The 54970-nt window shown below is 61.7% G+C and carries 44 protein-coding genes and 1 pseudogene (1 of these 45 only partly in view); 17 read left to right on the top strand and 28 right to left on the bottom strand.

What is annotated here, in order from left to right:
- Nucleotides 1-427: 427 nt before the first annotated feature.
- A complete protein-coding gene (locus tag BEN47_RS00605) occupies nt 428-3493 on the top strand; it encodes an AsmA family protein (RefSeq protein ID WP_070724268.1) in 3066 nt (1021 codons plus the stop codon).
- 126 nt (nt 3494-3619) lie between these two features.
- The gene (locus BEN47_RS00600) at nt 3620-4465 is read left to right on the top strand and encodes a DUF4382 domain-containing protein (protein WP_083321962.1); all 846 of its coding nucleotides are present in this window, start codon (nt 3620-3622) and stop codon (nt 4463-4465) included.
- Nucleotides 4466-4618: 153 nt separating this feature from the next.
- On the opposite strand, the gene BEN47_RS00595 is transcribed toward BEN47_RS00600, so the two are convergent.
- The 6 genes from BEN47_RS00595 to fumC all read right to left on the bottom strand — a co-directional run bounded on the left by BEN47_RS00595 (nt 4619) and on the right by fumC (nt 8991).
- A complete protein-coding gene (locus BEN47_RS00595; RefSeq protein WP_070724266.1) occupies nt 4619-5239 on the bottom strand; it encodes a thioredoxin family protein in 621 nt (206 codons plus the stop codon).
- Between the two features lie 84 nt (nt 5240-5323).
- A complete protein-coding gene (locus BEN47_RS00590) occupies nt 5324-5821 on the bottom strand; it encodes a DinB family protein (protein ID WP_070724265.1) in 498 nt (165 codons plus the stop codon).
- A 92-nt stretch (nt 5822-5913) separates the two neighbouring features.
- Entirely contained in the window at nt 5914-6390 is a 477-nt protein-coding gene (locus BEN47_RS21855) for a DUF6970 domain-containing protein (RefSeq protein ID WP_239691449.1), read from the bottom strand.
- 94 nt (nt 6391-6484) lie between these two features.
- Complete coding sequence (locus BEN47_RS00580; protein WP_070724264.1) at nt 6485-6892, bottom strand: diacylglycerol kinase family protein; 408 nt, start codon at nt 6890-6892, stop codon at nt 6485-6487.
- The gene (locus BEN47_RS00575; protein WP_070724263.1) at nt 6885-7478 is read right to left on the bottom strand and encodes a GNAT family N-acetyltransferase; all 594 of its coding nucleotides are present in this window, start codon (nt 7476-7478) and stop codon (nt 6885-6887) included. The genes BEN47_RS00580 and BEN47_RS00575 overlap by 8 nt, the downstream gene beginning before the upstream one ends.
- A 118-nt stretch (nt 7479-7596) precedes the next feature.
- On the bottom strand, nt 7597-8991 hold the full coding sequence (gene fumC / locus BEN47_RS00570) for a class II fumarate hydratase (RefSeq protein ID WP_070724274.1): 1395 nt from the start codon (nt 8989-8991) through the stop codon (nt 7597-7599).
- A gap of 212 nt (nt 8992-9203) precedes the next feature.
- Here fumC and BEN47_RS00565 point away from each other — a divergent pair, with 212 nt between their 5' ends.
- The 3 genes from BEN47_RS00565 to BEN47_RS00555 all read left to right on the top strand — a co-directional run bounded on the left by BEN47_RS00565 (nt 9204) and on the right by BEN47_RS00555 (nt 13311).
- Nucleotides 9204-9593: a dodecin family protein gene (locus BEN47_RS00565; RefSeq protein ID WP_070724262.1), complete on the top strand. Its 390-nt coding sequence runs from the start codon at nt 9204-9206 to the stop codon at nt 9591-9593.
- Nucleotides 9594-9831: 238 nt separating this feature from the next.
- Complete coding sequence (locus tag BEN47_RS00560) at nt 9832-12006, top strand: S9 family peptidase (RefSeq protein WP_070724261.1); 2175 nt, start codon at nt 9832-9834, stop codon at nt 12004-12006.
- 219 nt (nt 12007-12225) lie between these two features.
- Nucleotides 12226-13311: a proline iminopeptidase-family hydrolase gene (locus tag BEN47_RS00555; protein WP_070724260.1), complete on the top strand. Its 1086-nt coding sequence runs from the start codon at nt 12226-12228 to the stop codon at nt 13309-13311.
- Nucleotides 13312-13470: 159 nt separating this feature from the next.
- Here BEN47_RS00555 and BEN47_RS00550 read toward each other — a convergent pair whose 3' ends face one another.
- Nucleotides 13471-14697 (bottom strand): TonB family protein, encoded by a 1227-nt coding sequence (locus BEN47_RS00550; RefSeq protein ID WP_070724259.1) that lies wholly within the window; start codon nt 14695-14697, stop codon nt 13471-13473.
- The gene (locus BEN47_RS00545) at nt 14684-15367 is read right to left on the bottom strand and encodes an RNA polymerase sigma factor (protein ID WP_158010767.1); all 684 of its coding nucleotides are present in this window, start codon (nt 15365-15367) and stop codon (nt 14684-14686) included. The genes BEN47_RS00550 and BEN47_RS00545 overlap by 14 nt, the downstream gene beginning before the upstream one ends.
- A 102-nt stretch (nt 15368-15469) precedes the next feature.
- Between BEN47_RS00545 and BEN47_RS00540 the strand changes: the two genes are divergently transcribed.
- On the top strand, nt 15470-17458 hold the full coding sequence (locus BEN47_RS00540) for a vWA domain-containing protein (RefSeq protein ID WP_070724257.1): 1989 nt from the start codon (nt 15470-15472) through the stop codon (nt 17456-17458).
- A gap of 113 nt (nt 17459-17571) precedes the next feature.
- On the opposite strand, the gene BEN47_RS00535 is transcribed toward BEN47_RS00540, so the two are convergent.
- The 4 genes from BEN47_RS00535 to treF all read right to left on the bottom strand — a co-directional run bounded on the left by BEN47_RS00535 (nt 17572) and on the right by treF (nt 22139).
- A complete protein-coding gene (locus BEN47_RS00535; protein ID WP_125921425.1) occupies nt 17572-18627 on the bottom strand; it encodes a hypothetical protein in 1056 nt (351 codons plus the stop codon).
- Between the two features lie 108 nt (nt 18628-18735).
- Nucleotides 18736-19191, bottom strand: coding sequence for a DUF2147 domain-containing protein (locus BEN47_RS00530; protein WP_070724256.1), 456 nt, complete (start codon nt 19189-19191; stop codon nt 18736-18738).
- 269 nt (nt 19192-19460) lie between these two features.
- Entirely contained in the window at nt 19461-20270 is an 810-nt protein-coding gene (locus tag BEN47_RS00525) for a porin family protein (protein ID WP_083321961.1), read from the bottom strand.
- Nucleotides 20271-20489: 219 nt separating this feature from the next.
- Nucleotides 20490-22139 carry an alpha,alpha-trehalase TreF gene (gene treF / locus BEN47_RS00520; protein ID WP_083321960.1) on the bottom strand — a complete coding sequence of 550 codons (1650 nt, stop codon included), beginning with the start codon at nt 22137-22139 and terminating at the stop codon, nt 20490-20492.
- Nucleotides 22140-22356: 217 nt separating this feature from the next.
- Between treF and BEN47_RS00515 the strand changes: the two genes are divergently transcribed.
- The 4 genes from BEN47_RS00515 (at nt 22357) to BEN47_RS00500 (ending at nt 26161) form a co-directional block, all read left to right on the top strand.
- Complete coding sequence (locus BEN47_RS00515) at nt 22357-22761, top strand: BlaI/MecI/CopY family transcriptional regulator (protein WP_070724255.1); 405 nt, start codon at nt 22357-22359, stop codon at nt 22759-22761.
- Nucleotides 22739-24073: a M56 family metallopeptidase gene (locus BEN47_RS00510; RefSeq protein ID WP_125921424.1), complete on the top strand. Its 1335-nt coding sequence runs from the start codon at nt 22739-22741 to the stop codon at nt 24071-24073. Before BEN47_RS00515 ends, BEN47_RS00510 begins: the two co-directional genes overlap by 23 nt.
- Nucleotides 24074-24271: 198 nt before the next feature.
- Nucleotides 24272-25300, top strand: coding sequence for a hypothetical protein (locus tag BEN47_RS00505; RefSeq protein WP_239691448.1), 1029 nt, complete (start codon nt 24272-24274; stop codon nt 25298-25300).
- A gap of 420 nt (nt 25301-25720) precedes the next feature.
- Nucleotides 25721-26161 carry a DUF3060 domain-containing protein gene (locus BEN47_RS00500; RefSeq protein ID WP_070724253.1) on the top strand — a complete coding sequence of 147 codons (441 nt, stop codon included), beginning with the start codon at nt 25721-25723 and terminating at the stop codon, nt 26159-26161.
- Between the two features lie 122 nt (nt 26162-26283).
- Here BEN47_RS00500 and BEN47_RS00495 read toward each other — a convergent pair whose 3' ends face one another.
- The 3 genes from BEN47_RS00495 to BEN47_RS00485 form a co-directional block, all read right to left on the bottom strand.
- Nucleotides 26284-26766: a DinB family protein gene (locus BEN47_RS00495; protein ID WP_070724252.1), complete on the bottom strand. Its 483-nt coding sequence runs from the start codon at nt 26764-26766 to the stop codon at nt 26284-26286.
- 13 nt (nt 26767-26779) lie between these two features.
- A complete protein-coding gene (locus BEN47_RS00490) occupies nt 26780-27202 on the bottom strand; it encodes a DoxX family protein (protein WP_070724251.1) in 423 nt (140 codons plus the stop codon).
- A gap of 183 nt (nt 27203-27385) precedes the next feature.
- Nucleotides 27386-30712 (bottom strand): S41 family peptidase, encoded by a 3327-nt coding sequence (locus BEN47_RS00485; protein WP_070724250.1) that lies wholly within the window; start codon nt 30710-30712, stop codon nt 27386-27388.
- A gap of 150 nt (nt 30713-30862) precedes the next feature.
- Here BEN47_RS00485 and BEN47_RS22400 point away from each other — a divergent pair, with 150 nt between their 5' ends.
- Nucleotides 30863-30994, top strand: a complete 132-nt coding sequence (locus BEN47_RS22400) for a hypothetical protein (protein WP_262489457.1) — start codon at nt 30863-30865, stop codon at nt 30992-30994.
- Nucleotides 30995-31065: 71 nt separating this feature from the next.
- On the opposite strand, the gene BEN47_RS19970 is transcribed toward BEN47_RS22400, so the two are convergent.
- The gene (locus tag BEN47_RS19970) at nt 31066-31233 is read right to left on the bottom strand and encodes a DNA polymerase (RefSeq protein WP_083321958.1); all 168 of its coding nucleotides are present in this window, start codon (nt 31231-31233) and stop codon (nt 31066-31068) included.
- 183 nt (nt 31234-31416) lie between these two features.
- Here BEN47_RS19970 and BEN47_RS00480 point away from each other — a divergent pair, with 183 nt between their 5' ends.
- The 3 genes from BEN47_RS00480 to BEN47_RS00470 all read left to right on the top strand — a co-directional run bounded on the left by BEN47_RS00480 (nt 31417) and on the right by BEN47_RS00470 (nt 34827).
- A complete protein-coding gene (locus BEN47_RS00480) occupies nt 31417-32187 on the top strand; it encodes a hypothetical protein (RefSeq protein WP_070724249.1) in 771 nt (256 codons plus the stop codon).
- A gap of 35 nt (nt 32188-32222) precedes the next feature.
- Nucleotides 32223-34301 carry a T9SS type A sorting domain-containing protein gene (locus BEN47_RS00475; RefSeq protein ID WP_070724248.1) on the top strand — a complete coding sequence of 693 codons (2079 nt, stop codon included), beginning with the start codon at nt 32223-32225 and terminating at the stop codon, nt 34299-34301.
- Between the two features lie 148 nt (nt 34302-34449).
- Nucleotides 34450-34827 (top strand): hypothetical protein, encoded by a 378-nt coding sequence (locus tag BEN47_RS00470; RefSeq protein ID WP_070724247.1) that lies wholly within the window; start codon nt 34450-34452, stop codon nt 34825-34827.
- A 290-nt stretch (nt 34828-35117) separates the two neighbouring features.
- On the opposite strand, the pseudogene polA reads toward BEN47_RS00470, so the two are convergent.
- From polA to BEN47_RS00440, 6 genes and pseudogenes are all read right to left on the bottom strand, one after another.
- Nucleotides 35118-38002, bottom strand: a pseudogene (gene polA / locus BEN47_RS00465) (DNA polymerase I).
- A 148-nt stretch (nt 38003-38150) separates the two neighbouring features.
- The gene (locus BEN47_RS00460) at nt 38151-39548 is read right to left on the bottom strand and encodes a hypothetical protein (RefSeq protein WP_070724246.1); all 1398 of its coding nucleotides are present in this window, start codon (nt 39546-39548) and stop codon (nt 38151-38153) included.
- On the bottom strand, nt 39458-40528 hold the full coding sequence (locus tag BEN47_RS00455; protein ID WP_070724245.1) for an MG2 domain-containing protein: 1071 nt from the start codon (nt 40526-40528) through the stop codon (nt 39458-39460). Before BEN47_RS00455 ends, BEN47_RS00460 begins: the two co-directional genes overlap by 91 nt.
- Nucleotides 40529-40605: 77 nt before the next feature.
- Entirely contained in the window at nt 40606-41787 is a 1182-nt protein-coding gene (locus BEN47_RS00450; protein WP_070724244.1) for a DUF4249 domain-containing protein, read from the bottom strand.
- Nucleotides 41788-44547 (bottom strand): TonB-dependent receptor, encoded by a 2760-nt coding sequence (locus BEN47_RS00445; protein ID WP_070724243.1) that lies wholly within the window; start codon nt 44545-44547, stop codon nt 41788-41790. It abuts the gene before it with no gap.
- Between the two features lie 43 nt (nt 44548-44590).
- Entirely contained in the window at nt 44591-45346 is a 756-nt protein-coding gene (locus BEN47_RS00440) for a hypothetical protein (RefSeq protein WP_125921422.1), read from the bottom strand.
- Between the two features lie 316 nt (nt 45347-45662).
- Here BEN47_RS00440 and BEN47_RS00435 point away from each other — a divergent pair, with 316 nt between their 5' ends.
- Complete coding sequence (locus BEN47_RS00435) at nt 45663-46277, top strand: 3'-5' exonuclease family protein (RefSeq protein WP_070724241.1); 615 nt, start codon at nt 45663-45665, stop codon at nt 46275-46277.
- On the opposite strand, the gene BEN47_RS00430 is transcribed toward BEN47_RS00435, so the two are convergent.
- The gene (locus BEN47_RS00430; RefSeq protein ID WP_070724240.1) at nt 46274-46984 is read right to left on the bottom strand and encodes a LytR/AlgR family response regulator transcription factor; all 711 of its coding nucleotides are present in this window, start codon (nt 46982-46984) and stop codon (nt 46274-46276) included. The genes BEN47_RS00435 and BEN47_RS00430 overlap by 4 nt on opposite strands.
- Before the next feature lie 209 nt (nt 46985-47193).
- On the bottom strand, nt 47194-48573 hold the full coding sequence (locus BEN47_RS00425) for an FAD-dependent oxidoreductase (RefSeq protein ID WP_070724239.1): 1380 nt from the start codon (nt 48571-48573) through the stop codon (nt 47194-47196).
- A 236-nt stretch (nt 48574-48809) separates the two neighbouring features.
- Between BEN47_RS00425 and BEN47_RS00420 the strand changes: the two genes are divergently transcribed.
- Nucleotides 48810-49067: a hypothetical protein gene (locus tag BEN47_RS00420; RefSeq protein WP_125921421.1), complete on the top strand. Its 258-nt coding sequence runs from the start codon at nt 48810-48812 to the stop codon at nt 49065-49067.
- Between the two features lie 280 nt (nt 49068-49347).
- Here the strand turns inward: BEN47_RS00420 and BEN47_RS00415 are convergent, their stop codons facing one another.
- The gene (locus tag BEN47_RS00415; RefSeq protein WP_070724237.1) at nt 49348-49947 is read right to left on the bottom strand and encodes an alpha-ketoglutarate-dependent dioxygenase AlkB family protein; all 600 of its coding nucleotides are present in this window, start codon (nt 49945-49947) and stop codon (nt 49348-49350) included.
- A 188-nt stretch (nt 49948-50135) separates the two neighbouring features.
- Between BEN47_RS00415 and BEN47_RS00410 the strand changes: the two genes are divergently transcribed.
- Nucleotides 50136-51770, top strand: coding sequence for a glycosyltransferase family 39 protein (locus tag BEN47_RS00410; protein WP_070724236.1), 1635 nt, complete (start codon nt 50136-50138; stop codon nt 51768-51770).
- Between the two features lie 144 nt (nt 51771-51914).
- Here BEN47_RS00410 and BEN47_RS00405 read toward each other — a convergent pair whose 3' ends face one another.
- The 3 genes from BEN47_RS00405 to BEN47_RS00395 form a co-directional block, all read right to left on the bottom strand.
- Nucleotides 51915-52592, bottom strand: coding sequence for a hypothetical protein (locus BEN47_RS00405; protein WP_070724235.1), 678 nt, complete (start codon nt 52590-52592; stop codon nt 51915-51917).
- Between the two features lie 93 nt (nt 52593-52685).
- The gene (gene kynU / locus BEN47_RS00400) at nt 52686-53960 is read right to left on the bottom strand and encodes a kynureninase (RefSeq protein WP_070724234.1); all 1275 of its coding nucleotides are present in this window, start codon (nt 53958-53960) and stop codon (nt 52686-52688) included.
- A gap of 70 nt (nt 53961-54030) precedes the next feature.
- Nucleotides 54031-54970, bottom strand: the 3' portion of a protein-coding gene (locus BEN47_RS00395) for an amidohydrolase family protein (protein WP_070724233.1). Its footprint extends 95 nt past the window's final position; only the last 940 of its 1035 coding nucleotides appear in the window; its start codon lies off the right edge, out of view — the gene reads right to left on this strand; its stop codon occupies nt 54031-54033.

Raw genomic sequence — 54970 nt, 5'->3', positions numbered from 1 at the left:
CCGCGTCGTACTTGCGGCGTTTGTCGGGTTTGGGGATGTCTTTCATGACGAAGGAAAGATACCACCCAGTTCTGTCCAGCTTAACTAGACCACCTCAAAATATACCGATTAATCGGGCTTGTAATAATTATGTAATAATTTATAATTTATCCAACTATGAAAATTGATTTATATTGAGGGTAAAGCCGATATGCCCCCCTGCAGCTGACTGGTGAATAGCATTCTTGAAAAAAGAAGGCGCATTGAGAATGCTTTGCTGTGACGCTGCCACCGGGTGAACTCAGGGGAAAAGAACGGGCATAGGGGGAAATTGTGGCGCCGTGTTTGGGGTTGTGGTCGAAAGTAAGGCGCGGTTTTGGCCGTGGCACCTGGAAAAAAGCGGCGGGGTAGTGGCTCTACCTTTGCCAATAACTAATTATCTCCTGCTATGCGGAAAGTTCTGTTGGGTTTCGGTGTTTTTTTGGTGGTGCTGGTGGCGGCTTTGGCCTTGGCGCCGGTGCTGTTTAAAGACAAGCTGCGGGCCCTGGCCGACCAGCAGATTGCCCAGCGCGTGCGGGCCACGGTGCAGTACGACCCCGCCAACATCGACGTGAGCCTGCTCAGCTCCTTCCCGGATATGACGGTGAACATCCGCGAGCTGCGCGTTATTGGTCTCGACTCGTTCCGCCGCGACACGCTGGCCTACCTGCCCAACCTGCGCGTGGGCCTCGACATAATGAGCGTGGTGCGCGGCGGGCAGATTGACATCAAAACCATTGAACTGGAGCGCCCCGACCTAAGCCTGCGGGTGCTGAAAAGCGGCCGGGCCAACTGGGACGTCATGATTTCGGACTCGGCTGCGGCGGCCAAAGGGCAGGACACCAGCCAAGTGCACCTTGCCATCAAGAGCTGGAAAATGACCGACGGGCGCCTGCGCTACGAAGACCTGACCCTCCCCTTTTCCATGCAGGCCGCCGGCGTGAACCACAGCGGCAGCGGCGACTTTGCCAGCAACGTGTTTGACATGGTTTCGCAAACCACCGCGACGGACCTCGACATGACCTACGATGGTGTGGCTTACGTGAGCAACAAACAGCTCGACGCCGACGTGACAATGGAAATGGACCTGAGCAAAAGCCTCTACACGTTCAAAGACAACAAGATAAAGCTCAACGACTTTCCGTTCAGCTTTGCGGGCGCCATTGGGCTGCCTAACGAGAAGGACATCACCTACGACCTGACTTTTAAGGCGTTAGAAACGGATTTCAAAACGCTGCTGAGTTTGGTGCCGGGCGTGTTTACCGAGAAGTTTAAGAATATTGAGACCAGCGGCAAGGTGGCTTTCGACGGCTACTATAAGGGCACGCAGAACGACTTGCTCATGCCTGGCTACGGCGTGAATCTGGTGGTAACCAACGGCCAGTTTAAGTACCCGGATTTGCCGCAGGCTGCCAAAAACATCAACCTGAAAATGCAGGTCGACAACCCCTCGGGCTTCACCAACAACGTGAAGGTGAACATCCCGCAGTTTCACCTCGACCTGGGGCCCAACCCGGTGGACGGCAACATCACCATTGACGGGCTGGCGCCGATGAAGGTGGACGGCCGCGTGAAAGCCAACGTGAACCTGGCCGAAGCCCTGAAGGTGTACCCGGTGAAGGACCTGGCCATGCGCGGGCAGCTGTTCGTGGACGGCACGGCCAAAGGCATCTATTCCAAAACCCAGATGCCGGTGGTGAACGCCGCCATCCGCCTCACCAACGGCTTCGTGAAATCGGCGCAGTTTCCGGCGCCCATTGAGAACATCAACCTGAGCGGCACGGTGGTGAACACGACCGGCAAGGTGAACGACACGCAAATCAACCTGCCGCAGTTCCGGATGGTGCTGGAGGGCGAGCCGCTGGAAGGCCGCCTCACGGCCCGCAACATCGATAAGCCGGTGTTTGATGCCAACGTGCGCGGCACGGTGGATTTGACCAAAATCACCAAGATTTTCCCGCTTGAAGGCATGACCGTGACGGGCCGGGTGGCCGGCAACATTGCCGCCAAGGGCAACATGGCCGACGTGGAAGCCGGCCGCTACCAGAACGTGGTGGCCAGCGGCACCGTGAAGGCCACCAACGTGACCTACAAGAGCAAGGACCTGCCGCAGGGCGTACGCATCAGCAGCGGCACGGCCACCTTCAACAACAACCAGATTGCGGTGCAGAGTCTGAACGGCACGGCCGGCAGCTCCGACTTCGCGGCCTCGGGCACGGTGAGCAACTACCTGGGCTACCTCTTCACGCCGGGCCAGTCGCTGAAGGGCAACATGACCGTGAACTCGCGCAACTTCAACGTGAACGAGTGGATGGTGGACGAGGTAAGCGCCAAGCCCACCGCGACTGGCGGCAAGGCCCCCGCCAAGGCCGAAGGGGTGCTGCAGATTCCCAAATACTTCGACCTGGTGCTAAACAGCAACGTGGACAACGTGACCTATGACAACCTCAAGCTGACCAACGCCAAAGGCACCGTGACCGTGCGCGACGAAACGGCCAAGCTCAGCAATATGACGTTCAACACGCTGGGCGGCACCTTCGGCACCACGGGCAGCTACAGCAGCAAGAACCTGGCGCACCCCACGTTCGACTTTGGGCTCAACATCCAGAACCTGAACATTCAGAATGCTTTTTCGGCCTTCAACACCATCAAGAAGCTGGTGCCGCTTGCGGGCCAGGTGGAAGGCATTTTCGGCACCAAGTTCAGCCTGAGCGGCGAAATGGGGCCCGACATGTTCCCGAACCTGTCCACGCTCACGGGCAAGGGCGTGATTGACGTGGTAAAGGCCGCCATCAACCAATCGGAGGTGATGAGCAAGATTGCCAGCCTGACCACGCTTCCCGAACTCAAGACCCTGCTGGTGGTGAACAAGGAAATTCAAGCCAACATCGTGAACGGCAACCTGGTGGTGCAGCCCTTCGACCTGGCCATTGGCGACGTGAAGATGACCTTCGGCGGCTCCAACAGTCTGGGCGGCGCGCTGGCCTACGTCACGGCCCTCAACGTGCCCACCGGCAAGCTGGGCAATGCCCTGAACAGCAAGCTCACGCAGCTCACGGGCGTGAAGGACATTCAGGGCACCGAGCGGGTGACGCTGGGCCTCAACATTGGCGGCACCATGACCAACCCCATTGTGCAGCTCACCAGCGGCAGCGTGAAGGACCAGGGCAAGGCCATTGTGACCAACGTGGTGAAAACCAAGCTCACCGACGCGCTTATGGGGCTGGCCACCAAGAACAAAGCCAAGCAGGACAGCACGCAGGTGGTGACAGACGCCGCCGACCAGACCGCTGAGGAAAAAGCACGCATTGCCGCCGAAAAAGCCAAGCTTGAAGCCCAGGCGCGCCTGCGCAACCAGGTGGGAAAAGGGCTGAATAGCCTGTTTGGCAAGCCTACTCCCACACCCAAGCCCGTGCCCAAGCCCGCACCCACGCCGCCGCTTGATTCGTCGCCTGCCGACACGACTAAACCGTGAAAACCCACGGGTTCATCGAAAGCCGGGCAGCACGGCTGAACTGCTTGGCGGAGCTGAGCGTACATTAGCATAACTGTTTTACAGTCTGTTATTTTACAGTCTGTTATCCCTCATAATCATTCCTTCATGTTCATTACTCGTTTAATTCCATTTGCCTGCCTCGCCCTGCTAGGGCTGGCCAGCTGTTCCAAAGAGTCCGATTCGAACGGAGCTAATTCGTCGAAGCTCGAAGTACGGCTAATGGACGCCCCCGGCGACTTCCGTAGCGTGGTGCTCGACGTGCGCCAGATTGAGGTGCACCTGAAAAAAGAGAAAGACGCGGAAAAGCTCCGCATCCTCACCTTCACGCCGCAGGCCATCAACGTGCTGGACTACGTGAACGGCAAGTCGGCCCTGCTGGTGAGCGAGGACTTCGCCCCTGGAGACCTGGACGAAATCCGCCTCCTCCTGGGTCCGGACAGCTACGTAATCGGCCGCGACGGTCAGCGCTACGACCTCAAAACCCCCAGCGGGCAGTCGTCGGGCGTCAAGCTGAAGCTGGACAAGGCTTCCCTGCGCGAGCGCGAGACGTTCCAGCTGCTGCTCGACTTCGACGTGGCCAAGTCCATTAAGGAGCGCGGCAATTGGAAGCCCGGCAACGACAAGAAAGAGCGGTACTTGCTGAAGCCCGTTATTCGGGTGGTGGCTCAGGACCTGCGCGCCGGCATTCGCGGCACCGTGAGCCCGGCTGCGGCCCTGCCCCAGATTCTGGCCATTCGCGCCACCGTCCTCGGGCCCGACACGGTGAGCACCTCGGCCGACGCTTCGGGTGCCTATCAGCTCAACGGCCTGGCCGCCGGCACCTACCGCGTGGAGTTTTTCCCCAGCACTACGGCGCCCGCCAACCAGTCCGCGTACCGCAACAACGTCCGCACCGGCGTGGTGGTAACCAACGACAACGTGACCGACCTTGGCACGACTTCGCAGAACTAACCAGCCAAGCTGGAACACTGAAAAGGCCCAGTCTCACAGGAGGTTGGGCCTTTTTTGTTGCACGATGTATCGACGCATCAGCGTGTCTCATCGTTGAAAATGCCCTTCTGAACGGCCCGTAAACGGCCCGCAAACGCAGCCGTAGGCAAGCTTTTACAACTCCTGGAGCAGCGCCAGCAGCTCGCGCTGGGTGCTCAGGGTGCGGTCTTTGGAATACCAGCCGTGGAGCTGGGTGGCGAAGTCCTCGTACGATACGCCTTCCTGCTTGAGGCGCTTGAACAGGTCTATGGCAGCTTCGGGGCGCGGGCCCCAGGTGGCGGCTTCGGTGAGGGTGTCGGCGTGGAGCACCACGAGCTTCGGGATGGAGCGGCCGCCGTTGGTAAGGTAGCGGTCCATGAGGTCGAGGTTTTCGTCGCGCAGCACGTAGCGGGTCGTGATGGTGCCGTAGCTGGCTTGCGCCGCGGCTTCGAGCACGGGCACCACCTGGGCCGCATCGCCGCACCAGCCTTCGGTAATGATGAGCCACACGTAGCGTTGGGTGTTTTGGGCCAGGGCCTCTTTGAGTTCGGGCAGGAGCTGCACGGTCTTGTCCAGGCGCTGCATGCGCTGGATGTTGAGGCGGGCGTACTGGATAATCTGCTCGTCCTGGTTGGGGCCGGTGGTGCGGTTCTCGGCCATCAGCTGGTCAATGAGTTGGCGGTAGCTGGCATATGAATAGGCGTGGTCGAGGCGTTCGGCAGCAAGGACCGGCACGGAAGGAATGGGCTCAGGCATGATGATAAAGGCTTCAGGGAGAGGAACCAACAAAAAACCCTTCCGGGGCCGGAAGGGTTTTTAGGGTTTGAACCGTGGGCGTGCTTACAGGCTGGGAACAGCCTGCCGGGCCGCCGCCGACAGCTCCCGGCAGTAGGTGATAAAGTCCGAGTTGACGGGCTCCAGGCCGTGGTCGCGCAGGCGAGTAGCTACCTGGGCGCGGTGGTAGCTGGCGTGTACCACGGCGTGCGTCAGGATGTCGTGCACTTGACTTTCGTAGCTGTCGCCCAGGGAGTTGGTGTAGGAAATAAGACGCTGCAGCTCGGTTTCATCGGCATTCACCATCAGCTGGTGCAGGGGCTCCGAAGTCTGAGCGTGCAGCTGGTGGCAGGCGGCGAGGTCGTGTTCCTGCCACACTTTCACGGGGCTGGCGGTGCCGCCAATGCGCGAAATCCAGATGGCCTGGGCATTGAGCACGTGGCTGAAGAGGCGCAGGGCCACGGGCGGGATTTCCTGGCCGGTAGCGGCCACTTCGTCGAGGCGATTCAGCACGGTGGTATTGGCCCACACATTAAAAGCGCCGAGTTTTTCTAAGGTATTCATTGATTTAATTATGAGTTATAAGTTATGAATGTTGAGTTGAAAGTTTAATAGAACGGCAATTCATAACTCATAACTCAACATTCATAACTCCTTTACCTGGGGTCTTGCCAGACCAGTTTTTCGTTGGCTTTCGTTTTTTCAAAATCGCGGCATTGGCCGTCGCCTTTGCCGGTAATACCGCCGTCGGGCTGGCATATCAGCTTGCCGCGGGTGTCGTACACCTGCGAGTATTGGTCGCAGCACGGGGCCGAGATGTAATAGACCGTCTGTCCGCCGTATTCGTAGCGCAGAATGCGCGTGATGGGGTTGCGCTTGCGCTCGGCCAGCACTTCGGCAATGCGGGCCTTGAGCCACAGTGGCCGGGCCGTGGTATCGGACTCTGCTATGCGGGCCGACGCCGGGCTGGTGGTGCTGCTGGGGGTGCTGGCCGTGGTGGAGCTGTTGTTGGAGGCGCCGGTGTCTTGCATCGTCTTCGATGGGCGCGCGGGCGTGGTCACGCTCACCTGCTTGGGGGCACAGGCCGTGGCCAGCAGCAGCGAAACGGTAACGGCAAGGGAAAGCGGGTGCATGGGCTGAGGGAAATATGAAGCTGGGCCGCCGATAGGCCAGCGGGCTGGCTATGGGTACGCCCGCCACGGGCAATGGTTCCGATAAGGGCGTTTCTTACTGCGGAAAAAGCTTCGGGCCGAACACCAGCGCCCCCACCACCAGCGCGCCCAGGGCAGCCAGCAGCACGGCCCCGGCGGCCACGTCCTTGGCCTTGCCCGCCAGCGGGTGGTAGGCCGGCGAGGCCAAATCGGTGAGGGCTTCGATGGCGGTGTTCACCAGCTCGGCGGCCCACACGCCGGCCACCGCCAGGGCCACCAGCGCCCATTCCAGGCGGGCCAGGTGGTAATAAAACCCCAGCCCAATGACTACCACCGTGGCCACGGCATGAAACTGCAGGTGTACTTCGGAGCGCAGGGCGGCCCATACGCCGCGCACGGCGTGCCCAAAGCTGGCCACGCGCCGGCGCCACAGCCCCTCGGGTGGCCGCAAGCGGTCCGAAACGGGCGGGGCGGGCTCAGCCATGGTACTCAAAGGGATGAAAAACCGACTGGCGCAACTCCGACCATTCTGTGCGGATGATGCTGAAAATGACAGTGTCGCGCCGGAAGCCGCCCTGCGTGATGCGGTGGCTGCGCAGCGTGCCTTCTTCGGTGGCGCCCATGCGGGCCATGGCGGTGCGGGATTTGTCGTTGCGCGCGTCGGTTTCCAGCTCCACCCGCTCGTGGCCCAGCTGCCCAAAGGCGTGGCTCAGCAGCAGGTGCTTGCAGGCCCGGTTCAGGCCCGAGCGCTGGAAATCCCGGCCCACCCAGGTGTAGCCGATGCTGATGCGCTGGTCGCCTTCTACCTCGTTGTAGTAGCTGGTGCTGCCAGCGAGCTGGCCCGTTTCGCGGTCGATGATGACAAACGGGTAGCGCAGGCCTTGCTCCCGCGCCTCCAGGGCCTGGCGGATGTAGGCCGCCAGGCTCACGGCGTCGTCGCCGCGGGTCAGGGTATACTTCCACAGGTCGGCATCGAAAGCCACGAGCTTGAGGGCTTCGAAATCGCCAATTTCCAAGGGTCGCAGGCGGACGCGGTTGTTTTCGAGAACGATGTTAGCAGAAAAGTCCATCGTGGCAAAGATGCTGGTGAAAAAAAGAAAAGGCCGCTCTCTTGGGGAAATAAAAACGTCATGCTTCGGCTCCGCTCAGCATGACGTTCTTGGGTCAGGCCATTGAAAACAAGGAGCCTTACCGGCCCACCATTTCCTCGGGCTTCAGCCACTCGTCGAACTCGGCTTCGGTCACGTAACCAAGTTTTAGGGCGGTTTCCTTCAGCGTGGAGCCGTTTTTATGCGCGGTTTGGGCAATTTCGGCCGCTTTGTAGTAGCCAATGTGCGGGTTGAGGGCCGTGACCAGCATCAGGCTGCTGTCGACGTGCTTTTTGATGTTGGCTTTGATGGGCTGAATGCCCGAGGCGCACTTGTCGGTGAAGCTCACGCACACGTCGCCGATGAGGCGGGCCGAGTGCAGGAAGTTGTAAATCATCATCGGCTTGAACACGTTCAGCTCGAAGTGGCCCATGGAGCCGCCCACGGTGATGGCTACGTCGTTGCCCATTACTTGGGCCGCCACCATGGTCATGGCCTCGCACTGCGTGGGGTTCACCTTGCCGGGCATGATGCTGGAGCCGGGCTCGTTGTCGGGGATGTCGATTTCGCCAATGCCGGCGCGCGGGCCGGAGCTGAGCATGCGAATGTCGTTGGCTATCTTCATCAAACTCACGGCCACCGTTTTGAGGGCGCCGTGGGTTTCCACGATGGCGTCGTGCGCAGCCAGGGCCTCAAACTTGTTTTCGGCCGTCACGAAGGGCAGCTTGGTCAGTTCGGCAATGTGCTTAGCCACGTTCTCCGAGTAGTTGGGCGGGGTGTTGATGCCCGTGCCCACGGCCGTGCCGCCCAGGGCCAGCTCGCTCAGGTGCGCCAGCGTGTGCTTGATGGCGCGCAGGCCATGGTCGAGCTGCGAAACGTAGCCCGAGAACTCCTGGCCCAACGTGAGCGGAGTGGCGTCCATGAAGTGGGTGCGGCCAATTTTCACGATGTCCATGAACTCCTCCGACTTGGCTTTCAGCGAGTCGCGCAGCTTCTCGATGCCGGGAATGGTGTTCTCGGTCAGGATTTTGTAGGCCGCGATGTGCATGGCCGTGGGGAAGGTATCGTTGCTGCTCTGGCTCTTGTTCACGTCGTCATTGGGCGCCAGGGCTTTCTTTTCGTCGGTGAGCTGGCCGCCGTTCAGCACGTGGCCGCGGTAGGCAATCACCTCGTTCACGTTCATGTTGCTCTGCGTGCCGGAGCCCGTTTGCCACACCACCAGCGGAAAGGCGTCGGCGAGGCCGCCGGCCAGGATTTCGTCGCACACCCGGCCAATGAGCTCGGCCTTGTCGGCGGGCAGCACGCCGGCGTCGCGGTTGGTGAAGGCGGCGGCTTTTTTCAGGTAAGCGAAGGCGGCGATAATTTCCTTGGGCATCTTGTTGATGTCCTGAGCAATGGGAAAATTCTCGATGGAGCGTTGCGTTTGGGCGCCCCAATACGCGGTGGCGGGCACTTGCACGGTGCCCATGGTGTCCTTTTCGGTGCGGAAATCCATGCTGGAGGTGAGTTGGTGAATTGGTGAAATGATGGCGTTCGAAGTGCTGATGTGGCCGAGGCCGCACGCAAAAGTACGCTGCCGATAAAGCGTGGCATTTTTCGCGACCAGCACGGCCGCCGAATTGCTTCCCGCGTACACGCAAAAAGCCCGGCGGCCCACCAAGCGGCGGCGGGCTTCAGCAAGTACCCACCATTTCACCATTTCACCACATGTCCTCCGTCAAACAAGTCATTGAAATCCTGGCTTCCTCCGAAAAAAGCTTCGAGGACGCCCTGCAGCGCGCCGTGGAAAGCGTCAGCGCGTCGATACCCAATATCTCGTCCATCTACGTGAAGGACCAGAGCTGCAAAGTGCGCAACAACCGCATTGTGGAGTACCGCGTGACGGCCAAAGTAAGCTTCGGCACCCCCACCGACGGCCCGGCCGACCTGGACCTCTCCGAGCTGGAGCGCACCTTTGTGGAAGCCCCCGTGCCCGCCGGCAACGGCGCCCCCGACTACAGCCACGTGGCCGTGAAAACCGAGCCCGAGCTGCCCCGCGAAGTAGAGCCCGGCGGCAGCGCCACCGAGCCCGAGAGCGGCGGCGGCTACAGCGGGTAGCCGCGCCCAACGGCTCCCCTTCTGCAGAAGGGCAAGCAAGACGCATTTATCAACCAAAAGAGGCTCCCTGCTGAATAGCAGGGAGCCTCTTTTGCAAATAGCAGTTCTCAACGGGGCCGGGAGCAGGGTGCCCCGACCCTGCAGAATGGCAAGGTGGGGGAAATATCTGATTTGCGCTACCTTTCGCATGCACAACGCGGCAGTGCCAACCCAGCACCTCGTTTCCTTATTCTTATTCATGAAAAAACTTCTCCTTGGATTGCTGTGCTGCGTAGCCGCCAGCCCGGCCTACGCCCAGCAAGGCGCCGAGCCGGTGAAAGTGACTGACTTGCTCAAAATCAAGCAGATTGGCAACATCACCCTCACCCGCGACGGGCGCAAGGCGGCCTTCACCGTGCTGGGCATCGAGCCCGATGAAAAAAATAAGGCCGACTACAAAAACGTAACTCAACTGTACGAAATTGGTACCGAAGCGGGCGCCAAACCCCGGCAGCTGACCGCCGCGAGGGAAGGCGCCTCGCAGCCCGCCTGGAGCCCCGACGGCCGCCAGCTGGCCTTTGTGCGCACGGTGGACGAGCAGCCCCAGGTATTTGTGATGGCGGCCAACGGCGGCGAGGGCCGGCAGCTCACGCGCTACAAGCACGGCGCCGGCAGCCCCAAATGGTCGCCCGACGGCCGGCAGGTGCTGTTTTCGGCCGCTATTCCGCTGCGCGAACTGCTGAAAGATTCCCTGCTGAACGCCGCCAAGAGCCTGCCCCGCTGGCCCTTCGAGAAGCCAGGTTTCGATAAAAACGACCAGCTGGCCGCCACCACCGCCAAGCCCAACGCCGATGGCAGCCTGGCCGAAATCCGGGCTTATCTCGACAAAAACGAAACCGACAAGAAGGCCAAGGTGCTCACCAAGCTCAACTTCCAGGACGAGCGCGACGTGTCGGCGGAGCAGACGTTTTCACAGTTTTTCCTGATTGATGCCACGGCTCCCGAGGCCAGGCCGGTGGCCGTCACCAACGGCTTCTACCGCTTCAACCAGGCCGCGTTCACCCCCGATGGCAAGCACCTGCTGCTCTCGGCCGACATCGACTCGCTGCAGCACCCCGACCGCTCGCTGGAAAACGAAATCTACCTGGCCGACCGCGACGGCCGCCGCCCCCGCCTGCTGCTGGGCCAGGACAACACCGTGTATTCCAACCCCGAAGTCTCGCCTTCCGGCAAGTGGCTCGCCTTCCAGATGAGCCCCGCCACCGGCGTGCACGTGCCCGAGCTAGCCGTGATGCCGCTCAACGGCACCGCCAAAGACATTATCATCATTCCGTTTGACCGCAGCAAGGGCAACCTGGCCTGGAGCGACGACGACAAGTACGTCTACTTCACGGCCCAAAGCAACGGCGGCGCGCCCCTTTACCGGGCCAACATCAACACCCGAAAAGTAGAAAAGCTCTCGGCCGCCGATACGGGCATTACGAGCTTCGACGTGGCCCGCGGCAAGGTGGTGTTTTCCCAGACCAGCGTGCTCAATCCCTCCGAGCTGCTGGTGGCCGACGCCGGGCTGAAAAAAGTGCAGCCCGCTGGCAATTTCAACGACTGGGTGAAAACCAAGCGGCTCTCGCTGCCCGAAAAGCACACTTTTGTGAACGACAAAGGCCTGACGGTGGAGTACTGGGTAATGAAGCCCACCGGCTACCAGGCCGGCCAGAAATACCCGGTGGTGCTTGAAATCCACGGCGGCCCCTCGGCCATGTGGGGGCCGGGCGAAACCAGCATGTGGCACGAGTTTCAGTATTTCGCCAGCCAGGGCTACGGCGTGGTGTACAGCAACCCGCGCGGCTCGGGCGGCTACGGCCAGGGTTTTCTGCGGGCCAACGTGCTGGACTGGGGCAACGGCCCGAGCAGCGACGTGCTCACGGCCCTCGACAAAACCGTGGCCGAAGGCTGGGCCGACCCGGCCAAGCTCACCGTGACCGGTGGGTCCTACGCCGGCTACCTCGTGGCCTGGATTATCAGCCACGACCAGCGCTTCAAAGCCGCCTGCTCGCAACGCGGGGTCTATGATTTGGCCACTTTCTTTGGCGAAGGCAATGCCTGGCGCCTGGTGCCCAACTACTTCGGCGGCTACCCTTGGGAGCCCGCCGTGCGGCAGGTGCTCACCCGCGAGTCGCCCATCAGCTACGTGCAGAACATCACCACGCCCTACATCCTCTTCCACGGCGACAACGACCGGCGCACCGGCTTTGTGCAAAGCGAAATGATGTACCGCAGCCTCAAGGTGCTGGGCCGCCCCGTGGAATACGTGCGCCACCCCGGCGGCACCCACGAGCTAACCCGCTCCGGCGACAACCGCCAGCGCATCGACCAGATGCTGCGCACGTTCGAGTTTTTTGAGCGGTACATCAACACCAAGGGCGAGGTTAATTAGGCGCGTTAGGTTGTCTAATGTCGGTTATGCCTAGTGACCGCGCCGTCTGTCATGCTGAGCCTGCGAAGCATCCTGTCACCGCAGAACGAAGCCTTCAACCGTTGCCTGCGAGGTGTTCAAACTTGATAAGATGCTTCGCAAGCTCAGCATGACAGGCGGCGTGGGTGCTAAGCGGAGCAAGACGTTCCTTTATTTGTAAATCATCATTCCCGCAGGTCAATGAAATCTCTTTACTCATTCCTGGCGGCTGCGCTGCTGGGCGCTGCCCTTGTCACTGGCTGCAACAAGCCCGACTCCACTGCTGCCGCTGGCAGCACAACCGCTTCGGCCAGCGTGCCAGCCACCTACTTCGAACCCACCGAAACCGGCGTGCAGGACGGCGGCGTGCGCATGATTCCCATCACCACGCCCAAGGGCAAGTTCAACGTCTGGACCAAGCGTTTTGGCAATAATCCCAAGGTGAAGGTGTTGCTGCTCAATGGCGGGCCGGGCTCTACGCACGAGTACTTCGAATGCATGGAAAGCTTCCTGCCGAAAGAAGGCATCGAGTTTATCTACTATGACCAGCTGGGCTGTGGGCTGTCTGACAACCCCAAGGACACTTCCATGTGGAGCCTGCCGCGCTACGTGGAAGAAGTGGAGCAAGTGCGCCAGGCCCTGAACCTGACCAAGGACAACTTCTACCTGCTGGGCCATTCCTGGGGCGGCATCCTGGCCGCCGAATACGCCTTCAAGTACCAAGAGAACCTCAAGGGCCTCATCATTTCCAACATGATGATGAGCTGCCCCGCATACGGCCGCTACGCTGATGAAGTGCTGGCCAAGCAAATGAAGCCCGAAGTACTGGCCGAAATCCGCGCCATCGAAGCCAAAAAGGATTTCGCCAACCCGCGCTACATGGCGCTGCTCATGCCCAATTTCTACGCCGAGCACGTGCTGCGCTTGCCCCTCGACCAGTGGCCCGAGCCCGTGAACCGCGCCTTCAGCAAAAGCAACCAGTCGCTCTACGTCACCATGCAGGGCCCCAGTGAGTTCGGTATCTCGGGCAAGCTCACCAACTGGGACCGCACCGCCGACCTGCCCAAGCTCACCGTGCCCGTGCTGTCCATCGGCGGCAAGTACGACACCATGGACCCCGAGCACATGCGCATGATTGCCACCAAAGTGCAGAACGGCAACTCCCTCATCTGCCCCAAAGGCAGCCACATGAGCCTCTACGACGACCAGCAAACCTATTTCACGGGCCTCATCAAGTTCCTGAAATCAGTAGACGAAGGCACCCTCAAGCCGAGCGCTGAGCTATAGTATTTAGTTGTCAGTTATTAACTGAACGTCATGCTGAGCGCAGCCGAAGCATCTCTACCGCGCAAGTAATTCATTTACTATTGCAGTAGAGATGCTTCGGCTGCGCTCAGCATGACGTTCTCTTTTCCTGCCTTTTTTCATCACAAATAAGCCGGCTACTCAAAACGGTACCGTAACCTCCATGGGCAGCGGCGCGCGCCGGCCGCCGGCCACGCCGGGCTGCCACGCCGGGCCTTCGCTGATAATGCGGATGGCTTCGGCGTCGTAGTCGTCGCGCAGGCCCCGGCTCACTTTGAAGTCACTCAGCTTGCCGTCGGCTCCTACCGTGAATTTGACGTGCACCAGGCCGGTCAGGCGCATGGCGCGGGCTTCGGGCTCAAACTCCACGGCGGTTTTGCGGATGTACTCGCGCAAATCGCCCATGCCGCCCACCGGGGCCGGGTTGATGGAGGCTGGAGCCGGCATGGACGTAGCCGCCGTGCGGCCCGCCATTGCGCCCGAAAGCGCCGGCGTTGCCACGGCCATGAGTCGGGCTTTGGCTTTGGAAACAGCCTGCTGATTTGCGGTGTTTTGGGCCTGCGCGCTATCGGCAATGGCTACTTGCCGCCTGAGCATTTTCTTGGCATTGGGTGCCGCGGGCGACACCAGTACCTCGCCGGCCTCGTCGTTGGCACTGGCTTCATAAACCACAGCCGCTACTTCCTTCATTTCAGCTGCTGCCACTGCCTTATCTGCCTGTGGGACACCGGCCAGGGCTACCTCGTTGGTTGCTGATGCTGCGGTATCCGAAGGCCTGGTCGAGTGGCGTATTGCGCGTGCCGCCGGCTCGGTGCGGCGCGCAGGCGGGGTGGTCACCGCCGCATAGAAGGCAGTTTCCGTTTCGGTTTTTGCGGCTTGAATGGCCGCTATGGTTTCGGCTGGGGCAGCAGCTGTGGCAGCGGGTGCGGCAGCGGGTGCCAGCGGCTCCGGGAGCGGCGCTGGCGCGGCTTGCTGCATTGCTTCCTGCCGGACCGCGGCAACTGTTGGGGCGTCGGCCTTGCGCTGGTCTAGGCCCCACAGGCCGGCGGCTACCACGCCCACCAGCGCGGCCGCGGCGGCCAGCCGGGGCCACGTCCGGGCGGGGGCAACGGGGGCGGCATCTGGCTGGCCTACGCGGGTTTGCAGGCGGGTGCGCAGCTCGGCCACGGCGTGGTCGGTGGTAGCGGCGTCGCTCATCGAAAAGCCCGCTACCAGTTCCGCGCAGCGCTCGCAATCCAGCGAATGGGCCTCAATGCGGTGCTCGTCGGCGGGCGCAAGGGTGCCGGCCGCGTAGGCGCGCAGCTCCGCCGTGGCCGGGTGGGGGCCGGGGGCGGGCAGCAGGGCGAAGGGCAAGTCAACGGGCAACATGAAGCGGATTATTGGAAGAAGCCGGGGGTAAGTTTCTGAGAGCAATTGCCGGGGCGGGCGGTTCCAACTGCCGGCGCAGCATGCGCTTGCCGTTTTGCAGGTGGCTGCGTACCAGGTTCAGCTCCAGGCCAGTTTCGATGGCAATGTCGCGGTAGCACTTCTTTTCAAGGTAAAACAATTCCAGGCAGCGGCGTTGGGCGGGCGGCAGGTGGGCCAGGGCCGCTTCCAGGTGCTGGAGGCGGTTTTCGGTGTCCTCGGCTTCGGCCGCGGCGTCCGCCTCGTCCACCAGATGCCGGGCCCCGGCTATTTCCACATCAGCGGCATCGGGGAAGGTGAGAATGAGCGGCCCGGCGCTGGGCCCGGCGCGCTTGCGGGCCCGCAGCTGCATCAGGCAATGGTTGCGGGCGGTGGTGTGCAGCCAGGCCGGAAAGTTGTCGGGCGCGTGGGTGCGCAGGGCTTTCACGAGGTGCTCAAACAGCTGCATCACGGCGTCCTGGGCGTCTTCGTCGGGCGGGGCCAGGTAGCGGCGGGCCACGGCAAAGGCTTCGGGCAGGTACCGGTCGTAGAGCACGCCCAAGTCGGCCACCTCGCCGCGCAGGCGGTAGCGGGCCAGCAGCTCCTGGTCGGAGAGCGGCGCGGCGGCAGCGGGCGGGGAGCGGCGAAAGAACATGGGACGGGGAAGATAGGGCAGCACCAGGATTTTTTGCGGCCGCGTGTGCAATTCCGCGCCGGCCCGCATCAGCTAGCCACACCTCACCCCAACCCTGTTGCCATGAAAAACCTACTGCTTCCGGCGCTGCTCGCCCTGCTGGCCCCGGCTAACGCCACCTACGCCCAACAACCGAAGTCCGTGGCCCCGCAGGACACCGTGCGCAACCACCAAGTGCACGGGACCGTGCGCGAGCAAGGCACCGGCCAGCCCCTGCCCGGTGTCACGGTGCTGATTAAAGGCACCACTAACGGCGTATCCACTGATGCCGGTGGCCGCTACAGCCTGCTCGTAACCAATGCGCCCCAGGCCAGGCTGGTCTTTTCCAGTGTCGGGTACGTCACCGTGGAGCGCGCCGTGGGCTCCGCCCGCGTGGTGGACGTGACGCTGGCCCCCGATGCCCGGCAACTCAACGAAGTAGTGGTGACCGGAAGCGCCCCGCAACGCGCCGTGCGGACCATAACGGGCAGCGTCAGCCAGGTGCTCAATGGCCGGGCCGCCGGGGTCAGTGTTGATAAAAAAAGCCGTCAAAGCGGCCACGATATGAGTGGCTACAGCATGCCTGCGCCGCCCAATGCGCCGTACCCCGCCCGGCCCGAAGCCGGCGCGGGCGACACCTACGCCAGGGTGAAAGAAAATGCCTTTTTCACCGTCAAGAATGCCCCGCTCAGCACCTTTGCGCTGGACGTGGACGCCGCCAGCTACACCAACGTGCGCCGCTTTCTCAACGAAGGCCAGCTGCCCCCGCGCGACGCCGTGCGCGTGGAAGAAATGCTGAACTACTTCCGCTACGACTACGCCACGCCGCCCGCCACTTCGCCCGACCCCGTGCGCATCAGCACCGAGCTGGCCGTGTGCCCCTGGAACACCGCGCACCAGCTGGCCCGCATCGGCATCCAGGCCAAAAAAATAGAAACCGCCAAGCTGCCGCCCGCCAACCTGGTGTTCCTGGTCGATGTGTCCGGCTCCATGTCCGGCCCCGACCGCCTGCCCTTGGTGCAAGCCGGCCTCCGGCTGCTGGTGAAGCAGCTGCGGCCCCAGGACCGGGTGGCGCTGGTGGTGTACGCCGGGGCGGCCGGCCTGGTGCTGCCGCCCACGCCCGGCTCGCAGCCACAGGTCATTCTCGATGCCATTGACCGGCTGCAGTCCGGCGGCTCCACGGCGGGCGGCGCGGGTTTGCGCCTGGCCTACTCCACGGCCCGGCAGCACTTCAATGAGGGAGGCAACAACCGCGTGATTCTGGCTTCGGATGGGGATTTCAACGTGGGCGAAAGCTCCGATGAGGCGCTGGAAAAACTCATTGTGGACCAGCGCGAAAGCGGCGTGTTCCTCACGGTGCTGGGCTGCGGGCGCGGCAACCTGCGCGACTCCCGCATGGAAACCCTGGCCGACAAAGGCAACGGCAACTACGCCTACCTCGATAACCTCGACGAGGCCGGCCGGGTGCTGGTGGCGCAGTTTGGCGGCACGCTCTTCACCGTGGCCAAGGACGTGAAGCTGCAAGTCGAGTTCAACCCCGCCCGCGTGGCCAACTACCGCCTCGTGGGCTACGAAAACCGCCTGCTCGAAGCCGAGGATTTCAACAACGACCGCAAAGATGCCGGCGAACTCGGCGCGGGCCACACCGTCACGGCTCTCTACGAAATAGTGCCCGTGGGCAGCGCTACGCCCCTTATCGATGACCTCAAGTACCAGCCCACCAAAGCCAGCACCAGCAACATGCAGCAGTTCCTCACGAATGACGTGCTGACCGTGAAGCTGCGCTACAAAGAGCCGCAGGGCAACACCAGCAAGCTCCTGTCGCAGCCCTTAGTAGGCACGCCCGTCGCCATCGAAAAAGCCTCGGCCGACTTCCGCTTTGCCGCCGCCGTGGCCCAGTTCGGCATGCTGCTGCGCCAGAGCGAGCAGCGCGGCACCGCCACCTGGGCCGCCACCGAGCAGCTGGCCAACGGCGCGCGCGGCTCCGATGCCGACGGCTACCGCGCCGAGCTCGTGCGCCTCGTGCGCTTGGCGCAGGGCCTGAGCGGCAGCAGCGCCGTGGGCATCCGCTAAGCTGTTGTAGCGCGGGCTAAAAGTCCGCACTGCTTAAACCAAAAAGGCCTCACTGTTGCAGCAGTGGGGCCTTCTTGGCGTCGCAAATTCCGAACAATGGGAATTTTTACGGGCTAACCAAGTTCAGGCTGATATTGAAGTACAGCGGGTTGGTGAGCGTGTTTTTGTACAGCGAAGGCTCCGAGCCCAGCGTGCTTTCCTTCTCGCCGGTGGGGTCCTGGTTGCGGAAGGCGTCGTTGCGGTAGTTGTAGCGCAGGCCGGCCTGGGCCGATACCCACACAAAACCCGAGAGCTGGCGCTCGTAGGTGATACGGGGCTTCAACTCGCCGCGGCGCAGGTACACTTCCTGGTTCTGTATTTTGCCCAGGTAGTAGGTGTTGCCTTCCAGTTCGTAGCCCAGCTTCAGCAGGGCGTTGGTGCCGAAGTTGCGGCGGATTTCGGCCCGGCGGGAATATCACCTCGCAGCCCCACTGCGGCGAGAAGGTGCGGTTGTAGAGCAGCACCGGAATGTAGAGCAGCTGCCCGGCGCGGTAAGTGCGGCTCAGGCCCAGGCCCCACTGCAGGTTGTCGTTGGGCTTCCAGCCATAAATGCCCGTGGCACTGAACGTGTACGCCTCGGTCTGCACTTCCTGGAAGTTGCGGTAGTTGCCGTTGGCGTCGAGGTTAAGCTGCAGAATGACGAAGTGCTTGTTGTCGATGGGGTTGAAGATGGTCGTGTTGATGCCCGTGGTGCGCAGGCCATCCTGCAGCTTGTCGAAATACGGCGACCGTTCGGCGTTGGCCAGGTCCAGGCCCGTGTTCCAGTAGGTGAGGCCCACGTTGAATATAAAATCGGTGCGCGAAATAACCGGCGCATTGAAAGCCAGGCGCAAGCCGCGGGCCGAATTGACCTTGGTTTCGACGGCGGGGGCCGTGCTGGCGGGCAGGGGCCCGGCGGTGCTCAGGTTGTAGCCCAACTGGGCCTCGTAGCCCACCGAAATCAGCTTGGTGGGCGTGAGGTAGAGGACTTTCTGGGTGTTGTAATCGGTAGTGCCCGCGTTGGCATCGCCAAACGCGTCGAAGTTTTCCTCGGCGGCGGGCGTGGCAGTGCGGGTGGTGTCGGTGACCTGGGCCGCAGCCGGGGCCCCGGCCAGCAGGCAGGCAGCAAGGGCAAAGTAGGTGTATTTCATGCAGTAGGTGGGGAGTGGTTGAATGAGAAAAGCCATTGAAAACAGGCATCCCGAGCCCCTGCCGCGGGTGGGCAGAAGCTCGGGAGCTAACTCAGCAGCAGGCGGTTATTATTTTTTGACCTGGCGCTTCCACACGTCGGTCCGCCCAAAGAGGGACACGCCGATGAAACCGCGCACCTCCAGGGTGTTGGGGTCCACCAAAGTCATTTCGCAGCTGTAGTCGTTGCCGTTCTTGGGGTCGTAGATTTTACCGTCTTCCCACTTATTATCGCCTTTATACGTGAAATCGCGCATGTTTTCCAAGCCCTTGAGCAGCACGTTGCGCTTGCTTTCGTCGGGGTTGTTCACATCGGTGCGGGGCTTGCCTTCGGGGGTGTTGGCCACTTTCAGCCATACGAGGCGGCCGTAGTACTTGTCACCCTTCTTGAAAATCTGAATCATGCCGGTGCCCTCCCCGTTTTTCCAGACCCCGAGCACGGCGTCGGGGTTGGCAGCGGCTTGCGCCGATAATGCGCCTACGAGAAGGCCAATCAGCAGGAAGAATGCTAGAAAACGGTTGGTCATGGTGGAATTTTTTATTAAAAAAATTGGAAATATACTGAAAGCAAATATAGACAGGGGCCCAGCTATGTATCGCCCTAAAACATTAAAATGGAGTTAAAAAAGCCATTGTGTGAAGAGCAGAGCATGGCAAAAATCAGTGGTGCCTGCAGCTATGAATACCAATAAGACCCCACCGTTGCAGCGGTGGGGCCTTTTGATAATATATCTCGGATGCTTACACTAACAATATGTGAAAATGGATAACTGGACTATAATGGCTGATAATCAGCTTAAAAAGAGAAGTTGGCGCCCACTTTAATCACCCGGTTCTGGGCATCGAAGCGGTTATTGGTGTCCAGCGACGTCAGGCCGTAGTCGTAGCCCGCGCTCAGGCCCAAGCCGTTTTCAAACTGGTAGCCCAGGCCACCCACAGCCGAGAAGTCGACTTTGCGGAGCTGGTTGGAGATGTCGAAATCGTCCTGGTAGGCGTTGATGCCCAGGGCCCCTGCCTGCACCCGCGCCTTGCCGCTCACCAGGAACGAGGCCTGCGGACCGGCGTAGAGGTAGAAGCCGGGCGTCACAAATACTTTGGCCAGTACTGGCACATCCACATAAGCCAGGCGGGCCGTGCCAGTCACCCTCGCGTTCAGGAAATCGAGCTTGGGGAAGGGCAGGGTGCCTTTGAGCACGGTGCCTTTTTCGGAGTAGTTGATGCCGGGCTCAATGGCGAAGCCGGGGCCCAGCGGCAGCGTGGCATACACACCGGCGTAGAAGCCGGGGCGCATCTGCTTGGTAATGGCACCATCGGGAGCGTAGCCGGCCAATTCAGTGAAGCTTTTCACGGCATCGCCTTGCACATCGGCCAAGTTGAGGCCACCCCGGAAGCCAAAGCGAACCGCAGAATTGGCGCCGGCCGACACCGTGTTAGCCGCCTGGCTGCGCACCGGAGCGCGCTGGCCCGAAGCCGAAGTGCGGGGCGAAGGGGCCGCTTTGGGGTTGCCGTAAGCGTCGCGGGCACCTTGGGCCGAAGCGGTGGTGGCAGCAGCAGAAATCAAAAGGCAAGCCGCGGCCAGGCCGCCCGAAAGGCGTGAGAATTTCATGACCAAAAGAATTGGAAGGTGTGAAAGAAGCAGGCCCCGTGGGTACCGGGCCAAACGCCCGGCTAGCGGGCCGATGCAAGGGTGTAATGCAAAACCGTGCCAAACTGTGGGGCGTACCTGCGCCACCGCCGCCTTCCCCTCCAGCAAACCTGTGCAAAGTCCTTTTTTTGCCTAATGGCGCGGCTTTACCGGCCCGGGAGCCTATCTGTGGGATTGGGCCTATTCCCCCACCCGGTAGCGGTTCATCAGCCGCAGCAGCACCCCGTTGGTCCACCCGAAGCCATCCTGCAGCGGGTACTCGCCGCCGCCGGCTTTGCGGTTGGGGTGCAGCACGTCGTACTTCTCCAGCAGCTGGCCGGTTTGGGCAAACACCCGCTGGTTCAGGCCCATCCAGCGACGGGCGATGGTGTCGGCCAGCGGTTGCTGCTGGTAGCGCGCGAGGCCCTCAATGGCCAAGTACTGCAGCGGCGCCCAGCCGTTGGGGGCATCCCACTGCTGCTTGGTTTCGCTGAGGCTGGTTACCAGGCCGCCGGGCTTCAGGAAGTTGGTTTTGAGCGTGGTGCCAACCCGCGCGACCTGCGCCGATGAGGCCAGCCCGAAAGCCAGTGGGAACACGCCCGCCAGCGTGCGCACCGTAGAGCGCTGCCGCAGCCGCCAGTTGTAGTCCTGAAACCAGCCGGCTTTGGTATCCCAGGTCAGGGCCAGGAGTGCCGCTTTGCGCTGCGCCGCTTTGGTGGTGTAGAGCCGCGCCTGGGCCGGCTGGCCGGCCAGCTTGGCCGCTTCGGCCAGGGTCAGCTCCAGGTTGTAGAGCAGGCAGTTCAGGTCCACGGGCACCATGTCGGTGGTCTGGATGGTGCCCAGGCCGCCCCCGGCCCGAAACCAGCGGCTGCTGAAGTCCCAGCCCGATGCCGCCGCCGCCCGGATGTGGCGGTAGAACTGGGCGGGTGGCTGCTTGCTCAGCTTGGCGGCGGCCACGTCTTCGGCGTAGGACTCCTCGCGGGGCTGGTCGCTGTCGTCCCAGTAGCGGTTGAGCACGGCGCCGGTGGGCAGGCGCACGGCCCGGCGGGCGGCCGTGCCGGGCTTCAGCTGCTCGGCGCCGCGCATCCAGTAGCGGTACTCGGCTGCCAGGGCGCCGCGGTAGCGCAGCAGCTCGCTGTTGCCGCGCTCCTGCGCCAGCAGCGTCACCATGCTGGCAAAAAACGGCGGCTGCGAGCGGGTGAGGTAGTACGAGCGGTTGCCGTTCGGGATGAAGCCATAGCGACTTATCAGGAAGGCGAAATTATCGGTGATGTCCTTCAGCAGCTGGCCTTTGCCGGCTTCGGCCAGGCCCAGCATCGTAAAGTAGGAATCCCAGTAATACACCTCCCGGAAACGGCCGCCCGGCACCAGGTAGGGTTTGGGCAAGGGCAGCAGGGAGCTGTAGGCCGCCAACGAATCGGTGGGGTCGATGGCCGGGGCGGCGGGGCGCGCCAGTACCGTCCAGAGCGTGTCGAGGTGGTGGCGCAGGCCGGCTTTTATGTCACTGTTGAAGGGAACCCCGCCGTCGGCCGGCAACTCGAAATAGCGCGCTACAAAGGCTTTAAGCTGAAAGCCGGGCTGGGCTTTCTCCCGTTTCCAGGCGGCGAGAATGGTGGCGGGCCGCTGCCGGGGCACGGCATCCACGAAGGTCTTGCCATCGGCGAAAACGCGGCCCAGCTGCACGGCTTCAAACAAGCCCGGAAACAGCTGCCGGGGCGAAGCGGGCCGGGCAGGTGCCTGCGGGGCAGTAGCGGCTGGTGGCTGGGTGGCGGGGGGCGCAACGGGGGCCGTCTGGGCACTGCTCATCAAGGGCAGCGAGGCCAGTAAGCAGCAGAAGTAGTGGTTGAGCATGGGCGGGGAAAAAGGAAGCCGGCCAGCAGTTCGCCGGGGGCTGGCTACTTCTTACGTGGCTCGTGTGATTTTCGCTTCGCAACTGGTTGCCGGGGAGTAATGCGGTGCGTTTGGAGGGGAATTAAGAAAAATAATTTGCCTAAAACTAATGTGTTAGTCGTAAAACTAAAATTTTAGTTATACGTTTGTAATACCCTGATACCACCGCTTTCAACTCATGGACCCATCCTTTCCCGAACTCACCCGCGCCGAAGAACAGGTGATGCAGGTCCTCTGGCGCCTCGGCCCTTCCTTCGTGAAGGACGTGCTGGCCGAGCTGCCGGCCCCCGCGCCGGCCTACAACACGGTTTCGACCATCATCCGCATCCTCGAAACCAAGGGCTTTGTCAACCACGAAGCCTTTGGCCGCACGCACCGCTACTTCGTGCTGGTAGCGCAGGACGACTACCGCCGCTTTTCGCTGCGCAAGCTACTGGGCGGCCACTTCGGCAACTCCTTCAGTCGCTTGGTTTCCTTTTTCGCCAAAGAAGAAAACCTCGATGCTGCCCAGCTCGACGAGTTGCTTCGCCACGCCTCCGAACCCCAAAATCCCGATTCCGATGAACCCAATCAGCCTGTTTAATTGGATGCTGCTCAGCACGGTGCTGCTGGGGGCGTGGTGGCTCTGCTACCGATTGCTGCTGCGCGGCGAGCGCAGCTTTGCCTACAACCGCGCCTATCTGGTGCTGGGGCCGGTGCTGGCGGCAGGCTTGCCGCTGCTGCCGCTGGCATGGCCCGCGGGCTGGGGCACGCAGCCAGGCGCGCTGAGCGGAGTGACGGCGGTGCTGCTGCCCGCCGCAGTAGTGGGCGCCGACGCCACCAGCGCTAGTGAGGCCACCGGCATAGGTTGGCCGTTCTGGGCACTGGCCCTCTACCTGAGCGGCGCTGTGTTTATGCTGGTGCAGTTGGGCTGGGAGCTGGGCCGGCTGTGGCAAAGCACGCGCCGCCTGGCCCGCGAACAGTGCGACGGCTACACGCTGGCGCGCACCCACGGTGCGCTACCCACCAGCTCTTTTAGCCGCACCATATTCTGGGACGAAACCCTGCCGCTGAGCGCCGCCGAAGCCGCCCAGGTGCTGCGCCACGAGCTGGCCCACGTGCGCCAGGGCCACACCTACGACCGCCTGGTGCTGGAGCTGCTGCGCGTGGCGCTCTGGTTCAACCCCTTCGTGCACCTGAGCGGCCGGGCCCTGGCCCTCACCCATGAGTATCTGGCCGACGAAGCCGCGCTGTTAGGCGACGCCTCGGCTCCGTTTTCAACCACTCGTTCCTACGCTCACCTGTTGGCTCGGCAAGTGGCCACCCGCTTGGGTTTCTCCGTTCCGCTTGCGCATTCTTTCTCCCATTCTCAAACTTTACGTCGCATTGCCATGATACAAAAAACCTCCCCCATTCGCCGCTGGAAACAGTGGCTTGCGCTGCCGCTGGTGGCCGCGTTGTTTATCATTGTCGCCAGTGGGCGCATGGCTGCTCAGGGCGGCCCGGGCCCCAAGCCCGCTGCCGTGTTGCGGCAGGGCACCCCGCCGCCTCCTCCGCCGGTCCCGATGGGTCAAACACCACAACCTGTGTCGTCGCCACCGGTGTACACATTTGTTGAGAACATGCCGCAGCTACCCGGTGGGGGTGGCAACAAGGCCATTGTAGAAGCCATTCAGCGCAATGTGATTTATCCCCAATCGGCTTTGGCCGACCATAAGGAAGGACGGGTATTTGTCTCGTTTTACATTGATAGCAATGGGCAGGTAAAAGGGACAAAAATTGTGAAAGGTCTGGACCCTGCAATCGATGCTGCCGTGGTTGCCGCAGTGCAAAAGCTGCCTCGCTTCACGCCCGGCACCCAGGGCGGCAAAGCCGTGGCCGTCACTTTCACTGTGCCCATCATGTTCAAAATATAAGCGCGATTTGTAAACACAAAATAGCCGCTTGCCGGGAAGCCAAGGCCAACGCCCGCAGCTTTTTCTGGCGCGCTGACCCGAGAAATCGTCCGAAAAGCTCCGGCCTTGGCCGGGGCCTTTCTGCGTTACACTCCGCCGCAACCGTTCAGAATGGGTTAACTTGCGGGTAGTATTGGCCTTCTAATTCCGATTTATTCCGTGTTATTTTCTTTCCTGCCGCGCCACGCCGTAGTGGCTGCGTCCTTGAGTTTGCTGGCTTTCGCAGGCCTTCCCGCCTGCCAGACCCGCCCCGCTGAGGGCGAAACGCCCACCGGTGCCGCCGCCGAAGCTGCCGCCAAGCCCGTGCCACTCGACTCGGCGCAGCTCCAGGCCATGGTCATGCGCCGCGACTCGCTGCTGGCCGATTCCATCATGAAGAAAAGCGGGCAGCTGCCGGGCGCCATTCTGCCGGGCAAGCGCATTGTGGCCTTCTATGGTAACATCCGCTCGAAGGGCATGGGTATTTTGGGCCGCGAGCCCAAGGAGCAGATGTTCCGCAAGTTTGAGAAAGTGCTGGCCGAGTGGCGCGCCGCCGACCCCAGCCGGGGCGTGCAGGCTGCCCTGCACAACGTGACCATCACGGCCCAGGGCACGGCCGGCAAAGACGGCAAGTGGCGCCTGATGAACTCCAAAGCCACCATCGAAGAAGTAATCAGCTGGGCCAAAGAGCACAACTGCATTCTGTTTCTGGACGTGCAGCCCGGCCACAGCACCCTCGCGGCCGAGCTGCCCAAGCTGGAGCCCTACCTCAAAGACCCCATCGTGCACCTGGGCATCGACCCGGAGTTTTCGCTCTCCACCATGCCCGGCGTGCGCCCCAACCAGAAAATCGGCACCCTCGACGCCAAAGACATCAACTTTACGGTGAGCTTCCTGGCCCGCATCGTGAGCGAAAACAAGCTGCCGCCCAAGGTGCTCACCGTGCACCGCTTCACGCGCAAAATGGTTTCCAACTACAAAAACATCAAGCTCGACCCCCGCGTGCAGATTGTGATGCACATGGATGGCCACGGCGACCCCACGCTCAAAAAGGACTCCTACCAGCACTACATCGTGAACGAACCGGTGCAGTACACGGGCTTCAAGCTGTTTTACGAGTACGACGCCCGCCCCAAGCCCCACCACATCATGACGCCCGCCGAGGTCATCGCCCTGAAGCCCTCGCCGCTGTACATTCAGTACCAGTAAACAGTGCCGCGTTAGATAAAAAAGGCCGTTGGATGTTCCAGCGGCCTTTTTTATTGGCTTAATGCGGGGCAAAACCAGTGAAATTGTTCAGAAATTCGCCAGAATGGCGTCTTTATCGACGACATGCCAGAAGGCACTACGCAGAAGCTTTTCTCGGGTTTTAATCTGGGTTGGGCGTCCTAGACACCGCAACGGGCGTGCATTGAGACCAGTGTCGAGACGCACTGCCTGGGGGCTTGCCGCTGCACAATCTGCACGCTTGAAGACGCAAAGCAGTGCCGCTCTCTGTCGCCTGGATTAATTTCCAGATTTAATCCAGGCGGCTTCTCACTATAATGCAGATAGACGCAGAAAAAGCTTTCGGCATCATTGTTCAAGCGTTTTTCTGCGTAAGTTTCGCTCTCCCAACCCTCTCTATATATGAGTCAGAAACAACTTGCGCTGCTGAGCTTGGTAGTGGCCGCGGCCCTGAGCGCGTGCTCGCAGCCAAAAGAAGACGCCATCGTCCAGACCGATGCCGATTCGCAGAAGATTGAGGTGCCCGGCGTGAGCATCGAGACCAAAGGCGATGCGTCAACGGTGGTTACCAGCGATGAAACGGAGATTACCATCACGGGTAACAAATCGGTGCAAACGCGCGCCTGCACCGGCCAGGACGTGCAAATGCAGGGCGACGACAATCAGGCCACCTTCACCGGGAGCTGTAAGGAACTCTACGTCATCGGCGGCCGCAATACGGTGACGCTCGAGAACGTAGAGGCCATTCAGGTGACCGGCGATGACAACACGGTGCGCTGGCGCGGCACCGAGCCCCAAGTCACCAACATCGGCAAGGGCAACACGATAGCGAAAGCCGAATAAAGGGCAGGGCAGTGGATGACTTGCGGCAGCAACAGCCGATGATTTCACTCAACGCCGAGACGCAATTAGGCGTCTTTGCACCTCTATACCAGCCTGTAAACTGCTCGAAGAGTGCGGAGAGACTATTCCCAGTCCTTCAGCAGGCGCCGAACCAGCACGATTTCGCCGACGTGGTAGGCGTTGTGGTCGGCAATGAGCAGGGCTTCGCGCAGGATGGTCTGGCCGGTGCCGTGCGGCAGCGGGGCCAGCAGGTCGGTACCCGGCGCGTGCAGCAGGTGCAGAAACCGCTGCCGCTGCTGCCGGATATGGTCCAGGGCGGCCTGCCACTGCTCTTCATCGGCGGTAGCGTCGGGAGCCGGCCAGTAACCCTCCGGGAATGTTGGCGATTGGTGTTCGGCATCAATGGAGAACTCCACGATATCCCACTGCGCGATGCGGATGTGCTCAACCAGCTGCCAAATGGTGTAGGGCACATCGGGCAGGCGTTGGTTCCAGATTTTGGGCGTGAGGTCGGCGGTGGCTTCTTCGAAGGTGGCGTGGGCGTTGCCTTTGGTGAGCAGGCTGGTTAGCTCCGCCAGCAGGGCTTTCTGATTAGGTCTGTCCATTGAATTCCAAACGCTATTTCTGCTTTTTCAATAGTTGCCACGCCCCGGTCGAGTACAGGGCCGCGCCCATCAGTACGGGCTGGAAAAACAGCCGGGCCAGCCGCTTGGCATCGGTATCGAGCCCGAAGGCGGAAAGGTGGTGGGTGTACTGGTGCACGTTGCCAGGAAACACCGCCGCGTAAAATACCGCCAGCCCCAGCCCTAGGCGCACCCGGTTTTTGCCATTTATCAGGAGCAGCGCCAGCCCCAGCCCAATTTCCACCACGCCCGATAGCAGCACCACGGCATCCTTATCCAACGGCACAAAATCAGGTACCTGCGCCTGAAAATCCTGCCGTGCAAAGGTGAGATGCCCCGTGCCGGCCACCACCATAAAGGTACCCAACAGGCCACGAGTCACGTTTTGCAGGGTAGTCGTGTGGGGTTGTTGCGGCATGGCTGACGGGTGAGGGGGATTGCTAATAAACTGTAGAACAAATAAACATTGGGCATGCTGAGCACAGCCGAAGCATCTCGCGTGCCGCCACCAATCCAATAGATTGATTTTACTACCACACGCGAGATGCTTCGGCTACGCTCAGCATGACCGTTTTTCAGTGGAGACATTACTCCATCTGCGCTACTCCCGGCCGCGCAGCGGGCGCTGCGTCGGAATGGGCAGGGGCTTAAAGGACTGCTTTTTCAGGTCGGCCATGATGACTTCCACGGCTTTGGCCAGCTGGGGGTCGGCGCCGTTCTGGGTGGCGTTGGGCAGGATGTCGACTTCGATGTCGGGCGCTACGCCTTCGTTTTCGATTTCCCACTTGCCGTCGGGGCTGTAGATGGCGAAGCTGGGCGAGGTCACGCTGCCGCCGTCGAGCAGCGGCGGGTAGCCCGAAATGCCTACCAGGCCGCCCCAGGTGCGCTTGCCCACGATGGTGCCCAGCCCGCGCCGCCGGAAAAAGGCCGGCAGCGCGTCGCCGCCCGAGCCGGCGTACTCGTTCACCAGCATCACCTTGGGTCCGTAGATGGACGCGCCCGGCGAGGTAAACGCCTTGCCCTCGCGCGGGGCCCAGTAGCTGAGCAGCGGCCGGTTGAGCAGGTCGATGATGTAGTCGGCCACGAAGCCGCCGCCGTTGAACCGCTCGTCTATGATGATGGCTTCTTTGTCCAACTGGCTGAAGTAGTAGCGGTTGAAGAATTCGTAGCCCTCGGCGCCGGTGTTGGGCAGGTACACGTAGGCCACGCGGCCGCCGGTCAGCTCGTCCACTTTGCGGCGGTTCCCCTCCACCCAGGCAATGCGGCGCAGGGTGGCTTCGCTGGCCACGGGCACCACCGTCACCTCGCGGGCGCCCTTCGTGGTGGGCCGGTCGTTCACGGTGAGGGTGATTTGCTTGCCCACGGTGTTCTCGAAGAAGCTGTACACGTTGTCGGTGCCTCGGAGCGGGCGGTTGTTCACGGCCAGCAGGTAGTCGCCGGCCGCCACGCCCACGCCGGGGCCGGTGAGGGGCGCCCGCAGACCGGGGTTGAAGCTCTCGCCGTTGAACACGCGCCGGAAGCGGTAGCGGTCGTTGGCCACCTCGTAGTCGGCCCCGAGCAGGCCCACGGGCCCGGCCGTGAGGGCAGGCATGTCGCCGCCGCTCACGTAGTTGTGGCCCACCACCATCTCGCCCATCATCTCGCCAAACAGGTAGTTGAGGTCGGCGCGGTGCGCCACGTGGGGCAGGAAGGTGGCGTACTTTTTCTTGGTGGCGGCCCAGTCCAGGCCGTGCATGTTGGCGTCGTAGAAATAGTCGCGCTGCAGGCGCCACACTTCGTCGAACATCTGGGCCCACTCGTGGCGCGGGTCGATGTAGGCGTCGAGGCCCGTGAGGGTGAGCTTGCCGTCGGTGGCGGCGGGCTTGGCGGCGGCTTCCACGATGCCGTAGGCGTTGTTGGGGGCCATGTAGAGCACCTTTTTGCCGTCGGCGCTCAGGGCGTAGCCGTTCAGCTCGGCCATAAATACCTCGTCCTTACGCTCCTTCATATCGAAGCGGTGCAGGCGCTGGGTGGGCTGGGCGGGCGTGGCCGTGGGGCCGGCCGGCGCGGCGGCGGGCACGGCTTCGAGGTAAAACAGCTTGTCGCCGTCGGCGGCCCGCACGCTGCTCAGCTCGCCCACGGCGGACCCTGGCACCACCAGAATGCGTTGGCCCAGCCCAACGGTGTCAATCACCACTTTTACGCCCGCCTCCTTCTTGGGCTTGAGGTCCTTGAGGGCCACTTTGGGCGCCGTGCGGTTGCCTACGGGCTTGCCGATTATCACTGAGTCGGGCTTGGTGGCGGCGTCCTTTTCCTCGTCGCTCTGCGGGGCGAAGGGCGAGGCGTCCTTCCGGTTGAGCACGGCCACGTAGAGTGTGCTCTTGCTCTGGCGGTCGTAGGAAGTCATGTCGAGCCAGGTGGTGCGCAGGCCCACGTCGGTGCTGGCGGCAAAGAACAGGTACTTGCCGTCGCGGCTGAAGGCGGGCGCGGTGGCGTCGCTGCGGCCGTCGCTCACGGCGGCGCGGCGCCCGCTGGGCAGGTGGTAGACGTACACGGTGCGCAGGTGGTTGGGCATCAGCACCGAGTAGGTCAGCCACTGCCCGTCGGGCGACCAGGCCGGGGCCAGGGCCGGCTCGCCGAGGATGGGGCCGAAGGCGTCGGCGGCCACCCGCACGGTCTTTTTCGAGGCCAAATCCAGGTACCAGAGGTTGAGCTTTTTGTCGGTGTAGGCAATTTTCCGGCTGTCGGGCGACCACAGCGGGTAAAAATAGAACGAGGCCGGCCCCAGCGAATACGTTTCGGCGGGCGTGATGCCGCGCTGGTCCTGCACCCGCAGCTGGTACTCGCCCCCGGCATCGGACACGTAGGCGATGCGCGTGCCGTCGGGCGACCAGGCAGGGTAGCGCTCGTGCGAGGTGTCGGAGTGGGTCAGGTTGCGGCTCTCGCCCTTCTTGGCGGGCACCGTGAAGATGTCGCCCCGGGCCTCCACCACGGCGCGCATCCCGGTGGGCGAAATAGCGGCCGTGCGCACCATGCTGCCCACCGGGCGGTACTGCGGGCGCAGGGCCAGCACTTCCGGGGTGATGCTGATGGTCAGGTCGGTAACTTTGCCCGAGGCTGTGTTCAGCACGTGCAGCCGCCCGGCCTGCTCGTACACCAGCTCGGGGCCGTAGCCGTGTAGGGCTTTCACGTCGTAGTCGGCGTGGCGGGTCAGCTGCTCCACTTTTTTGCTGGCTACGTCGTAGCTGAACACGTTGTTGGTACGCGCCCGGTCGCTGAGGAAATACACCTTGCCGCCCAGCCAGCGCGGGCTGGTGTCGGTGGCGTTTTCGTGCGGAATTTCCTCGGTGGCCAGCGTTTGCAGGTTGGTGAGCCAGATGGGGCCGGTCTGGCCGCCGCGGTAGTGCTTCCAGGTAGTGGTGGCGTTGGTGATGTGCGTGTGAGCCAGGGTCTGGCCATCGGCCGAGTAGCTGCCCTTCTCGCCCATGATGAGCGGCAGGCGCGTGGGCAGCCCGCCGCCCACGGCCACCGTGAACAGCTGCAGGCCGCGCGCATACGCCTCCTGCGAGCTGCTGAACAGGATGCGCTGCCCATCGGGCGTCCAGTCGCGCACGGTTTCGGCCGAGGGGTGCCAGGTGAGGCGGCGCGGCTGCCCGCCGCTCACGGGCACCACGTACACGTCGGCGTTGCGGTCGTAGTCGCCGGTGTAGGCAATGAACTGGCCGTCGGGCGAGAAGTGGGGGCTGGTTTCCACGCCCGGCCCCACGGTGAGCCGCTGCGGGTTCGAGCCGTCGCGGCCCGCTATCCAAATGTCGCCGGCGTAGCTGAAGGCCAGCCGGTCGCGGCTCAGGGCGGGCTCGCGCAGCAGCAGGGTTTCGGGGGGCGCCTGGGCGAAGGCGTGAGAGTTAGTGAGCAGGGCCGCAGCGGCCAGAAGGACAAGGTGTTTCATAGGATGCCAAGGTACAGGTTAGCGCCCGACACGGCATCGTATGAGTGGCACCATTTGCCAAACCAGTTGAATTATAAATTCCGAAATGGTGGTCGTCCGACCAATTCAGCCGTACAAGACGGCATCTTTTCATCAACCACACTCCCGGCCATGTCTAATTCCACCAACACCCCGAATACCCCCAAGCACACCGACCCCGCCACCAAGCGCGACGAGAAAAAGAATGAAACCGAAGTAAAAGACAAAGTTTCGGGCAAGACCAAAGTGACCCAGAAGAAATAGCCTTCCAAAGACCTAAAAGAGCCCGGAGCGTCTGACGTTCCGGGCTCTTTTGGGTTTTTAAAGATGCGGGCTTAGTGCGCCTGAAGCCAGTTGCGGCCGGTGCCCACTTCCACTTCCAGCGGCACGCCGCGGGGCAGCAGCAGCGCGGTCGTCATCAGCTCCTTGATTTTGGGGGTGATGTAGGCCACTTCCTCCTGCACGGCGTCGAACACCAGTTCGTCGTGCACCTGCAGAATCATGCGGGTTTGTTTTGCTGTCTAGCTGTCTGGTGCTGGAGACGTGGTACTTGGCGACTCTTTCGGCGGAGTTTAACGGGTGAGGGGGACGCTGTAAAAAAATTATTTTTAAATATATAAAATAAGTTGTAAAAATGGGGGGGGGGTAAATACATTTGTCCCGTTCTCATTCTTTTGCTTCTACCCATGCAAACCAAGAGATTTCCCGCCATGGCCTTGGGCTTTGGCGTATTACCCGTGGTCATCGGTTTAGTCAGCACGAGCCTATCTGGCTGCCGGGACAAGCAAAACGCCCCCGACCCGTGCGCGCAGGCCAAGGCCAATCCCCTAACGTTCCGGTTCGTTGAAGCTTTCGGCACGCCCACACCCGACACGGCTTACAACAGCCAGACGGTGTCGTTGCAGGGGCCGGGCGCGCCGTACACCAGCTATGAGTGGCTGGTGGGAAAAATAGATAAGCGCACCGGACGCAACACGGCCGTTAGCTTCGATAACCAGACTTTTGGGGAAATTCCCGTGCGCCTGATTGCCAGGCGCCCGCCCAATATGGCTTGCTTTAAGAACGACGACGGGGTGGACACGCTCACCCAAACGTTGACACTGATGCCGTTCCGCGACCAACACGCGCCCATCTACGGCAAGTTTCAAGGCGCTAATTCGGACGCATTGCGCGACACGTTTACGGTGCGTATTTATTCCGGGCCTAATTTTTATTATCCCACTAACCCCGCCGCCGAATTCACCAACTACATCGTTGGAATTCCCAAAGGATGTCGCAAGCCCTACTTTGACATTGGGCTGACTTGGCGGGGCATCACGGCTAGTAGCGGCGGATGCTCCGGATTTGATATTACGAAAGGGTACCTGACGGCCCGCGACAGTATTCGCATAGAGTACCGTACTCAGGTCAGCCCCGCCATCATTGATAAAGTATTCATAGGCAAGCGTATCCGGTAATTTCCGGTTTTTTTCACTTTTCCCCTTTCTGGTACATGCGTTTTTTCTACCCCCTCGGGGTGGGGCTGCTCGCTGCGTCCCTATCCTTCCCACAACTGGCCTCCGGGCAAATGGTCCCGTGCCCTCCAATCGGCGTTCGCACCGACCCGGCGAATCCCAATAACCCCGCCGGTCAACCCAATACCTTCAACTGGTATTATGGGAATTATCAATCTTCGCTCTACAACGGAGGCAGGTATGCCCTCAATAGCCCTTTTCCGGGCGTAGGCCAAGACTACGTCGAGTTGCCTTGGCTACAGCCTACCAACTCGAACATGGACCGGTTTTCAGGCAAAATTGATAAACCGGGTGATGGGTGGGAATTGATTCGGAGGGATTTGGGCTATGATGACGCGGGCAACCCAGCTAAGACAACCAATCCTACGCTCATACTTTACAATCGGTACACTAGCGTGCTACGGGTATTTACGGCAGTTGGCGACCTTCAAAACAGTTATCAATTTGCTGAGATTAAGTTGAGATTTGGAACGGCTGCCACTTTTAAAGCGGCGACACTCAATCGGCAAACCGCCCTTGGAATTGCCCTTGAAGATACAGAGCCAGCTATAAATCCGCAATTTGTAGCCGTGGCACGCTACATAAACAGTCGAAGCAAATGGTTCGTAGCGGATTTTCCCATGGAGTATGACCCGTGCGTTTGTCAGTTCGACTCGCGTTTGCACATCGAAGTCAATCTGATATCGCAGGCTGACGTACAGTTGGTAGGGAAAACGACGGGCACGCTGGTGTCAACATCAACCGGGGCAGGCTCGGACTTTGATAAAGGCATTCCCTTCATTCGCAAACTGAACGGCGTATTATCAGCCGGAGGAAAGTCGTACGACAATATCGACAAGTTTACGAGCAAGTTAAAAAGCCAAAACCCCGATAAAGCGGGCGCTTTGGACAGTTTTAACAGCGCAAGCAAATCGGGCGATTTCTTGAAAGCCGGGCTTTCTGCGCTCCCATTTATAGGTGCGGCGGTCAGTATGCTCGACTACTTTATGGGCGGCGGCCAAGATGCAGGACCTACTCAAGTCGAATTGCAGCCAATGACCATTGAGATGACCACCACCACAACAGGAACAATCACCACCAACAATTTGTACGCCACGGTTCCATTCCACAACCCCGGCAACCGCCTGTCGGTGAGCATTCCGGAAAACGTGCCCTACTACAACGAGGCCATGGGGGTGTTTAGCTTGCTGAAAAAGCCAGTAATCCAGACCAGAACGACTACTACAACCAACCCCGACCGCTCCAGAACGACGGTGCGTGCTTATCGGCTCGCCGAGGATTTACAGTACGTCATCAACCCGGCTTCAGGCTTGACAGTACAGGATTTTCAAGTGGCGTTAATGGTAGAAGGCAATGAAGTAGAGCCTTTTGGAGGAGATTACACCTTGGAAGGACAAGTAACCAAACCGGACGGCACGTTTGATTACCTCTACCGTACCAACTACATAGACGCGGCTTGCATTAAAAATACCATCTTCCAGACCGAGGCCTTGGGCGGCACCGGCGACCCCAGCCAAGAGTTCATGTACAAAGGGGCCTATCTAAAAGTCATATTGAACCTGCGGCCGACAGCGGCAACTCCCACTCAGCAGAACGTGCTGTTTGTGGCGCGGTATCCGATTACCCTCAGTGCGGTGAGCAGCTTTTCATCATTGCCCTTTGCCGCTTGCGGCGTGTTGCCGCAGGCCACAAACGCTACCATAAATGCGGTGTGCCAAGGCACCAAATACAAGCAAGCCATTGCTTTGGCCCGTCCAGGGCGGCCGAGCAGCACCGCTATCGGCAGCACGCCCACCCAAGTGGCCCTGCAAGCGTATCCTAATCCCGCCGCCGGTTCGGTGCGGTTGAAGTACCATGTGGCGCAAGCCGGCCGGGTTCGCCTAACCTTAACTGACGCGTTGGGCCGGGTAGTGCAAACCGTAGTGGACCGTGAGCGAGTGTCCGTCGGCACTTTTGAAACAACTGTTTCCCTTGCCGGCCTCCGGGCGGGCGTGTACTTCTGCACGCTGCATACGGCAAGCCAAAACCAGGTGGAGCGTATTACTGTAACTGAATAACCCGTACGTCACATTTGCAATTGGTTAATCACCAGTTCTTTCCTGCGCACGGAAAGGGCTGGTGATTTTCCCCTTTGGCTGTTATGCCAGCCAAGAAAATGCCGAGTTAAGCCATTTCGCTACGCTTTCCTGATTTTACCCACAACACATGAAATACATTCTGTTTTCCCTAAGCACCCTGCTGTTTCTTTTGTCGGCGCCAGCTGTTCAGGCGCAAGCGGCCGCTCCGGCTGGCTCTGTGGTGGCGGCTGCCCCCGCTGCAGTGGCCTTGGTGCAGGTTTACTACACGCGCAAAGGCTTCAGGGCTGAATTTGATACAGATGGAAAAAGCTTGGGCGGGCTGAGCCAAGCGGAGCTCAACGAAAAATTTAAGGTCGTGACTTCACCGGTCGCAGTCATCAATTTTGTGGTGCAGAGCGGCTACCGGGTGGCGAGCTTTTCCACCACGCAGGCCGGTGCTGGCGCTGACCTCGCTCGGGTGAGCGTTACCAACGGCTACGTATTCCTTTGCGAGTCGGTGCGGTAGGGGCGGCCAGCTAGAGCCGGCGCTGCGGGTTGGGCTAGCGCGTGCACAAGCAGTGAAGCCTAACTTAATTGCAAGGCCAAGCGGCTGTCCATCTTCAGCAGAAAGAGCCCGGCGCGTCAGACGTGCCGGGCCCTTTTTATTTTTTTAGTAGAGAAGCAAAAGTAGCCGTAGCTAAAAGGCCGTCATGCTGAGCGCAGTCGAAGTATCTCTACCGCGCTGGTTTGGATTACTACTGCGGTAGAGATGCTTCGGCAGGCTCAGCATGACGTTCTGTACTTATAGTCCCTCAGCTAATGCGCCTGCAGCCAGTTCCGGCCGTGCCCACTTCCACTTCCAGCGGCACGCCGCGGGGCAGCAGCAGCGCGGTGGTCATCAGCTCCTTGATTTTGGGGGTGATGTAGGCCACTTCCTCCTGCACGGCGTCGAACACCAGCTCGTCGTGTACCTGCAGTATCATGCGGGTCTGGAGCTTCTCCTCGCGCAGCCAGTGGTAGATGTTAATCATGGCCATCTTGATGATGTCGGCGGCCGTGCCCTGGATGGGGGCGTTGATGGCGTTGCGCTCGGTATAGCCGCGCAGCGTGGCGTTGCGCGAGTTGATGTCGCGCAGGTAGCGGCGGCGCTTGAGCAGCGTTTCGGCGTATTCCAGCTCGCGGGCCCGGTTGATGCTCTCGTCCATAAACTGCTTCACCGACGGGAATTCCTGGAAATAGGTGTCGATGATGTCGGTGGCTTCCTTGCGGCTGATGCCGATGCGCTGGGCCAGCCCGAAGGCCGAAATGCCGTAGATGATGCCGAAGTTGACGGTTTTGGCCTTGCGGCGCATCTCGCCGTCCACCTGGTTGAGGGGCACTTTGAAGACTTTGCTGGCGGTGCTGTTGTGAATGTCCTGGCCCAGGCGGAAGGCCTCAATCATGGTGGCGTCGCCGGAGAAGTCGGCCATGATGCGCAGCTCCACCTGCGAGTAGTCGGCGGCCAGCAGCACGTGCTGGTCGTCGCGCGGCACGAAGGCTTTGCGGATTTCCCGGCCCTTTTCCGTGCGGATGGGGATGTTCTGGAGGTTGGGGTTGGTGCTGCTCAGGCGGCCGGTGGCCGTCACGGCCTGGTTGAAGCTAGTGTGTACCCGGCCATCCACCACGCTCACCAGCTGGGGCAGGGCCTCCACGTAGGTCGAGCGCAGCTTGGTGAGCTGGCGGTATTCGAGGATGAGGGCCACGATGGGGTTGTCGGCGGCGAGCTGGCTCAGGATTTCCTCGCCGGTGGCGTACTGGCCGGTTTTGGTTTTCTTGATTTTCCCCTTGCCGATGTCCATCTTATCAAACAGCACCTCGCCCAGCTGCTTCGGCGAGCCGATGTTGAACGGCCCGCCGGACTCAGCAAAAATCTGCGTTTCCAGCTCCGTGATGTAGCCCTGCAGCTCGGCCGAGTATTCGGTCATGGCCCCTGAGTCAATCCGTACGCCCTCGTACTCGATGCTGCTGAGCACCGGCACCAGCGGGTTTTCCACGTCGTTCAGCAGGCCCAGCAAACCCAGCTCCCGTAGCATCGGCTCGAACACGTGCTTGAGCTGCAGGGTCACGTCGGCGTCTTCGCAGGCGTAGTCCTTCACCTCGGCGGGCGGGATGTCGGCCATGGTTTTCTGCTTCTTGCCCTTGGGGCCAATCAGCTCAGTTATCGACACCGGCGAGTAGTGCAGGTAGGTTTCGGCCAGCACGTCCATGTTGTGGCGCATGTCGGGCTCGATGAGGTAGTGGGCCAGCATCGTGTCGAACAGCTGCCCGCTCACCTCCACGCCGTAGTGCCGCAGAATGGTGAGGTCGTACTTCACGTTCTGGCCGATTTTGAGGATGTGCGCGGCCTCGAAAAACGGGCAGAACTCCTCCACAATGGCCTGCACGGCGGCCGGGTCTTCGGTGGGCACGGGCACGTAGTAGGCCTCGCCCGGCAGCCAGCAGAAGCTCAGGCCCACCAGCCGCGCCGTCATGATATCGAGCCCGGTGGTTTCGGTGTCGAAGCTGACTTCGGTTTGCTGCAGCAGGAAGCCAAGCAGCGACTGGCGCAGCGCCGGCGTATCCATCATGTGGTACTGATAGGGCACGTCTTCCAGGCGCTTGCGCGGGCCGCTGGGCGCGCCGTATTGGCCCGTTTCGCCTTCCTCGGCGCCGCTGGCCACGGCCCCATCACCGAATAGTGAAGCCTGGTCGCCGACCACCAGCTTGGGCCGGCGCACGGGTTTGCTGCCGGGCGCGGCCACGCCGGCCGGGGTGCGTGGCGGGCCACCGCCGCTCAGCACGCGGGCCGCCAGCTGCCGGAACTCCAGCTCCTCAAACAGTTCGCGCAGGGTGGCTTCATCGGGCGCGTCCAGCACCAGCTTGTCGGCCTCAAAGTCCAGCGGCACGTTCACGTGAATGGTGGCCAGCTCCTTGCTCATCAGGCCCTGCTCGGCGAAGTTGCGCACGTTTTCCTGTTGCTTGCCCTTGAGCTGGTCGGAGTTGGCAATCAGGTTTTCCACCGAGCCGAACTGCTTTATCAGCGCCTTGGCCGTCTTGTCGCCGATGCCGGGGATGCCGGGAATGTTGTCGCTCGCGTCGCCCTGCAGGCCCAGAATGTCAATCACCTGCTCCACGCGCTCAATCTCGAAGCGGGCCAGCACGTGGGCCACGTCCAGAATCTCGGCCGCGTTGCCCATGAAGGCGGGCCGGTAGATTTTGATGTTCTTCGTCACCAGCTGGCAGTAGTCCTTGTCGGGCGTCATCATGAACACTTCGAAGCCTTCCTTTTCCGCTTTCTGCGCCAGCGTCCCAATCACGTCGTCGGCCTCAAAGCCGTCCATCATCAGAATGGGAATATGGAAGCCCGCGATGATTTTCTTGATGTAGGGCAGGGCAATGCCAATGTCCTCGGGCATGGCCTGGCGCTGCGCCTTATAGGCCGCAAACTGCTCGTGCCGGAAGGTTTTCTTCGGCCCATCAAAACACACGCCGATGTGGGTGGGCTTCTCCTTTTGCAGCACTTCCACCAGCGTGTTGGTGAAGCCCAGCACGGCCCCGGTATTCATGCCCTTGGAGTTGATGCGCGGGTTTTTGCTGAACGCGAAGTGCGAGCGGTAAATCAGGGCAAAGGCGTCGAGCAGGAAAAGCTTTTTGGGGGCGGTGGGCGCGGCGGTATCGGTCATGGTAGGCGAAAGTACGGAGCCAGGGAAAGGCAAGGCTGAGATTACCGCCTTTAAATTAACCCAAACGGCCCTCGCTGCTGCAAAAATGCAACTACAGGACCGTTGCCCTCCCGGCAGGCTTCCCTTGAGTAACCGCTGTATTTGTTGCCTACAGCGCCGGTTTTACCTCCACTACGAAGCGGCTGCTGCCCGCCAGCCCGGTGGCCGACAGGCCCTGCAGCACCACCAGGTAGCGGCCGGCCTGGTCGCTGGTGTAGAAGTCAACGGTTTTGGCATCGGGGCCAGTGGTGATTTCCGGGTTCCAGTAGAGCAAGTTGCGCAGGTCGGGCAGGCGACTGGCTTTTTCCTGGGCGGTTTCGTAGCGCGGGGCGTAGAACTCGCGCTGCCGCTGCACGCCTTCGTACCGCTGCACCAGCACCCGCGGGTCGAGCGGGAAGTCTTCCAGGTCGCCTTTGTAGGTGGTGAAGCTCACGATGCCGTTGTACGCGGCCGGGCCGTGGAAGTAGCGGTTGGCAATGACTTCCAGCTTCTGAATCTTCAGCGGATTCATGGCCATAATCTTGTTGATGTTGAAAACGGGCACCCCGTCCAGCAGCACCATGGGGTTCTCGCGCGACACGGATTTATTCAGCTTGTCCAGCACCAGCAAGTGGAAGCCGTCTTTGCGGATGCGGACCACAACGCCGGGCACGTACTCCCTCAGCACTTCCTCCATCACCTTGAAGCGGGTGTACTTGTCCAGCAGGTACCGCTCGTCGGGCGGCCCAAAAAACGGGAGGCTGTCCACCACCTCCGGCGCGTAGCGGCTGCGGTACTTACTGGTAAAGGCGTTCTGCACCTGCGCGTGCAGGTGGCGCCTGGCATAGTCGGCCTGGTAGCGGGCCGTGAGGCCAAAAGGCGGCACCAGCGCATCGGCGTAGCGCGCCGAGAAGGGGTCGAGCACGGCGAGCTGGCTGCTGCTGTCCGGCCCCGCACCAGTTTGCAGCATGATTTCACGAGTGCCCAGGAAGTGCGGGGGTTCGAAGCGCACAATGCCCTGGGCGTCGCTCCGGGCCACGCTCAGGTGCGTGATACGGCTGGGCGACGACAGATAGGTAATAATGCCCTGCTGCGGTTGCTGGGTGCCGGGCTGCGTGATGCGCGCCTGCACCATGGGGCCATACGGCTCGGGCAAAAACTCAACGGGCTTGGGTGTGGTAGCCAGCACGTCTTCCCAGCGGAAGCGGCTCCAGCCCTGGGTCAGCATCAGGTTGTCGGCGGCTTCGGCAGCTTCCGGGCCGGTGGCGGTGAAGTAGTAGTCCGGGTTTTCCACCGTGCCAGGCACGTCGGCCGTCAGCCAGAAGTAGCGGTCGATGGTGGGAACGGAAGCAGTGTTGAGCGAGTCGAGCCGGTACACGGCCATCGACAAGCTGGCCGGCACGGGCGCCTGCGGGCCGGCCGTGGCTACCTGCACGCTCACCTTGTCGCGGGTGCCGTACTGGGGCTTGTCGCGCGCGCCGTAATGGCCAGCTGCTGCGTGGGCGGCTGGAAATACAGCCGCTCGCATACCGGCTGCTGGTTGGCCGTGAACAGCGTAAAGTGCGACACGCCGGGCAGCAGCCGGGCCTTGCTCACCACGACGCTACCCTGACCGTTCAGCAGCTGCAGCGACGTGGCCACGGCCACTTTTTGCCGCGAATGGCCCAGCAGGTACACGGTTTCGGGGCCGGTGGCGGCGGTGTTCACTGTCACGGTCAGCTGGTCGGGGCCTGTGTGGTCGAGGCGCAGCACGTAGCCCTGCTCAAAGGCCCGGGGCAGCGGGCGCGTCAGCGTTTGGTTTTTGGCCAGGGTCACCACGGCCGTGTACGTATCGGCGCCCGCGGCCGGAGTGAAAGCAAAGCTGCCCATGCCCAGCCGCAGGGTGCTGAACGTGGCCACCACGGTCCCGCTTTGGTTCAGCACTTGGCCCTGGGCCGCCACGCCCCGGCCGGCCTTGTCGGTCACCTTGAAGCCCACCCGGCTGCGCAGGCCGCGCACCAAGTTGCCGCCTTCCGGGAAAAACCGGGCCTCGTAGGCGGCCGAGTCATGGCTGCTCACGCCCGAGGCGGTGGAGGTGTTAATAACCGTCACGGAAGAGTGGAAGTAGGCATCGGGGCTGAAGTTCTTCATCCAGCTGGTGTAGGCCCGCACGGTGTAGGTGCCGGCCGGCAGCGACGCGGGCAGCACAAAGGAGCCCTGCCCAGTGGCCTGCCGGAGGCTCACTTTGCCCTGCAGCACCGGCCGCTGCTCGGCGTTCAGCACTTCCACGTACGCCACGCTGCTCAGCGTGAGGGGGCGGGCGTAGGTGCCGTCGGCGGCGTACACCTTGAACCACATGGTTTCGCCGCTCAGGTACACAGGCCGGTCGAGGTGCAGAAACAGCTTTTCGTGGGGACTGCGCTGCTCGTACCGCCCCAGCCGGCCGGTGATGCCGCCCAGCGAATCGAGCGGCGCCTGCGCCGCGGCAGTACCGGTAGCGCCCAGCCCCAGCCCCAAAAGCAGCCACAAACCGGCAAGGATGCCTCTTGGGGCATCACTCTGAGAGAAAACCATGGAGTTACAACGCTTCAATTGCATAAGGAAACCTAAGGCCAGTAGCTGGGCTTGACCGAGGTGCCGCGCACGCGGCAGTCGATGCACTCACGCTTTTTGGCCGTGTAGCCGGCTAAACTTCCTCTTTCGAAAACCGCATTAATGGGAAGGCGGCCCGTGAAGCGGTTGAAGTTGATTTCCAGAGTTTGCGCCGGAGGGGGAGGGGGTAAGGGGCGGTTAAGAAAAACGGTATCGGGCGGAACGCAGTCCTCGTACCCATCCGAAACTGGCCAGGACCTGGGCAGCTCCGTTCGGCTGATTAGAATTCGTTTTTCGGTGCGCGAGTGCGCCCCCACAAACCCCAGAGCCAGGTCGGCACTATTGCTGAGGCAACGCACGTTGCCAGTAAGCTGGGAGGGCTGCGGGTCGAAGAGCGAACCAATGCTTTCCGTGTTTTTGCGCAACAGTTCCCAATAAGCATATTCTTCTTTGGTCAGCGCAAATTGCTGCACCAGAATGCTGTAGCGGGAATACAGCAATGGGGTAGGGGGGATGAGCTGCCGCACCCGGAAGTCGCTCACCACGTCCTGGGCCAGCGAAGTCGTTTTGTAGAGCAGCACGTTGGTGGACTTTGCATTGCCCCAGCAAATTCTGGGAAAGGGCACCTGAATGTTGCGTATTGCGCCGTTAACGTATTCCACCGAAGGAAAATAGGGCGGAATAATCTCCCAGGTCTCGTCGGTTTCCCAGCGGTAGTATTGGGTGGCGTTGGTGGCGTCGCGGGCATCGACGGTGATGTCGAGCCCGGCATTGTTGAGCCGCCAGCTCACGGCGTCGATGGGCGGAGTGGTTTTCACGGGCACGTAGTCCGACGCGTATTGCTTGCCCGCGAACGTGTTCAGGTGCAGCCGGTGCCGTTTGGCCGGGTTCAGCACTAGGCTGGCCGAGGTGTAGGTGCCCGCGGGCGCCTCGCGCAGCAGGTAGCGGGGGCCGCCTTCTTCCTCGATGTAGGCCGTGGCCCTATTCTCGGTGGGGGGCGCCGCCTTGGAGTCCACGGCGAAGGTGCGCGAGAGCTTGATGGTGGTCACGCCCTTGCTGTTCAAGAAACCGTCCACCACCAGGTAGCTCGGCGGCGATTTCACCACGTCGGGCATGTAGGGGTCGGTGCAGGCGGGCAGGGCCAGGGCCAGGCACCACCGCAAGGCCCGGAAAACGGAGGAATGGGGCGCGCGCATTTAAAATTTGAAATTGTAGGTGATGCTTGGAATGGGCTCGCCAAAAATGGACAGCTGGTAGCCCTTAATTTGCCCGCCTACCGACTTAAAATACACCGAGTAGGGGTTGCGGCGGCCGGTGAGGTTGTACACGCCCACCGTCCAGGAGCTGTGGGCCAGCTTCTTCACCTTGTGGTTGCCCTCGATGTTCAGGGCCAGGTCGAGGCGCAGGTAGTCGGGCACGCGGTAAGCGTTGCGGTCCGAATAGAACACGCGCAGGGAGTTGCCCACGAAGTACTTGGCCAGCGGCAGCGTGATGGGCCGGCCCGTGCTGTGGGTGAAGTTCACGGAGGTGCTGAAGCGCCGGCTGAAGCGGTAGTTGCCCACCAGGGTAAAGTCGTGGGGCTTGTCGAAGTTGCTGGGGTAGTAGTTGCCGCCGTTCACCATGTCGGCGGTGGTGGCCGCGTTCACCTGCACCAGCGAGCGGGAGTAGGTGTAGCCCACCCAGCCGTTGAGCTTGCCCGTGAGCTTCTTCACAAAGAACTCCACCCCGTAGGCTTTGCCCTGGGCGTTGATGATGTCCGTCTCGATTTGGGGGTTGAGCAGGAGCGTGGCGCCGCTCTTGAAGTCCACCACGTCGCGGAGGGTTTTGTAGTACGTTTCCACCGATACCTCAATGGTGTTCGACTTGAAGTTGCGGTAGTAGCCCACCGAGTACTGGTCGCCCACCTGCGGCCGGATGTTGGCGTCGCTAAGCTTCCACACGTCCGTCGGCGACACGGAGGCCGTGTTCGTGAGCTGGTGGATGTACTGCCGGGTGCGGGTGTAGCTGGCCTTTACCGACGAGTTGTCCGACACCGAGTAGCGCGCCGACAGGCGGTATTCCGGGCCGTGGTAAGTAGCCAGCACCCGGTTCGAGCCGTAGCGCACCGTGTCGATAATAGAAGCCAAAGAGCGCGACTCGCCCGGCGCGTAGCGGTACACGTCGCGCGGGCCCAGCGCCTGAAACAGCGAGTAGCGCAAGCCGCCCGACACCGAAAAGCGCGGCGTGATATCGAACCGGTCCGACGCGTAAAAGGCGCTTTCCAGGCCCCGTTCCTGGGCCAGCACGTCGGGCCGAATTAGTGAAGCGTCGCCCCGCGGCTGCAGGCTGCCCGGCGCAATCTGGTAAAGCTGCGAGCTGGCCCCAAAATCAACGGTGTGCCGGGAATTGGGGAAGTAGCTGAAGTCGGCCCGCACGCCGGGCTGGTCGATGGCGTACTTCAACTGCGAGGCCGTGAGGGGGTTGCGCTGGCTGGTGACGTCGTAGTTGTAGTGGCTGTAGGTGGCCGTCAGCACTCCGTAGAGCTGGTTGGTGAAGGTGTGCCGCCACTTAAAGCTGGCGTTCCGGTTGGAGTAGCGGAAGGTGGTGTCGCTGGCCAGCCGAAACCGGTCGTTGCTGACGTAGCCCGTGGCGTAGATGGTGTTTTTCTCGTCGAACTCGTGGGTGATGTGCGCCGTGACGTCGTGGAACGAGGCGGCGCTCTGGTTGAAATTTTTGTCCGAGAGCTGCTTTAAAAGCCAGTCGGAGTAGCTGGCCCGGCCGCTGATGATGAACGAGCTTTTGTCCTTCACGATGGGGCCTTCCAGCGACAGGCGGCTGGTGAGCGGCCCGATGCCGCCCGAGCCGCCCACTTTCTTCTTGTTGCCTTCGCGGGTGGTGATGTCCAGTACCGACGACAGCCGCCCGCCGTACTTGGCCGGAATGGCGCTTTTGTAGAGCTCCACGCCCTGCAGAATGTCGGGGTTGAAGGCCGAGAAAAAGCCGAACAAATGCGAGGGGTTGTAAATGGTGGCGTCGTTGAACAGAATCAGGTTCTGGTCGGTGGCGCCGCCGCGCACGTTGAGGCCGGTGCTGCCTTCGCCCACGGTTTTCACGCCCGGCAAGGTCATGATGACGCGCAGGATATCGGTTTCGCCGAAAGCGGTGGGCACCTGCCGCATGGTCTTGATGTCGAGCTTCTCCAGGCCCATCTGCATGCCCGACACGTTGCGGTCTTTCTCGGCTTCCACCACCACTTCCTTCAGCGTCACAATGTCTTCCTCCACCTCAATTTCCAGCTTGCCGTCGCCGCGCAGGTTCACCTGGCGCTTGGTGTTTTTGATGCCCACGCCCCGGATTTTGAGGTCGTAGCGGCCCGGCGGCATGGTCAGGGAGAAGTAGCCAAACTGGTCGGTATTGGCCCCCACGCTCGGCGACTCCGAGTAGATGGCCGCCCCAATCACGGGCTCGCCGGATTTCTGCTCGCGGATGTGCCCCGCCAGCGTAACCCGGCCCCCGCCGCCGCTGCCGATGTCGTACACTTTGTATTCCGAGGCACTCACGTAGCGCGAGCGGCCCGCCGGGCCAGCAGCCGTCGGCTCGTTGGCCAGCACCTCCGCGGCCCCGGACCGGGGCTGGAAAAAGTCGGGCGACAGCGCCGGGTTGATGGCCACGCCCTTGGACACGAACACCCGGTTTTCATCGTCGATGGCAAAGCGGAAGTCGGTGGCTTGCAGGGCCTGGTAGAGCACGGCCTGCAAGGGTTGAGCCTGCGCCTGCACCGTCACAAACAGGCTGTCGACGGTGGCCGGGTCGTAGTAGAAGCGGTAGTTGGTTTGGGCCTCCACCTGGTTCACAAACTGCTCGAAGCGCACGTGCGCAAAGTTTCCCGTCACGGTTTTCTCGGCCTGCTGCCCGTAGCTGGTCAGGCACAAAAACAACAGAAACGCAACCAAAAAAGCCCGGTAGGCGTGTTTCATAAAAGGAAAGAAGGAAGTAGCACGGAGTGGGGCCAGGTAGCGGCTAGCGGGAAACAAGACCGGCGTAGTAGCCCGCCAGTTGCATCAGCGAAGCCTCGCGGCTGGCTTTGCTAAATTTGAGCTTGTGCTCCTGCAGGTATTTCTGGAGGTCCTTGCCGCGGTCGGCCAGCAGGCGCAGGGCGGCGCCCTTGCTGGCTACCGGGTAGTAGCGCCCGTCTTTGCGCATAAAGAGCTTGTCGGACGCCGTGAACCGCACGTTGATGTTGTGCTGGGCAACTTGTTCCTGCAGGCGTTTCGAGCGCTTGGCCAGCACCTGCACGGTACCGTCGAGCAGCATTTCGTAGTAGCCTGTGCGGATGACGCCGGCCGAAGCGCTATCGGCCAGCAGCCGTACAAAGCGGTGGTTGTTGAGGGTGAATTCCTGCATCTCCTCGTTGATGAGGCGCAGCGTAAGCGCACTGTTCGGCACCGAAAGCACTACCTGGTCATACACCAGGTCATACTGCAACTCCAGGTTGTCGAACAGCCGCTGGTTGGTATAGGTCACGCTGCCAGGCTGCTTATCGGGCACCCCAAAAAACTGATGGCCCGTGCTCACATAGTATCGTTTGGAATAGTCCAGGTACTGAGGCCCGTTCAGGAGCTGCGAGTGGGCCGTGAAAGCGGCGGCGTGTTGCTTTTGCGCCGCCGCGATGGAAACCGACAAGTCGGCATCGGGTGGGGCGGTTTGGGCAAAAGCAGGGCCAGCCATCACCAGGGCACACAAAGTAGCCGGTAAGGCAAGGTAAAGTGTTTTCAATAGGAGGAAAGGTAAGGTCGTAAGCTTTCGCTAAGATATGACTTGCAAGCAGTACAAAGGCTAAATGGCATCCTGGTAGGGCGGTTTCCGCTTTCATGAATAGAATTAAAAATGAAAAGTCTGACCGTCATATTTTTAATTCTGTACACTGACTCCAAAACTGCTCTATTTGTCTCAATAGGAACGCGCTGTACGGCCTTGCCCGAAAGCTTACCCAACGTTGCCCAGGAAGCAACAAACGTCCCCGCCTGCCAACCCCCGGCCCCGCCCGCCAGAGCACCCGGCGGCTTTGGGCGCGGGCCCGTACAACCCGCCTATGCGCTACGTTTCCCTCGACCTCGAAACCTCCGGCCCCCACCCGCAGCGCCACCAAGTGCTGGAGTTGGCCGCCGTGGTGGAAGACAGCCGCCACCCGCTGCCGCTGGCCCAGTTGCCCGCGTTCCGGCGCGTAGTGCGCCACCCCGAGTACGTGGGCACGGCCGGCGCGCTCGCCCTCAACGCCCGCCTGCTGGTGGAGCTGGCCAGCAAAGCCCCCAACCCCGAACTCTGCACTCCCGACGAGCTGCTGCCCCAATTCTATGAATTTCTGCTGGCGAATGGTTTTCGGCCCGGCCCCAAAGGCCATATTTCCGTGACCATGGCCGGCAAAAACGTGGCCTCCTACGACCTGGGCTTTCTCAAGGAATTGCCCGGCTGGGGACGCCTCGTGCGCGCCGACCCCGCCATGCTCGACCCCGCCGCGTTCTACCTCAACTGGCGCAAAGACTCGCGCCTGCCCAGCATGAGCATCTGCAAAGCCCGGGCGCAATTCGCCGACCGCGAAGTGGCCCACGAAGCCCTGGCCGACGCCCTGGACGTGGTGCGTCTGCTGCGGCCGTTCTACGAACTGCCCGTGTACAAGCAGCTTGACGAGACAAGTAAAGGAGCTTAGATACGCTGCAAGCTTTTGTAGAACCCGTCCTGATACGATTTGCCAATGGGCACGAAGTGGCCGTCGCGCAGATTGGCCGTGTTGTCCTCAATCGACTCAATGTGCTGGGTATTGAGCAGGTAGCTGCGGTGCACCCGAATGAAGCTGGGGAAGGTGCTCAGGCGGTTTTCCAAGGCCTTGAGTGTGGTGTATACAATGTACTTGTGCTTGGCCGTCACGATGTTGACGTAATCGGACAGGGCTTCCACGTACAGTACTTCGTCGAAATCGATGCGCACCATGCGGCTGTTCACTTTCACAAACAGGTCGGTGTTGGCGGGGGCTTCGGCGGGCGCCGGAGCGGCGGCGGGCACCACCCGCGACTGCACCCGCTGCACTGCCTGGGTGAAACGGGCAAAATCGAATGGCTTGACCAGGTAATCGGTCACGCGCAGCTCGAACGCATCCACGGCCGAGTCCTGGCGGGAAGTGGTGATAATGACTTCGGGCGGGTCGGTGAGCACGCGCAGCAGCTCCAGGCCGCTGAGGTGGGGCATCTCAATGTCGAGAAACAGCACGTCCACGCGGTTTCCCTCACGGAAAAACGTGAGGCCGGCAATGCCATCGGCCAGCGAGGCTTCCAGCTTGAGATTGGGGGTGAGCTCGACGTAGTGCTCGAGCGTGAGACGATTAATCTCATCGTCGTCGATGATGGCGCAGGTTAACATAGCGGGTGGGAAGGGTAGGCAGGAGGTGAAGGGCAAGTACAAACAGGGCGAGTTAAGCTGCGTACGGCAGCGGTTAGCCGCTCATCGCTCTAAAGTAACCACTCGCCACGCAAATGGGGGCAGCCACTGGCCCGGAAAGTAGCGCCGAAACAGCAACGGTTGCTTTTTAATGGCTTGACAAGCGCTGTATAAGCCGTTGAAGTATTCCTTCAGCCCTTGTTCGCCATTTCCTGCTGCACCAGCTCCTGCACGGCGGGCTGGTCAAAGTCGGCCTCGGTGTGAATGTGGGGCATGAGGCGGGCCATAATGGCGTCCTGGGTTTGGCCGGCGGCCCAGGCTTCGGCGTAGGGCGTGTGCGAGAACGTGACCTGCGAGTAGAGCGGCGTCCAGCGCCCCGGAAACTGGCCGGCAATTCTGGACTCGATTTTCTTTTGCAGCAAAAAGCGCGGGTCGCCCACCCGGTCGCGCATCTCGGTGAAGTTGTACAGGGCCAGGTCGGCCATGGCGTCGGCGTTGGGCTTGCGCTGGGTCTGGAACTCGGCAAAAACGGTGGCCCAGTTCGCATCGCCGTGCTCGTCGAGTAGCTGGTTGAGCACACTGCAGTCCTCAAACCCCGAGTTCATGCCCTGCCCGTAGAAGGGCAGGATGGCGTGGGAGGCATCGCCAATCAGCAGCACGTCGTCGTCGTACTTCCACGGGAAGCACTTGATGGTGACCATCGACCCCGTGGGGTGCTCAAAAAACTCCTGCGTGAGCGTCGGCATCAGCGGCACGGCATCGGGAAATACCCGCTCAAAAAAAGTGGTGACGTCGGCTGGCGTTTGCAGCGCGGCAAAGCTTTCGGCGCCCTCGTAGGGAAAAAATAAGGTGCAGTTGAACGAGCCGTCGAGGTTGGGCAGCGCAATCATGAGGTACTGCCCGCGCGGCCAGATGTGCAGGGCATTTTTCTCCATTTGCCACGCGCCCTCCGGCCCGGCCGCAATGGTGAGCTCCTTGTAGCCGTACTCCAGGTAGTCCTGCGAGTAGTTGTAGCGGTCGGTTTTCTGCAAGGCCCCGCGCACGGCCGAAAAGGCCCCGTCGGTGCCGAATAAGCGGGTGTAGGGCTCCGTGCGCGCCTGCTGGGTTTCGGTATCGAGCAGGTGCAGCTCCTGCTTTTTGAGGTCGGTGCGCAGGCACTGCTGGCCAAAGCTGAGGCGCACCCCGGGTTGGGCTTCGGCCAGGTCGAGCAGGCACCGGTTGAGGTGGCCGCGGTTGACGGAGTAGATGGCCTGGCCGGCTTCGCCGTAGGGCTGCCGGGTGAGGGTGCCCTGCGCGTCGTGCATCACGCGGCCCGCCATCGGTATGCCTACCTGCCGGATGTCGTCGGCCACGCCCACGCCTTCCAGGGCCCGCCAGCCCCGGTCCGACAGCGCCAGGTTGATGGACCGTCCTTCCTGAGAACCTTCCCGGCGCGGGTCGGGCCGGCGCTCGAGCACCTGCACGGCATGGCCCCGCCGGGCGAGGTACAACGAGAGCAGCGAACCCACCAAGCCGGCGCCTAGTACGGTGAGGGTTTCGGCGGACGCATGGGGAGGAGTAGCAGTGGGCATAAGCGGAGGGAAGTGTGGCGGCGAAGCTACTACGCAAGTGGTGGTTGGACTTTGAGAGCGGGCAAAAGAACCGTTAGCGCAATGGGAAGGCGGTTTGCAATCTGGCTCGGCCCGATTAGGGTTGTGTTTGTCGAGTATAGTGCCCAGTTAACCGGAAATTCTCCGAACAGTGCTATCCGATAGGCACTTTTGATTTGTTAGCACCAATCTACTTCTACTGTTAGCGGCCCACTGTTATGACACACTTCCGATTCCGGTATAGGCGCATGGGGTACATGCGGTGGCGGTGGCGCACTGCCAGCCGCCAGGCCAAGTTGCTGGTGTTGCCCAAAGGCACTGCTGTTTCCCTCACCCCAAGCGCTGCGGCATGGCGGCGCATGATGGCCAAAGCCGTGGTCCTCAGCCCCGTGCTGACGACGCTGCGCGTTGGCCAGTTTCTGGTGAGCGACGAATGGGACCCGCAGCTGGCAGGCCATCCCGATATCCGCTATTAATTGATAAAAGCGAGGCAGAACGGATGGGAATAAAAGGTACGAATGAATAGGGTTTGAAGAATGCCAGGATTTAGAAGTGAATTTGCACCCTGCCTTTTTATCCCCATACACGCGGTAGAACTGCTTTTCTTACTTCTATGAGATGTGCTATCCTTCGGTAGTCGGGCACGAATCGTTGAAGTCATCATTGGAACGGTATGTACTGAGGCGGTAACTGCCCTGCCGGGCGCTACCGTTCTCACTAAGGACAGCTACTAATACCCGGACAACCGGCCCCTCACTACCCCGCTACCCAGCGGAAGGTGAGGTTGAGGCGCGGGCCGGCCGGCCGGGCCGTTTTGGGCAGGGCGTGCTGCCAGCACTGTTGCGTAGGGCCGCGCATCAGCAGCAGGCTGCCGTTGGGCAGGTCGAGGCCGATGGACGAGGGCGCCAGCCCAACCCGGGGGCCGACGGGCCGCAGGCGGAAGCGGCGGGTAGCGCCCAAGCTCAGGGAAGCAATAACGGGGGTGGGGCCGAGCTCGGGCTCGTCGTCGGCGTGCCAGCCCATGCTGTCGCGGCCGTCGCGGTAGTAGTTCAGGAGCACGCTGTTGAAACGGGCCCCGGTGGCGGCTTCCAGGCGCTGGCGCAGGCCGAGCAGGGGTGGCGTCCAAGGGCGGGGCTCCCAGGTGAGGCCCGAATAGGTGTAGCGCGCGGCGGGGTCGCCGTGCCAGGCGGTGAGGCGCGGCTGCGGCAGCTCCCGCCCAAACATGCAGATGGCGCGCTGCTCCCACGCTATGCCGGCTATAAAGTGGGCAAGCAGGGCATTGGCCTCCGCCGCCGGTAGAAAATCGGGGTCAAAAAGCAAGTCGGCCTGCGGGAGTGGAAAGGGTAGTAAAGGCATTGCGACTGAGGTAGCAGGAGGGGTGTGACGGCGCGACGCCCGGCAAGGCATCGGGCTGTTGACGAGAGAATGTAGTAACAACGCAAGCCGTCCTTCCGTCGGCCGGCTTCGCAAAAAAAGGTCCTGCGAGAAGTACTTTTGGGGAGCTACCGGGCCAGTGGGCCCACCCGCAGTACCGCTTTCCTTTTATGCTTCTATCACGTCTGCGGGAATTCCTGCGTGGCTACGTTTCGGCTAATCCGCGGGGCTTTTACGTCCGCGCCTATTTTGTGCTGCTGCTACTGCTGGGGCTGGGCCTCTACCAGGACTACGGCGTGTCTTGGGACGAGCCCGTGGACCGCCTGAACGGCATGGTGAGCGCCAAGTACGTGGCCAGCCTCCTGGCGCCCGACTTGGTGCGCGAGCACGGCCTATTCGGCGATACGCCGGACATCCACGGATACCGCGAAAACGACCACGGCGTGTTTTTCGAGCTGCCCCTGGCGCTGCTCGACCAAAGCCTGCAGCTGGAGGACTCGCGCACGTACTTCCTGCTGCGCCATTTTGCGGTATTTTTAGTGTTCACGCTGGGCGCCTGGGCACTGTATAATCTGGGCCGAATTCGGTTTGGCAGCTGGCGCTGGGGGCTGGTGGTGAGTGCTTTACTGGTGCTGTCGCCCCGGTTTTTTGCTGAAGCTTTTTACAACGGGAAGGACATTGTATTCCTCGCGTTTTTCACGCTGGGCGTGTACACGCTGGTGCGGCTGCTGCAACGGCCGTCGCTGGGCCGCGCGGCCGTGCACGGGCTGGCCACCGCCGCCGCGGTAGACGTCCGCATTCTCGGCGTTCTGCTCGTAGCCATGACGCTGGGCATGCTCCTGCTGGAAGCCGTTTTTGGCCGCCCCGACCATAAGGTGCGGCGGCGGTTGGCCCTGGCGGGACCGGTTTTTCTGGCGGTGGCCGCGCTGGGCATCGTGGCGGGCTGGCCGTACCTGTGGGAGGCCCCGGTGGAGAATTTTCTCACCGCCTTCGATAACATGAAGAAATTCCGCTGGATTGGGGAAGTCGTGTACCTGGGGCGGCGCGTGGGCACCCTGGAGCTGCCCTGGCACTACGCCCCAGTCTGGATTATCGTCACCACTCCGGTGGCCTATACGGTGGGGTTTGTGCTGGGAGTACTTGGGATGCTATACGCCCTGATGCGCCGCAACCTGGCGTATCTGCGCACCTTCGAAGGCCGTTTGGATGTCCTGTTTCTGGGGTGGTTTAGTCTGCCGATTATCATGGTAGTGGCCCTGGAATCGGTGATTTACGACGGATGGCGGCACCTGTACTTTGTGTATCCGGCCATGCTGCTGCTGGCTGGGCGCGGCGCGGTGGCGCTGTGGCAGGCCAGCCGGCAGCGCCGCTGGGTGCGCCCGGTGGTGCTGGGCCTCGCGCTGGTAGCGGGCGGCGAAATGGCCTACACTGCGGCGCGTATGGTGCAGGCGCACCCGCAGCAGCAGGTCTACTTCTCGTTTCTGGCGCCCTCGCAGGCCGAGCGCCTGTTTGAGCGCGACTACTGGGGCCTGAGCTACCGGCAGGGCCTGGAGTGGATTCTGCAGCACGACGATTCCCCCGTGCTCAACGTGACTGCCCAGAACGGCGGCCTCATCGAGAACAACCTCGCCATTATGAAGCCCGAAGACCGGGCACGTTTTCGGGTGGGCGGCCCGGGCAAAGAGCAGTACTTCCTGGGCGCCTACCGCACCCATCCCGAGCCCTACCCCGACAGCCTGGGCAAGGAAATTTACACGGTGAGCCCCTACGGTATCAAGGCTTTATCGGTGCTTTACCGCTGGTGAGTAGTGAGCAAAAGTGCTCTGGGAAAAAAAGGAACGTCATGCTGAGCGGAGCCGAAGCATCTCTACTGCGTCACTAAATCAGTCGTTGAGATTAGTGGTGGCACGCGAGATGCTTCAGCTCCGCTCAGCATGACGTTCTTACGTCTACTTCGGCATGATGTCTTTCATCTGCTCGCGCACTGCCTTGTTCTCCATTAGGTAGGGGGTGAGCTTTTGAATGCCCCATAGCACGACCATGCATATCAGCACCGGTATCAGCACGCTGCGGCTGCGGAAAGGGACAGTGCCCAGGTAGCGCGGCCAGAACCACAGCACGTAGGCCAAAGCCGCCGACAAGTTGAATATGAGCACCCCCCAAATTGGGCTTAGTCCAATGGTGGTGGCCCAGGCCACGGCCAGCGAGCCCAGGTAGGCGTAGGCAATGCTGAAAATTATCAGCCCCCAAATGGCCTGCTTGCGGCCTACCCGGTAGAGATTCAACGACATCAGCACGCCCCCAATCACCACCGAGAACATGGAGAACAGCACGATGGCCGCCGGCGAATACAGCGCGGGGCCCGCGGCGGCGGCGGCCTCGGGGTCGGCGGCGAGGGCGGCTTGCTGCTGCTCGGCTTCGGCGGCTTCCTCCACGCGGCGCTGGGTGGTGGCGGCCACCTCCAGGCCGGGGCGCAGGGTGGCTTCTTCGGGTGCGGGCTGGCCGCGGCGGCGCAGCTCGTCGAAGGCGGCCAGCACGGCGGCCTCCCGGTACTGGACATGGCCGGTCACGTACTCGCGCAGGGCCGCGTCGGTCTTGAGCAGCATCTTAGCGGCGTAATCTTCCATGGAGAAATGAGGGGTGTAGAATGGGCAAAGAGGAACAGCGCGGGATTGGGTGAACAGGGAATGCCGGCCGCTTCATTCCCGGCGGGCCCGTTCTTACTTGAAAAAACGGTTCAGCGCATCGCCCACGCGCCGCACGTCCTCAAACGAATTGTAAAGCGGCACGGGTGCCAGGCGAATGACATTGGGCTCGCGCCAGTCGCCAATAATGCCCTCCTGGGCCAAGTAGTCGAACAGCTCGCGGCCCCGCTGGTGCACCAGCAACGACAGCTGCGCGCCGCGCTGGGCGGGGTCGGAGGGAGTGATGATTTCGAGCTGAGAGCTGGGCAGCCCCACTGCCCGAATCAGGGTTTCGAGGTAGGCCGTGAGCTGCTCGCTCTTGCGGCGCAGCGCGGGCATGCCTCCGGCCCGCTCCACAATGGCGAGGCTGGCGCGGTGCAGGGCCATGGGAAAAATCTGGCCGCAGGAGAGCTGCCAACCGGCCGCTCCGAGCATGGGCCGGAAGCCTTTTTTCATCTGGAAGCGGTCGGCGGGGTCGTGGCCCCACCAGCCGGCCAGGCGCAGCAGGTCGGGCCGCTGGGCAAAACGCTCGTGGATGAACACGCCCGACGTGCCGCCGGGACCGGAATTGAGGTACTTATAGGTGCACCAGCAGGCAAAATCCACATCCCAGTCGTGCAGCTGCAGCTCCAGGTTGCCGGCCGCGTGGGCCAGGTCGAAGCCCACGTAGGCGCCCACGGCGTGGCCCGCCCGCGTGATGGCGGCCATGTCGTAGGCCTGGCCGGTGTAATAATTCACGCCCCCGATGAGGACGGTGGCCAGCGAGTCGCCCAGCTCCTGAATTTTGGCTTCAATGTCGGCCGTGCGCAGGGTGTGCTCGCCGGAGCGCGGCACCAGCTCCACAATCACATCGGCCGGGTCGAGGCCGTGCAGATGGGCCTGGCTCTCGATGGCGTATTGGTCGGAGGGGAAGGCTCCGCCTTCCATCAAAATCTTGTAGCGCGTGGCCGTAGGGCGGTAAAACGACACCAGCAGCAGGTGCAGGTTCACCGTCAGGCTGTTCATCACCACCACTTCCAGCGGGCGGGCGCCCACCAGCCGGGCCGTGGCGTCGGTCAGGGTTTCGTGGTAGTGCAGCCAGGGCGATTCGCCGTGGAAATGGCCTTCCACGCCCCGCTGCTCCCAGGCCACGAACTCCTGCTCAACGGCGGCGCGGGCGGCCTTAGGCAGCAGGCCCAGGGAGTTGCCGCACAGGTAGGCGCTCAGGCGTCCATCGGGGCCCGTGGGGAAGTGAAATTCCTGGCGGAAAGCCGCCAGCGGGTCGGCCGCATCAAGCTCAGCCGCAGTAGGGAATGAAGAAACGTCAATCATAGGGTGCAAATATCGGCGCTAGGGCGCGGGCGCGGCGGCCGGGGGCCGGAAAGATTCGGGCCAAGGCCGGCTAGCGACCGGTGAAGAGAGAAGCGGGGCTACTGAATTTTTCCTGCGCCAGGCCCAGCCAGTCCAACGCGTTCTGGCCCAGCATCCGGGCTTTGGTGTCAGCCGAAAAGGGCATGGATTTTATCAGTTGGCCGGGTTCCAGCTCGCCCAGCGGAAAGGGGTAGTCGCTGCCCAGGGTAATTTTATCGGCCCCCAGGGTCTTCACCAGGTAGTCCAGCATGAGCGGGTCGTGCACCAGGGAATCAACCCAAAACTTGCCCAGATAGTTGCGCGGATTGTGGGGGTTGTCCACGGCGCAGAGGTCGGGCCGCACCTGCCAGCCGTGCTCGATGCGCCCAATCGTGCTGGCAAACGAGCCGCCGCCGTGGGCCACGGCCACGCGCAGCCTGGGCAGCCGCTCCAGTACCCCGCCAAATATCAGCGAACAGAGCGCCAGGGTGCTTTCGGCGGGCATGCCCACCAGCCAGGGCAGCCAGTACTTGGGCATTTTCTGCTGGGCCATCATGTCCCAGGGGTGCACAAACACGCAGGCGCCCAGCTCTTCGGCCGCCGCGAAAACCTCGAACAACTCCGGTTGGTCCAGGTTCCAATCGTTGACGTGTGAGCCAATCTGCACGCCGGCCAGGCCGATTCTCATGCAGCGCTCCAGCTCCCGGATGGCCAGGGCGGGCGCCTGCATGGGCAGCGTGCCCAGGCCCACGTAGCGGGTGGGGTAGCGGGCCACCACGCCGGCAATGTGGTCGTTGAGGAGTTGGCTCAGGTCGAGGCAGTCGGCGGGCCGGGCCCAGTAGCTGAACATGACCGGCACGGTGCTCAGCACCTGCACCTGCACCCCAAACTGGTCGTACTCGCGCAAGCGCACGGCGGGGTCCCAGCAATTGTCCTGCACTTCCCGGAAGAACTTGTCGTCCTGCATCATGCGGGCGCAGCACGGCTTGTGG

It is taken from the genome of Hymenobacter lapidarius (assembly GCF_001816145.1).
GTDB lineage: Bacteria > Bacteroidota > Bacteroidia > Cytophagales > Hymenobacteraceae > Hymenobacter > Hymenobacter lapidarius.
The sequence above is the reverse complement of the archived record's forward strand: the minus strand, read 5'-3'. Positions and strand labels throughout refer to the sequence as shown.

Bases quoted from the DNA above. Each gene is read 5' to 3' on its own strand.
- BEN47_RS00605 (WP_070724268.1), top strand. From the start codon at position 428: ATGCGGAAAGTTCTGTTGGGTTTCGGTGTTTTTTTGGTGGTGCTGGTG.
- BEN47_RS00600 (WP_083321962.1), top strand. From the start codon at position 3,620: ATGTTCATTACTCGTTTAATTCCATTTGCCTGCCTCGCCCTGCTAGGG.
- BEN47_RS00595 (WP_070724266.1), bottom strand. From the start codon at position 5,239: ATGCCTGAGCCCATTCCTTCCGTGCCGGTCCTTGCTGCCGAACGCCTC.
- BEN47_RS00590 (WP_070724265.1), bottom strand. From the start codon at position 5,821: ATGAATACCTTAGAAAAACTCGGCGCTTTTAATGTGTGGGCCAATACC.
- BEN47_RS21855 (WP_239691449.1), bottom strand. From the start codon at position 6,390: ATGCACCCGCTTTCCCTTGCCGTTACCGTTTCGCTGCTGCTGGCCACG.
- BEN47_RS00580 (WP_070724264.1), bottom strand. From the start codon at position 6,892: ATGGCTGAGCCCGCCCCGCCCGTTTCGGACCGCTTGCGGCCACCCGAG.
- BEN47_RS00575 (WP_070724263.1), bottom strand. From the start codon at position 7,478: ATGGACTTTTCTGCTAACATCGTTCTCGAAAACAACCGCGTCCGCCTG.
- fumC (WP_070724274.1), bottom strand. From the start codon at position 8,991: ATGGATTTCCGCACCGAAAAGGACACCATGGGCACCGTGCAAGTGCCC.
- BEN47_RS00565 (WP_070724262.1), top strand. From the start codon at position 9,204: ATGTCCTCCGTCAAACAAGTCATTGAAATCCTGGCTTCCTCCGAAAAA.
- BEN47_RS00560 (WP_070724261.1), top strand. From the start codon at position 9,832: ATGAAAAAACTTCTCCTTGGATTGCTGTGCTGCGTAGCCGCCAGCCCG.
- BEN47_RS00555 (WP_070724260.1), top strand. From the start codon at position 12,226: ATGAAATCTCTTTACTCATTCCTGGCGGCTGCGCTGCTGGGCGCTGCC.
- BEN47_RS00550 (WP_070724259.1), bottom strand. From the start codon at position 14,697: ATGTTGCCCGTTGACTTGCCCTTCGCCCTGCTGCCCGCCCCCGGCCCC.
- BEN47_RS00545 (WP_158010767.1), bottom strand. From the start codon at position 15,367: ATGTTCTTTCGCCGCTCCCCGCCCGCTGCCGCCGCGCCGCTCTCCGAC.
- BEN47_RS00540 (WP_070724257.1), top strand. From the start codon at position 15,470: ATGAAAAACCTACTGCTTCCGGCGCTGCTCGCCCTGCTGGCCCCGGCT.
- BEN47_RS00535 (WP_125921425.1), bottom strand. From the start codon at position 18,627: ATGAAATACACCTACTTTGCCCTTGCTGCCTGCCTGCTGGCCGGGGCC.
- BEN47_RS00530 (WP_070724256.1), bottom strand. From the start codon at position 19,191: ATGACCAACCGTTTTCTAGCATTCTTCCTGCTGATTGGCCTTCTCGTA.
- BEN47_RS00525 (WP_083321961.1), bottom strand. From the start codon at position 20,270: ATGAAATTCTCACGCCTTTCGGGCGGCCTGGCCGCGGCTTGCCTTTTG.
- treF (WP_083321960.1), bottom strand. From the start codon at position 22,139: ATGCTCAACCACTACTTCTGCTGCTTACTGGCCTCGCTGCCCTTGATG.
- BEN47_RS00515 (WP_070724255.1), top strand. From the start codon at position 22,357: ATGGACCCATCCTTTCCCGAACTCACCCGCGCCGAAGAACAGGTGATG.
- BEN47_RS00510 (WP_125921424.1), top strand. From the start codon at position 22,739: ATGAACCCAATCAGCCTGTTTAATTGGATGCTGCTCAGCACGGTGCTG.
- BEN47_RS00500 (WP_070724253.1), top strand. From the start codon at position 25,721: ATGAGTCAGAAACAACTTGCGCTGCTGAGCTTGGTAGTGGCCGCGGCC.
- BEN47_RS00495 (WP_070724252.1), bottom strand. From the start codon at position 26,766: ATGGACAGACCTAATCAGAAAGCCCTGCTGGCGGAGCTAACCAGCCTG.
- BEN47_RS00490 (WP_070724251.1), bottom strand. From the start codon at position 27,202: ATGCCGCAACAACCCCACACGACTACCCTGCAAAACGTGACTCGTGGC.
- BEN47_RS00485 (WP_070724250.1), bottom strand. From the start codon at position 30,712: ATGAAACACCTTGTCCTTCTGGCCGCTGCGGCCCTGCTCACTAACTCT.
- BEN47_RS22400 (WP_262489457.1), top strand. From the start codon at position 30,863: ATGTCTAATTCCACCAACACCCCGAATACCCCCAAGCACACCGACCCC.
- BEN47_RS19970 (WP_083321958.1), bottom strand. From the start codon at position 31,233: ATGATTCTGCAGGTGCACGACGAACTGGTGTTCGACGCCGTGCAGGAG.
- BEN47_RS00480 (WP_070724249.1), top strand. From the start codon at position 31,417: ATGCAAACCAAGAGATTTCCCGCCATGGCCTTGGGCTTTGGCGTATTA.
- BEN47_RS00475 (WP_070724248.1), top strand. From the start codon at position 32,223: ATGCGTTTTTTCTACCCCCTCGGGGTGGGGCTGCTCGCTGCGTCCCTA.
- BEN47_RS00470 (WP_070724247.1), top strand. From the start codon at position 34,450: ATGAAATACATTCTGTTTTCCCTAAGCACCCTGCTGTTTCTTTTGTCG.
- BEN47_RS00460 (WP_070724246.1), bottom strand. From the start codon at position 39,548: ATGCGAGCGGCTGTATTTCCAGCCGCCCACGCAGCAGCTGGCCATTAC.
- BEN47_RS00450 (WP_070724244.1), bottom strand. From the start codon at position 41,787: ATGCGCGCGCCCCATTCCTCCGTTTTCCGGGCCTTGCGGTGGTGCCTG.
- BEN47_RS00445 (WP_070724243.1), bottom strand. From the start codon at position 44,547: ATGAAACACGCCTACCGGGCTTTTTTGGTTGCGTTTCTGTTGTTTTTG.
- BEN47_RS00435 (WP_070724241.1), top strand. From the start codon at position 45,663: ATGCGCTACGTTTCCCTCGACCTCGAAACCTCCGGCCCCCACCCGCAG.
- BEN47_RS00430 (WP_070724240.1), bottom strand. From the start codon at position 46,984: ATGTTAACCTGCGCCATCATCGACGACGATGAGATTAATCGTCTCACG.
- BEN47_RS00425 (WP_070724239.1), bottom strand. From the start codon at position 48,573: ATGCCCACTGCTACTCCTCCCCATGCGTCCGCCGAAACCCTCACCGTA.
- BEN47_RS00420 (WP_125921421.1), top strand. From the start codon at position 48,810: ATGACACACTTCCGATTCCGGTATAGGCGCATGGGGTACATGCGGTGG.
- BEN47_RS00415 (WP_070724237.1), bottom strand. From the start codon at position 49,947: ATGCCTTTACTACCCTTTCCACTCCCGCAGGCCGACTTGCTTTTTGAC.
- BEN47_RS00410 (WP_070724236.1), top strand. From the start codon at position 50,136: ATGCTTCTATCACGTCTGCGGGAATTCCTGCGTGGCTACGTTTCGGCT.
- BEN47_RS00405 (WP_070724235.1), bottom strand. From the start codon at position 52,592: ATGGAAGATTACGCCGCTAAGATGCTGCTCAAGACCGACGCGGCCCTG.
- kynU (WP_070724234.1), bottom strand. From the start codon at position 53,960: ATGATTGACGTTTCTTCATTCCCTACTGCGGCTGAGCTTGATGCGGCC.